Below are 57671 nucleotides of genomic sequence, written 5' to 3' on the forward strand. Positions count from 1 at the left end.
AAGGGGTGACCAGCAGCCGGCGCATCGAGCGGCTGTGCCGCGAGAACATCGTGTTCATGGCGCTCGGCGCCGATCTGCAACCCGACCACAGCACGATTGCCGATTTCATCTCGCGCTCGCCTGAAACCATCGGCGGGCTGTTCACCCAGATCGTCATGACCTGCGACAAGCTGGGCCTGATCGGCAAGGAGATGTTCGCCATCGACGGCTGCAAGCTGCCCTCCAATGCCTCGAAGCAGTGGAGCGGCACACACGAAGCGGAGTTAAAGGGGTCAGAGCCCTTTTAGGCGTCTACCCCGAGTGCCAGGCGGTGCGCGGTGCGCACCCTACATTGCGGATGATGTCCACTGCCCGCGCCCCGTCCAAGATCACCCGGTGCGAGCCAGCCGATCGCGGTGGCTTCCGGCAGCTCTGAACGAATCGTTGATCCGGCGCGGCGTTTCGTCGGATTTTTACAACATCCCCCGCGCGCTGCCGTCGGCCCGGCTCATGTTGTCAGGTTTTTTTACACCCCGCCCCCGCCGCGGATCGGAAGGCCGGCGTACGCCGCGCCAAGCCATTGAATTTGCTCGGAACAGGAAACAAGGCACGAATCGTGCTTGCTGTTCGATAATCAGGCGCAAGCCACCCCAAATCAACCGGACCGCGAAGCTGCATGAACACTCCGAAACGCCGACTCCTGCCACTCGCCATCGCCACGGCCCTGTTCGGCGGCAAGGCCTGGGCGGCGCCGATTCTGGATATCGAACCCAATGGCGACTGGGCGAGCGCAATCCCGGTCAACATCCCGTCGTTCGAGGGTTCGGTGGGGCCGTTCAATTTCGACCGCGACTTCTACCGCGTGACCTTGGTGCCGGGGTCCAGCTTCGACATCACGACCGAATCGCTGACAGCTTCCGTGCCCGGCGACAGCCTGCGGGTGTTCGACCCGGCCTTCTACGTCGGCCCGGATACGATCGCACCCGGTGGGCTTCTGGCAATAATCGGCTGGAACACCACTGCCCTGAACATGACCGTTCCTGTAGGCGGCGTGGTCGGCCTGCGCGTAGCCGGCGGTGGCTCCAATCAGCTGGAGGGCTACCGCATCACCATCGACCCGCCGCCGATTCCGGCGCCGGCCACCATCGCACTGACCATGGTGGGCGCCGCCGCGCTCGCCGGCCTGCGGCGACGCCAAAAGCGCAAGCCCAGCCGTTGAACCGATCGCAGCGCGTCAGACGGACGCGGGGCGTTCGTCGATGCTGCAATGCGGGGCGATGATTTCCTGTTCTAGATCCTCGCGTCCGAACATGCGAAACGCACGCGTGCGCAGGTCATCGGCAATCAGGTAGAAACTCGGCACCGCGACGAGGATCAGCACGGTCGAGAACAGCAGTCCAAAGCCGAGGCTTACGGCCATGGGCGAAAGGAATGCCGTCTGCCCGGATGCGAAGAAGATCAGCGGTGAGACGCTCAGGAACGTCGTGATCGAGGTCAGCAGGATCGGGCGGATGCGCACCCTGCCCGCCTCCACAACGGCTTCGATCCGCTCATAGCCTTCCGCACGCCGCTTCTTGGCGAAGTCCACGAGGATCAGCGAGTCGTTGACGACGATGCCGGTCAGCGCCAGAAAGCCGATGCCGGACAGAAACTGCAGGTTGAAGCCGAAGATGACGTGGCCGACGACGACGCCGATGAACCCGAACGGGATCGCGGCCATGACCACGAGCGGATCGAGCAGCGAACGGAACAGCCAGGCCAGGATGAAAAAGATCACGGCCAGCGCCATGATCAGCGCACCGGAAAGGCTCGCGAACGATTCGTTGGCTTCCTTCTTCTCGCCCAGAAACACCAGCGTATAGCCCGGATGGGTCTGCGCGAAGTCCGCGAACTCACGCTGAAACTGCTCGATCACGTCATTGGGCGTCGTGACCTTGTCGTCCACATCGGCCGTGACCGCAACCAGCCGGCGCAGGTTGCGGTGCTGCACGGTGGCCGGTGAGCGCTCGACCTCGAAGTCCGCGATCTCATGCAGATACACGGTGCGGCCGTCGCCGGTCGTGAGCCTGAGGTTGGCGAGCGCGGCACTGTCTTCGCGCAGGGACTCGGGGTAGATCACGCGCACGGGAATGCGTTCGTTGCGCCAGTTGACGTGCGTGACCTCGCGACCGACGAACCCCGTGCGTACGACCCGCGCCAGCTGCTCCTGCGTCAACCCGAGTTCGCGCCCGGCCGCGTTCAGGCGGTAACGGTACTCGAGCTTGCCGGGGTCGGCGTCGTGGCGTACGTCATGCACGCCGGGAATGCGTACAAGCCAGTCGCGGATCTCGACGGCGGCGGCACGCAGGTTGTCGATGCGATCGCCGATGATGCCGATCTCGACATCCGCGCCGGCCGGGCCGCCCTGCGGCCGCAGGATGGCCAGACGCGTGACACCGGGCACGCGCGAGAGTGATTCGCGCACGACATTGATCACATCCTCGGAGCGGCGCTCGCGCTCGCCGGGCGCATCGAAGCGCAGACTCACGAGCGGATTCACGTAACGCTCGATGAAGCCGCGCGGCTTTTCCCGCGTCAGGTCGATGATGAGCTGAATGTACTGGCTGCCAAGCCGGAAACGCTGAAAATCCACGAACTCCACGCCGACGTTGGTGAGCAGGGATTTCAGCTCGTGCGGTTCAACGACGTCGTAAACCACCGCCTCCAGCCGTTTCGCCAGCGCCTCGGAATCTTCCAGCGAATAGGTGTTCGGCGCCTCCACGTTCACGAAGAACTGACCGACGTCGACCGATCCAAACAGATTGAACGGTACGCGCGTCGCCGCGAACGCCACCGCCAGAACGAGCGTGCCGATCGCAAACGCGGCGGTGATGTAGCGGTTCACCAGCGTCCAGCGCAGCAGGCCAGTGTAGCGGCGCAGGGCCGCCGACCAGTCGATCAATCGTTTGCGCGTGCGCGTCTTCGCGACCCGCAGCCAGTCATGCGCATGCGAGGGCAGCACCGCGAACGCCTCGAACAGCGAGCCGACCAGCGCGGCACTCACGACGGCCGGAATCACGGAAATGAATGCGCCCATGGTGCCGGTCACCGCGAACATGGGCAGGAACGCGGCGATGGTGGTGGAGGTCGCCGCGATCACGGGCCAGAACACCTCGCGCGCGCCCGCCAGCGCGGCCTCGCGCGGCGGCGCGCCCTCCTCCAGGTGCCGGTAGACGTTCTCGGTGACGATGATGGCGTCGTCGACGATCAGGCCCAGCGCGATCAGGAACGCAAACAGCGAGACCATGTTGATCGTGTAGCCGGCGTAGTGGATCACCATCACGGCAAACAGGAAGGACACCGGAATACCGAGCGCGGTGATCAGGGCCACGCGCCCGTTGAGCAACAGATACAGCGAGCCGAGCAACAGACCCAGCCCGATCAGCCCCGAGGACTTGACGGTCTCCAGACGCGTGCGCACGTATACCGAAAGATCGTTGAACGAACTGGCGTGGATGCCAGGCGGCAGAGTTCCGTCGAACTCACGGACCAGTTCATGCACGGCCTCGGCAATCGCGATGGTGGACGCGGTGGCCGTCTTGTTGATGACGAGGTTGATCGAGCGTTCGCCGTTGAACCGCCCCAGCGTGCGCGGTTCTTCCAGTCGCACGTCGACCTTCGCGATTTCACGCAACCGCAGCACGCCGCCCGTCGCATTGGTGCGCAGCGCGATCGCGCCGACCGATTCGGGATCGGGTGGAACGCCGACACCGCGCAGCAGCACATCGCCCTCGGCGCCCGCGATGGAACCGCCCGGCAGATCGCGCAGGTTCGAACGCAGCGCGGTCTCGATGGTTTCCAGCGCGATGCCGCGCGCGGCGAGCTCGCCCGGATCGACCGTGACCCACAGCTCCCACTCGCGATCGCCGGCGATGCCGACGCTGCCGATCCCATCCATTGCCTCGACCTTGCGGCGCAGGCGCTCGGCGATGTCGCGCAGCCGCCCGGCCTCGGCGTTGCCATACAACGCGATGCTGATGACGGGAAAGCGGGTCTTCAACCGCTTGATGACGGGTTCTTCCGCCTCTTCGGGCAGATCCTGGATCTGGTCGATCGCCGCCTCAGTCTCGCGCAGGAAGTCGTCCACGTCCGCGCCCGGCTTGAGCTTGACGACGATGCGCGAGACACCCTCGTCGCTGGTCGAGGTGATCTCGTCGATGTCGGAGAGCCCGTCCAGTTCCTGCTCGATCGCGACGGTGATCTGGCGCTCGACCTCGACCGGCGAGGCGCCCTCGAACAGGGTCGTGACCTGCACCTTGTCGGTCTCGATGACCGGGAACATTTCCTGCGGCATGGCGCGCCAGGACAGCACGCCGCCGAGCAGGACGAGCGCCAGCACGAGGTTGACGACCAGCGGGTTGTCGACGGAAAAGCGCACGAGGCCCATGCGCGGCGATGGTAAACTCCTGCGGCATGCTTCTCCACCGCGCGCCGCGCGGCCGACGATGCCCCAGCTGCTGCGCCGCTATTTCGCCCTGCCCCGCGAGGTCCGCTCGGCCTACTGGACGCTTGCGGCCTCCGTGCCGCGCATGGCGCGCGCCCTGAAACGCAAGGGCCTGCGCGAACTGCTCGACCGCACGCGCGAAACCACGCAACCCCAGTCGCAGCCCCACGACGTGCCGGCGTTCGCACGTGCCGCCGCGCGTGCCCTGGCGATCGTTCAACACTTCGGGCCGTACCGCGGCGCCTGCCTGTCGCGCTCAATGGCGCTGTGGGCCTACCTGCTGGAACACGGGATCGAGTCGGAGATCCGCATCGGCTCGCGGATCACTGACGGCGCCTACGATGGGCACGCCTGGGTGGAACTGGATGGCCGCGTGCTCAACGACGCGGCAGATGTCGCCGATCGATACCGGCCGTTCGACCGGGCCGTGGGCGGGCCAGGCTCACCCACGGCCTGAGCCACTCAGGCGGCAATCCGGGATGGATTGCCCGGCGTTTCCCGATCAGCGCACGCTAGCGCGCGTGCCGGGCGCTTTTCACCTCGCCGGAGTCCCGGCCCTGCACCCGCGCGATGCTGCCGGTGGCTTGGTCGATGCGATAACGAACATTCGCGGCGAGGTTTTCAAACCGCGAGGTCGTCCCGTTCGGCCATTCGACAATGATGCTCGCCTCGGTCGCATCCCCCAGCCCAACGTGCTGTTCCTTCGGGTGCATGGTCAGATAACCGACGCTGCCATGGATCTCGCGCCAGCGACGCGGCCCGGCAGCGGTTTCCACGAGCACGCGCGCACCGATCGCATCGCGCGTGACACCCTGGGCCGGGTCACCTTGCAGGCTGACCTTCAACCAATGGTGTTTTCGCGATTCGGCGTTGTTGCGATAGACGACCGCTGGTCCGGCGAAATTGTTCAGGATCATGTCGAGGTCACCGTCGTCATCCATATCCAGATACACGACCGCACGCGTGTTGCCGAGCAGATCCGCACCGCTGGCGCGCGAAGCGTTCACGAGTCGCCCGTCACGGTTTTCGTAAAACACATTCGCATCGCGATGGCTGTCTGCGAACAGGGCCTCGCGCGTATTTCCCCGGGGATCGGAGTAGTACGGATTCTCCGCTGAATACACGGCGAAGTCGTTCATGCCGTTTCCGACGTACAGGTCATCATCACCGTCGTTGTCGAAATCCAGAAAATCCGCGCCCCAGGCCCAGCCGGTGGCCTCAAGCCCGCGACCGATGGCATCGGACTGTTTGTAATGCAGGGCGCCACTGGAATCGCGACCGGAGACGAACAGGTCGTTGGCCTCGATCACGCGCATCCGCGACATGGTCTTGGCATCGAATTTCATCGGCGTGTTTTCATCCGGCAGAACGTATTTCTGATCCTTGTCCATGGTGACGATGTTCGAGATGTACACGTCCGGATGCAGGTCACCGTTGAGGTCGCTCAGGCCGATGCCCATGGTGAATGACGGTTTGCCGGTGCCAATCACCGTGGAAATATCCTCGAACGTACCGTCACCACGGTTGCGATAGTAGGCGTTGACGCCGAAGTCGTTGCCGACGATCAGGTCCTGCCAGCCATCGCGGTCGATGTCGGTGTGCGACAGCGCCTGTGTCCAACCGGTGTTGTCGAGCCCGCTTCCGTCGGTCACGTTCTCGAAGCGCAGACCGCCCACGTTGCGAAACAGTCGATTGGGCAGTCCATTGTCGTTGCGGCGCGCAAGCGTGGGAATCGTGCCCTCGGTATACTGGCCGAAGTAGCCGATGTAGAGATCGAGACGTCCGTCGCGGTCATAGTCGAACGCGGTTGCCGGACCGCCGACCAGTCCCTTGCCGCCGAGCCCCGTCGTGGCCGTCACGTCCACGAAACGTGCATTGCCGACGTTGCGGTACATCCGATGGTCGTCGTCGGCATAACTGATGAAAACATCGGGCAGGCCATCGTTGTCGAAATCCGCGATGATGGGCTGACGCGGCTCTCCCGGCAGGCCGTCCTCGGGCCTGCGCCAGTCGATTCCAGCTTCGCGCGTGATGTCCTGAAAACGACCGCCACCAAGGTTGCGGAACAGGCGGTTACCGGCGCCGCCGACCAGCAGCACGTCGGGCCGGCCGTCGGCGTCGATATCCTCGGCCGCTGCGCCGGAACCACCGAACGCGGGCGGAACGGCGAGCACGGCGACTTCCTGCTTGCGGACCGAGTAGCTGCGGATCGCACGCCCCAGCCAGTCGGCAAGGCGATGTTCAAAGACAATGCCGCTCGCGGCGGTGACATCGGAGAAATACGCGCCGACATCGCCCTCGCCGGAGGCAGGCGCGCTGACCAGCGCACTGCTCGAATCGGCCGGCGCGGCAATGCGCGCATGCCGGTCGATGAGTGATTGAATCCGACGCAGGCTCTGATCGATGTCGTCGGCCGACAGCGCAACATGCCCCAGCTGTGCCGAGAGTTCACCGGCCACACGCAGGACCAGCACCCCGATCTGCGCAATGCTCTCGACCACGAGTTCCAGCGCAAACGGATCGGGCTCGAGCTTCGGCGCGAAGTCCGCTGCGTTGATCACGGCCTCGAGATAACGCCAGTGCAGACCGCCGTCGCGAAACGCGTCCATGTCGTAGGCCTCGAGCACAATGCGCTCCGCGCGCGACAGTCGCGGGAAAAAGATTGCGTCCTCGTACTCGTTCATCTCGTAGGGCACGAAGGCCTTGGAGTACTCGCCGATATCCTCCACCCGGATCGCGGACTCGCCGCGCGCGAGCGCACGCCGTTCGGCGCCATGCAGCAGCTGCGCGGCAATCTGGATCATGGCCTCGGTGAAACTGATCTTCAGTGCGTTGCTCTGCGCCTCATCGACCGGCCATCGGTGACGCGAGAAATACACCTGGATATTGCGCAGGAATACGGCATTGGAGACATGGTTGTATGCCTCGTAGGACGCAAACTTTTGCGCGATGATGTTGCGGGTCATCGCGTAGTTCGGCGGTGAGACACGGTCGGTCGGCGCCGCCGGTTTTTCGGCCAGATGAACCTTGTCGCCGAAGAGGTTTTCCCACGCCGCCTGTAGCGCGCGATCGGTCAGTTGGTGGGCGCCCTGCAGACGCGCACCTAGATCGGCGGTCTGCAACACGACAAGGGTTGCAAGTTCGACATCACGCTTGAGTCGCGCGACCGCATCATCGGCGAGCGCCAGACGATCGCCATTCGCGGCAATCAGCGCATCGTGCTGCACCGCCAGCAGGGCGCGCAGGCCGTAGGCCACGGTCGCATACTGGCGATGGTCATCGGAACGGATCTCAAACCCCGGTCGGCCCGCGACGGAAACCAGAAAGCCGCCGTCCGCGCGCGGATCGACCTGCATCAGTGCGGCGGTCGCAAGATCCACATCGGCCTGTTCGATCCGCGCAGCACCATGCTCACGGGCAATCACCTCCGCACGATCGAGCAGATCATGCGCCAGCCGCTTCTGCATCGCCAGCTTCGCGTAGCGCGCGGCATCGGTCAGCGGCGTGCCGTACATGAAATCCTCGAGCCGCGACGCGGTGGCGTGGCACTTCGGGTCGCGCCGGTCCTCGAGCGTTCCGATTGCGCGAATCGTGTCCTGCACCTCGGAAAGCAGCCTTGTGCCGCCCGGGCCGGTCGTCGCGGGTTCCGATGCGCTCGCAGCAAACGCGACGGAAGCGAAAACGAGCACTGCGAAAGCGCCCGCCATTCTCGTACGGACGGCGATTGCAGGTTGGCTACAAAGCAATTTCATCGGCGAGAACCCAGAGTGCCGGAACTGAACAGGGTCGTTCGCGTTCCGAGGAAACTGTATGGAACCCGGCCTGCATCACGCGCCGACAGTGGTCAAAGCGCGAACGGTCGGATGACAGGGCGGCGTGAGCAACCCGACCGGGGGGCGCAAGAGCGCGCGCCCCCGGTGCAAGCTGCGGAGGTATTACGGAGCGGAGGTGGCGATGCGCGCTTCGAGGGCGGCGAGTCGATCGAGCAGCGCCGAGAGTTCGCGATCGCGTTGCGCAAGCTGATCCTTCAGCTGTTGAAGCTCGGCGTCACGAGACTGGTCGTTGTGATGCAGCGCCTTGATCGCGGCGAGTGCAACACCGTCCGAGTCCACCGTCGAGATGTGTCGGTCATCACGGCCGACACCGAACGCGGCGTGGAAGTCCTCGGCAACCGGGCCGATATGGCGCACGCCGCGATCCGACTTGAAGCTCCAGCTCGACACGTCCATATCGGCAACCGCAAGCAGAATCGCCTGCTCGTCGACGGGCTCGAAGCCCTCCTTGACCGCACGGCTCGAGGTCGGCGTGAACGTAACGGCAGTCACGTCGTCGTGGAAAATCGCATCGCCGTCGGGCGTGATGAGCATCGACGTGAATTGTCCGGGCTTGTTCAGCGTGAACGTGCCGTCGCCGCCAAGCTGCATGAAGTCGCTGCCGTTGGTATCGGAAATCGACAGCGTCGCCCCGGTGATGCCGCCGACGGTATTCAGGCGGATATCCCATGTGCCTGCGTTGGTTGCGTTCGTGTTCTGCAGCCGGATTGCCGGCGCGCCCGCCGTGGCACTGGACGAGTTCAGATGAAGCAGCTGCGCCGGTGACGCCGTCGCAAGCCCGACATTACCGGTGGAATCGAGATACACGGTGTTGGTCGGCGTGTTCGGTTCGATCTTGAACGGCAGCTTGCTGCCGTTGGTCACATCACGCACGAAAAACACCGTTTCGTTGCCGGCGAGGTCCCAGGACTGTGGTGTAAAGCCGGACGATCCATCCTGCTCGAGGCGCAGCCCGGGACTATTGCCGTCGACCGCGTGTACGTTGAGCACCGGTGACGAGGTGCTCATGCCGATGTTTCCGCTGGAATCAATGTACAGGGCATTGTTAGGCGAGGCCGCCTCAACCGTAAACGGCGTACGGTTGCCGTCAACGTCATCAATCGAAAACTTGTTTGCGCCACCGTTCGCCGAGTCGTTGGCGGTGAGCTGCCAGTCGTTGCTCGGGAACGATCCTGAGCTCGACGTATCCTGAAACTTGATGCGCAGATTGTTTTCTTTCAGGCGAATGGTATCGAAACCGAAATTTTCGCCGTTCACGCAATCCACCCCAACGCAGGCGCTGCCGTCAACAATGAGGTCATCTACGAACACCTGATCGGCGTGGGCGGGGGTCGTCGCGAAAACCGAGACGATGGCCGCTGTGAGAATCCTGTTTGCCTTCATGGTCCAACCCTCCGGGAGCAGTTATTTCAATACAGACTGGGGCGGCGGTTCCTTCACGTCATCGACGACCACATGGCCGCCGCTGATCCGGAAATGGCCGGTTTCGATCACCCCTACCGGTTCAAGTGTCGGGGCAGCGCCGGGGCCACGCCCGTTGTCCAGGCGCGCCTTGGCCTGCGAGCGTGTGATCGCGGAGGACGCCAGGACCCCGCGAATTTCAAACTGGTAAACGCCGTCTTCCAGCCCTTTCGCTGGAATTGCCGCACTGATCGCAGCTTCGTGAACGACGGAGTTCGGACCCTGGATCGTCCAGGACACGGCGGTGGACGGCGCGTCGGAAACCTCCAACCCGTCCACGCCACCGCGAACGTGCGCCGCGGCAAGCGCCGTACCCAGGCAGCTCAGCGGCACGAAGAACAGAAATGCGAGTGCTGCGCGCGATTTCATGCCACTGTGCACGCTGAAGTGTCTCTGAAACACCGGGGCGCGGTCACTGAATCCAGGCAACGTAGCGCCCCTCGTGCGCGGCCACGCCAATCGCCCTCGCGGCCGGATCGATCATGGCCCGATGATGCGCAGGTGAGGCGAACCAGCGTCGAAACGCCTGCTCGCCATCGCGACACTTTCGCGCCAGCAATTCGGCGCGCACCGGCGTTCGACATGCGCTCGCCCGCAACGCAAGCGAGCCGGAGCCATCGCGCGGATCCGCATGCGCGAAATACCCCCCCGCCCGCATGCGCCGTAACTGATCGTTTGCACAACGGGCTAGTTCGCTTCGCGCGCTCAGTTCGGACAGACCAAGCGCCGCACGGAACTCGTTGATCGCCTGTGCCACCGGTTGCAGGCCCGCTAGTGGCGGTGAGAACCGCTCGTCGTTCGCCAAGCGAGCGGCACGCCACACGGCCTGAATGTCGGCGTTCGGTTCGGCAACCGAAAGGCCGCGCATGTGCAGAGACGCAGCGCTCAACCGGTACTGATCGGCCGTTTCGGTCCAGCCGCGATCCACTGCAGCGGAATCGAACGGTGGCCATAGCAGCATCCGCAGTTCGGTGTAGACCGCCCAGGCCTGACGCAGATTGCCGAGATCGAGCGCAATCGTGATCGCTGAACGCAGCGCGGAAATAGGGTTGCCGTCCGGCTGCCAGGAACGATGTAGTCGCCGAGCGTGTGCGAGCAGATCCGCACGCAAACGCTTGTGCTCGGCGAGCCACGCATGCGCGGTCCCCAACTCTGCATGGACGGCGGCGGGCTCGCTCGCGCTGGATATGGACCAAGGCGCTTCCCATAGCAGTGCGGCTGCCAGCGTCCAGCGCCATGCCCTAGATCGCAACGCCCGGGGCACAGCCCGCATCACGCCCGACGGTCTCGCACGGTTCACCCGTGACCTGGATATTGATCGTCGCAGCATCCAGGTTGACTCCATCGTCCAGCGTGTAGCTGAAGCTGTCTGGCCCGAAGTAGGTCGGATTCGGCACATAGACGACCTTCGAACCGGGCACGAGTCCGCTCGGCGGAACCGGCGCCCCGTTGCCGTCGATCAGGGTGCCATGCAGCGGAAACGCGGTGATCGTGATCACCGGCCCGCCGACCGTTCCGGCGGTCGTGACCGACAGCTTCGGTTCTTTCAGCGCCGAGAGATTTCCGTTCGCCGTCGTGCGCATCTGCAGACCGCGCTTGGAGCCGCCGCCGCTGAGTGACTCGTCGACCTGAGCGCGGATGCCGAACACCGTGGCGCCCGAGGTGATCGCCGCCTGGAGCGGACTGAGTACGTCGAAGCTGAATGTCCCCTCAGTGCCTATGGCGCCGGCCGGTACGGGCATGGTCGCCAGAATGCCGCCCGTGGCGGGCGTGCCATATTCGCTTGCCAGCAATTGGAAACCGATCTCGCCGGGCGGCGAAACCGACACACTGTAGAAATTGGTGTCCAGCAGGTCCACGGAGCCCTTCAGCGTGTGAATCACGACTTCGGCCGACTGTACGTCGCCCGGCGAGGTCAGACTGGAAATATCCCACTTCATCAGAAAACGAACGGTGCCGTTTGAACCCGGTCCACCGCTGGAATCTACCGCCGCCGAGGCCAGCAACGGCGCGCTGCCCGGGAGTACGTTTGCGTTGTCGCCGAAGTTGTCGCCGTTCGAATCGGCGACCGCCCCGGCCACTCCGGCGCCAATCACCAGCGCGGCCTGGGTCAGCCCCAGATCGATCGTCACGGGGACGTTCTGCTGGGTCTCGACGTTCTGATCACCGATACCGGCGGCGACGCTGACGGTGGCCGTCGCGCTCGCGCAGGTCAGCACGCTGGCGATCTCACCACAGGCCTCGAAGCTGAAGCTGTCGGCGCCCGTGAACCCGGCGTTCGGCGTGTAGTCGACCGTCGCTGAGCGCTGCGGAACCGCACTGCCCTGGGTCAGGTTCGAGAGCACGCCGTTGGTCGGCGATGTCGTCGTCGCGAAACTGAGCGATACATCCTCACCCAAGCCGTCGCAGGGATTGGCTTCCCCGTCCGCGAGCTCGCACGGAGCCTCGCCCAGGAGCATGACCGTGATCGCCTGATCCGCCAGGGTTTCGGCGCTGGTATCAAACGCCTCGACGGTAGCGACCGGATTGTCCGGCGGGGTCGAAGGATCGACCGGGTTGATCGTCACGATTGCGGTATCGGAGACCGTCGGGTTCGTGGCCAGTGACGCGGCAAACTCGAAGGCGTCGTCAGCCGGCGTGCCGGAGGTCGGTGAGTAGGTCACAAGCGCGCTCAGGGTCGGCGGCTGGGTGACGTCACAGGTTTCACCAATCGGACAGTCGCCGTCGGTCACACAACTCTGCGTGGTCGTGAGCGAACACAGACTGAGCGGCGCCGGTACCACCGGCGTGATGGCACCAAGCGTGCCCTGCACCGGCGGCGTAACGATCGAGAAATCGAGACTGCTGCCCGCTGGCGCGCTGCCAGTCAGGGTGATCTGCACCGCGCCGGTGGTGGTCACGGTCTGCGGATCGGCCATGACCAGCGGTGTGTTGATGCACCCGCCCTGCGCGGCGTCGCAGGCATCCAGCGTGTTGGGATCCCCGTCATCGCAATTGAGCTGCGGCGGATCGGCTATGCAGATCGTCGTGCCGGGTTCGCAGGTCTCGATCGTGCAGGGGTTGTTGTCCTCGCAGACCTCCTGGCAGGTCGGGCCGGCAGGCACACAGGGGCCAAGATAGTCGCCGTGGCCCAGGTGCGCGGGAACCGCGCTTTCGCTCACCGAAAGCGTCTGGGCATTGCCGGGATTGCCGGGTGGAATGTGGCAGAGTTCGACCTTGGTGTTCTTCGCCGCAACGGCCCCGCTCAGCCCGAAGAGCAACGCGAACGCTGCAATGCGCACGGCACCAAAGGCGCTCGCGTCGCGTGTTTCGCTCCAGTAGCCCATCACTGACCCCTCCGGCATTTCCAAGTGTTACGACCCGTTGCCGGGCGCAGCGATTGCACCCAGCCTCCAAACAACCCGCCCGCCATTGCCATCGATACCACAACGGAACCCGCGCCGACGCGCCAACGGAGATATTGAACAGACGAACGCGCCCGACCAACCTGCGTCGGATTTCGCGGTTTGACCATCTACCAAACAGTCGGTCACAACCACGGCGACCCGGCCGCAGTTGTGTAACGGGACGCCGCGTTGCGCGGCACCCCAGATGTCCCGGCCTCTATTCGGGCCTGCGGCGAGCGCATCTGCTCACCAGGATCATCGATGTATGAATCTCCAAGTTGCCGATGTTCGGAATCAGCCGCTAGCCCAACGGCCAACTCCGACGGTCAACTGTATCTAACACTAGCACAGATTTTGAACAATAGTGTTACCGAATCCTTCCGGCCGATCGATCATTCGAGCACCCGCACGCTCTGCCCATCGGCCAGTGCGGCGACGTTGGCGGCCACGATGCGATCGCCGGCCGCAAGCCCGTCATCGACGACCTGCACGCCGCCGACCCGGCGGCCGGTCTCGACCTGCCGCCGTTCGATGCGGTTGTCGGCCACGACAAACACCGCAGTACCCGTGGAATCCGTCACCAGTGCCTCGAGCGGCACGACGATCTCGGCAGCCACGCGCGGCAGCGGCACACGAAGGCGCGCCAGTTCACCGGCACGCAGGCCCGCGCCGGGCACACGCACGCGCAGGGCGTAAGTCAGCGTGCGGGGATCGGGAGCAACGGCAAGCGCCAGCACCCGGCCTTCGGCCTGCCGCTCGCCGACCGCGACGACCATCGGCGTGCCGGTTTCGATCGCGCCAAGGTCAGCGCCGGCCAGTTCCAGGTAGGCATCCAGCTCGTCGATCCGCACGAGTTCGACGGCCGTGGCCTGCGTCGTCGCCAGATCACCGACCTCATACTCCACCGCGTTCACCACGCCAGCGAACGGCGCCTCGAGCCGCGCGCGCTCCAGCGCGCGGCGGGCCTGGTCGCGCTCGGCCTCGAGCAGCGTGCGACGGGCCGCGGCGGTCTCGACTGCGTAGCGAAGGCGCGCGACTTCGGCATCGAGTTGCAGCTGGCGCTGTTCAGCGTCCTCGCGCGCAGACGGCGCGACAAGCTTGTCACGTCCGAGCGCCCGCAGACGTTCGACCTCCGCGGCCTGCAGCCTGACCTGCTCGATGGCGATGTCGAGCAGTCGGCGGTCGCGCTCGATCGCGGCAAGCTCCTGCGCGAGCCGCGCGCTCGCCGCGGACAGCCGCGCCTGGTAATCAGCCGTGTCGACGGCGATCAGGCTAGCGCCGGCCTCGACCATATCGCCGGGTTCGACGCTGCGCGTCGTCACGCGACCGGACACCTCGAAGCGCAGCGTGGCGCGCTGGGCCGGTTGCAGCCGACCGGTGCGTTCGACGACTGGGTCCAGATCGCGCGGCGCGACGACCAATGTGCGAACGGCGACCGGTTCGGCCGCGGATTTGCGCGCCTGCGGCTCGGGCGCATTGGCGACCAGCGCGACGCTGCCGGCCACCGCCGCAGCGAGCACGCCCAGTGCGATCACGAATTGCAGACCCTTCGACATGAACCTGGGGTTTACCGCTGAGGAAACTTGTATTCAGGTGGCGAAACCGACCCGCCCCTGCAACCAATTCGGGACGGAAAATCGCGTGTTATGCTACCGCCGCTTTTCGCCCGCCGCGCGTCGGCGGCCCGCCGTTGCGCATGCACCGTGCCGCGTGCCGGCGCCGTCGTACGGTACTGAATTTTTGCACCGCACACCATGAAGCTCAGCAGACTGCTTGCGTTCGGAATCGGGTGGATTGCCGTCACGAGCGGTCGCGTCTGGGCCGCGCCGGACTGGGACTGCGCCCAGAATGCCCAGGGCCGCTGGGATTGCCGCGCCGCGGCAGCACCGCCGCCGGGCAGCGCGCCACCCGCGAGCCGCGTGCCGCGCGACGACCGGACCGCGGACACCGCGGACGAAACCTCCGCCGCGGAATCCCCCGCGCGATCACAGCCGGCCTGGCCGGTGGCGCGGCCGGCCACACGATCGACCTTCCGCGGCCCGACCCCGCAGTTCGAGTCGCTGGCGGACGACGCCGAACCGGCGCGCGCCGAACCCGTCGACCGCACACCGCCACCACCGCCCGTGCGACGTGCACCACTGGTCGCAGCGACGCCGCCGACACCCAGCACACCGCCGACGGCGCCGCCCGCAGTGCGCGAACCGCCGGCCGCAGTCGCACCGCCGGTGGCCGCAGTCAAGCCGGCGCCACCCGCGCCCACCGAGCCCATGCCGTCACCGGTTGCCGAGCCTGCGACTGTGGTCGCGCCGCCGCCCGCAACGCTGCCGGATTCCGCGACCACCGCCGTTCCGCCATCCCCGACCGCCGCGGAGACGCTCGCCCCCCTGGCGGCCGTCGAGACGCCGCTGATCGCGCAGGCCGGCCCCGAAACGGCACCCGTCGAGCTGATCGAGACTCAGCCGACCGTTGACGCACCCCGCCCCGATCCGCTGGCGCTCGAATCCGCGCCCTGGAATGCCTGCGGACCGGTGCGTGGTGTGAAACTGCCGAAGGTCGACGAGCAGGCGCGCGCGAACGCGCCGCTGCGCCTGAGCGCAAACGCGACCCAGCGCGATGCGGCCGGACGCACGGAGTTCGAAGGTGCCGTACGCGGCGAACGCGCCGATCAGACCATCGCCGCCGACCGCGCCGTGTACGACCCGGTCAGCGGACGCATCGATGCGTCGGGCAACGTGCAGTATCGCGACGCCATCGTCGTGATCGATGGCGCGACCGCGAACATGGATCTAGGCGCCGACCGCGGCGCGATCGAATCGGCCACCTACCGGCTGTTCGGCCAGAACACCCGCGGCGAGGCGAGCCGCGCCGAACTGCAAAGCCGCACCCAGAGCCGTTACGAGAACTTCACCTACACGAGCTGCCGCCCCGGCAACGAAGACTGGGTGCTGCGCGCGGACGAACTCGAGATCGACACCGAAACCGGTATCGGTGTCGCGCGCCGCGCCAAGGTCGAGTTTCTTGGCGTGCCGATGATCTACGCGCCGTATGCAAGTTTCCCGATCGACGACCGTCGCAAGAGCGGCGTGCTGCTGCCATCGATCGCCTACAGCGATCGCAACGGCGTCGACATCACGGTTCCCTACTATCTGAACCTCGCACCGAACTACGACGCGACGCTGTACCCGCGCGTGCTCAGCGAGCGTGGTGCGATGCTCGGCGCGGAGTTCCGTTATCTCGGCCGGTCCTACGAGGGCGAGCTCGCCGGCGAAATCCTGCCCAGCGACAACGATCACAACAACGACACCCGCGGACAGATCGCACTGCGGCACAAGCAGAACTTCCTGCCGAACCTGCGCCTGAACATCGATGCCGCGAATGTCTCGGACGACGACTACGTCGACGACTTCGGCGATTCGCTTTCGGTCGCAAGCGAACGCCTGATCTCGCGGCGCGCGAGCCTGACCTATCTCGGCAATGGTTTTACCGCACTGGCACGCGTTGACGACTATCAGACCGTCGACCCGACCAACACACTGGTCGACCCCTACAGCAAACTGCCACAGGTGCGTTTCGAACTGGCCGACCATGCAACGCCGTGGATGCTGCATTTCGGCGGACATGCCGACTGGACCGCATTCGATCACCCGGATTTCGTGACCGGCAAGCGTCTGGATGTCGCCCCGTGGATCGCGCTGCCGTACGAGAGGCCCTGGGGCTGGGTCACGCCGAAACTCGCCGGGCGCTATACCGCCTACGATCTCACCGATCAGGCGCCTGGCCTTGACGACAACCCGGACCGGACGCTGTTCACGGCAAGCCTCGATTCGGGGCTGATCTTCGAGCGCGATACCAACTGGTTCGGCAGCGCCTACACGCAGACGCTCGAACCACGCGCCTTCTATCTGTACACGCCGTATCGCGACCAGACCGACATTCCGGACTTTGATGCCGCCCTGCTCGACTTCTCGTTCCCGGCGCTGTTCGCCGAGAACCGCTTTGCCGGCACCGACCGCATCGGCGACGCAAACCAGGTGTCACTCGGCATCACCTCGCGTCTGATCGACCCACGCGACGGTGCCGAGCGCCTGCGACTGGCCCTGGGCGAGATCATCTACTTCGCCGACCGTCGTGTGCAGTTGCCCGGTGTCGCCGAGGTCGAAGACTCCACCTCCGACACGGTCGCCGAACTCAGCGCACGCATCACCAACGAGGTCAGCGTGCGTTCCGCCCTGCAATGGAACAACGACGACAGCGAGTTCTATCGCGCCGCCGCCGCCGTGCACTACCGTGACGACGACGGACTGCTCCTGAACGCCGCCTATCGATACCGCCGCGACCTGCTCGACCAGGCCGATTTCTCGGCGCGCGTGCCGGTCGGCCAGCGCTGGAACCTCGTCGGCCGCGGCTACTGGTCGTTCGACGACGATGACTGGCTCGAGGTATTCGGCGGCCTTGAATACGACGCCTGTTGCTGGCGCACCCGCGTGGTCGTGCGGCGTTATGTCACCGACGATGGCGCCGATCACAACCTTGGCGTGATGCTGCAGCTGGAACTCAAGGGCCTGAGCAGCATCGGAGAACGTATTGACCACTTCCTTGAAAAAGGCATCTATGGCTATGAAGTCGAGCAGTAGGCTGCGCCGGGCCGCGTTCGCCCTGCTGGCACTGAGCGCCACCCTGCGGGCCGAGCCGGAGCCGATCGATGCGATTGCCGCCGTCGTCAACGACAGCGTGATTCTCGAAAGCGACGTCGAGCAGCGCCTGCGCCAGACCGCCGAACAGCTGCAGGCCAGCGGCACGGGTCTACCCCCACTCGACGTGCTGCGCCGCCAGGTGCTCGAACGCCTCATTCTCGGCGAGCTGCAGGTACAGATCGCACAGCAGAGCGGCGTGCAGGTCGACGACGAACAGCTCGCGCGCGCCATCCGCAACATCGCCCAGGGCAATAATCTCAGCGTTCCGGAATTCCGTCGCGCCATTGCCGCGGAGGGCATGGATTACGAGGTGTTCCGCGAGGACCTGCGCCGGCAGCTGATCATCACGCGGCTGAAGGCGCAGCGCGTGACGAATTCCGTGCGCGTGACCGACGAAGAGATCGAGCGCTTTCTCGCGCAGCAGGCCGGCGCGGTGAGCGGTCGGGAATCGTTCCATCTGCGGCACATCCTCATCGCCACGCCCGATGGCGCATCAAGCGAAGAGATCGAACAGGCCCGCACCCGTGCTGAAGAGATACTTGCGCGGCTGCGTGGCGGAGCGGATTTCGCCGAGGTCGCGGTGAGCGAATCCGACAGCCAGACCGCGCTCGACGGCGGCGATCTGGGCTGGCTCGAATCCGCCCGCGTGCCCACGCTGTTTTCGAGCATGGTCAACCAGCTCGAGCGCGGCCAGCTTGGCGACCTGATCCGCAGCCCGAGCGGTTTCCACATCGTTCTGCTCGAGGACTACCGCGGTGGCGATCGGCAGATCGTGGTGCAGAACCACGTGCGCCAGATCCTGATCCGCACCAACGAGCTCGTCTCCGATGACGACGCCCGCAACGCCCTTGAACAGCTGCGTCTGCGCGCCCTGGGCGGCGAGGACTTCGGCGCGCTCGCGCGTGCACATTCCGACGACAGCGCCACAGCGATCGCCGGCGGCGATCTGGGCTGGCGCAATCCGGCCGACCTGCTGCCGGAGTTTCTCGCACAGGTCAACAACCTCGAGCCCGGCGACGTCTCCGAGCCGTTCAGGACCGGTCTGGGCTGGCAACTCGTCGAACTGCTCGGCCGGCGTGATTTCGACAACACCGTCGAGGCGACGCGCGAAATCGCGCGCCGCGCGATCCTCGAGCGCAAGGGCGAGGAAGCACTCGAACGCTGGCTTCGGGAACTACGCGACGAGGCCTACGTCGAGGTCCGAATTTAGTGGCCCGTGTCACGGGCACCGGGCCGGCGCTTGCGTACACGCCCGGGGAGCCCGCCGGCATCGGGCCGGACCTGATCCTGACGCTGGCGGCCAGCGGCGATGCCCCGCCGGTCATCGTCTACGCCGATCCCGACCTGCTGGAACAGCGCGCCGAGCGCCTGGGCCTGGACGTGCGCGTCGTGCCGGCCGATCCCGAGCATCCCGCGCCGGCACCGGCCGGTTCGCTCGCCGTGTGGCCGGTGCCGTTGTTCGCGCCGGTCGAAGCCGGCGTGCTGAACCCCGCGAATGCGCCGTACGTCATTGAAACGCTGCGGCGTGCCGTGGCCTGTTGCGTCAGCGGCCGCATTGCCGGGCTCGTCACGGGGCCGGTGCACAAGGGTGTGATCAACGACGCCGGCATCGGCTTTACCGGGCACACCGAATATCTGGCCGCGCTGACCGACAGCACGCCGGTAATGCTGCTGGCGGCCGGCGAACTGCGCGTCGCGCTCGCCACCACGCACCTGCCGCTGGCGGCCGTGCCGAGCGCGATTGCCGCCGAATCGCTGGGGCAGACGCTCGACATCCTGGCCCGCGACCTGCGATCACGGCTGGGCATCGCCGAACCGCGCATTGCCGTACTCGGCCTGAACCCGCACGCCGGCGAAGGTGGACACCTCGGGCGCGAAGAGATCGAGCTCATCGCGCCGGCAATCGAAGCGGCACGCGAACGCGGGATTGACGCACGCGGGCCGGCTCCGGCCGACACCGCATTCACGCCCGCCCAGCTGGCCGGCGTGGATGCAGTCCTCGCGATGTATCACGATCAGGGACTGCCGGTGCTCAAATACGCCGGTTTCGGACATGCGGTGAACGTCACGCTCGGTCTGCCCATCGTGCGGACTTCAGTCGACCACGGCACGGCACTTGAGCTTGCCGGCACGGGCCGTGCCGACACCGGATCGCTGCGAACCGCGATCGACTACGCGCGGGCCATGGTGGCGCGGTCGCAGTTATAGGAGCGACAGGGACGACCCTGTCGCGGCTGCGTTACGAAACGAAAAAGTGTGATTTTTCGTTCTCTCTCATTTTCAACGGCTTGCAGCCGTGGTTGTGGCGGCACGTCCATGTGCTGCGGGAAACTCTGACAATTCAGAGTTTCCTTAGATGGCGCTCGCCGGCGCATCGGTGTCGGCGCGATTGCCCAAACGCGGGATGAACATCGGAACTTCCCTGCGATACTGCGCGTATCCGGGAAGCGCAGCCTCCAGATCACGCTCCTCCAGCCGGGCGCCGATCGCGATATAGGCGGTCGAGAGCAAGGCAAACACGAGGTGCGCCACCGTCATCGTCGGTGCTGCCCACAGGCCGAGCAGCATGCCGACGTACAGCGGATGGCGAACATGGCGATACAGTGATGGCGTGACGAACCCGAGCGGTTCATAGCGCTTGCCGACGAGGTTCATCCAGACCTGGCGCAGACCGAACAGATCAAAATGGTTGATCAGAAAGGTCGACACAAACAGCAAGGCCCAGCCGAACACGAACACGGCATACAGCACGGCTACCGCGAATTCGTCCTCGACCTGCCAGACGATCCCGCCCAACGGCTGCCAGAACCAGACCAGTGCAGCAAGCGCGAGGCTGGAAGCCAGCACATACGTACTGCGTTCCGCCGACGGCGGGATGATCCGGGTCCACAGGCGCTTGAATGCCGGGCGAGCCATGACGCTGTGCTGGACCGCGAAAAGGCTGAGCAGGCCGAGATCGACCAGAAGTGCCGTTGCCAGATCGCCGTCCGCGACAGTGTCGAGCGACCGGCTCACGCCGATGTTGCCGATGAACAGGATCGTGTATCCGAATACCCCGACGAACAGGGCATAGGACATCAGTCCGTACACAAAGATCAGGGTGCGGTTGCTCATCATGGTTCTCCTCGTCAAGGTCGTGAAGGGGGTCAGGCCGCGTTCCAGCAAAGGCCGGCCAACAGTTCGAGCCAGAGGCGCCGAAGATCACCCCGCCCGGCGCGGGCCGGCACGCAGCTGCCGCCAGCGGAAACGGCCTTTGCAAAGATCGGGGGTTGCATGTCGGGTTCTCCGAGGTTGCCTGTATGGGATGTCTCGAGCCGGCAGTCCGTCTCGCTGGTGAACAGGCTAGATCAACCCGGGACTCCTCTAAACTCGCAAATCCGTAGCAACCAGCTACACATTCCGTAGTAACCTGATTTGGATTCCGGACCCGTGGGAGCGAAAAAGTGGAGTACGGCCAGTTCTGCCCGATCGCGAAGGCGATGGAGATTCTCGGCGAGCGCTGGACGCTCCTGATCGTGCGCGAGTTGCTGATGGGTGCGCGTCGCTTCAACGAGCTTCAACGCGGTCTGAACCTGATCTCTCCTACCATCCTGACTAAGCGCCTGAATGACCTCGCCGACAACGGCGTGATCCTGCGCCGGCGCATTGCCGGTCAGCGCGGCTTTGAATACCTGCCGACCGAAATGTGCCAGCAGCTTCTACCGGTCCTGCTCCAGCTCGGCGAATGGGGCATGCGCTGGGCGCGCGGCGGCATGGACGAGGGCGATCTGGACGTGGAACTGCTGATGCTCTACCTCGAGCGCAGCATCAAGCCCGACATGCTCCCGGGCGGCCAGGCCGTGGTGCGGTTCACGTTCACCGACCTCGAGAAGTTCCGCGACTGGTGGCTGATCGTCGCCGAAGCGAAAACCGAGCTGTGCATACGCGATCCCGGGAAGGAAATCGATATTTACTTCACCGTCGACCTCAGAACGATGATCGAGGTCTGGATGGGCGACACCTCCTATCGCGAGGCCACCCAGACCGGCCGACTGAAAATCATCGGGCCGAGCGTACTCACGCGAGACATCAAAAGCTGGCTGACACCGAGTGTGTTCGCCGGGATTCCATCAGCGGCGGGAATCTGACCCGGATGGGTCAGTGGAAAAAGGCCGCGACCCCCAGCTCCGCGTAGGCGCTGTGCATCGGCGCATTGGCGACCCGTTCCAGGGTCCGACGGTAACCCGCCCCAAGGGAAACAGCGCCGTTTTTGAGACCTGCGATCCTGTGCTGGTAACCAATATCCAGGGATCCGAACCACGCCCCGTCGCGCACAGTCTCGCCCATCGTGCCTCCGGGGGCACGATTCCCGTCCGGATCGATAAAGGTCAATGTGCTCTTGTCCTTGATCCGGACCGTCGCATACCCAAGCCCGGCACCGACCGTCAGCGGCAACCCGTCCCTGAGCCCACGCGATGCGCCAACCTCGAATCCGGTAATGTCAGTCCTTGACGTGACGCCCAGCTCGAAGCGATTGCCGGCCGCAGCGTCACCGTCGATTTTCCCGCGTCGCGTACCCGCGTCCTCGGCAAAGGCCACCGCCGTCAGCCTGTAGTCGCCGACCCGGTGACTCACCCCCACGCGTATTCCCACGCCGTTCGACGCGGTATCGGCGCCGCCGGCGGCATTTGCAAAGCCGGGCGTTGCATTGATCTGCGGGATGGTGTTTTTAACGTTTCGTCGTGTGCCGTCAAACCACGTCCTCACCGCCGCGATGCCGATGAACACCTCGGTGTCAGGCGACACCCGCATCGACTGCTGCCGGTCAATCTCGATCCTGTCACCGGTCCAGTCCAGCGTGCCGTGCGTATGGCCGTCTATTGAGAGTTTGTATTTACCCTGGCGCAGCTGTTCCGGAATCTCGACGTCCCCGTGCTCTCCTGTCTCCAGTGTGTCAATCAGCTTGTCATTCTGGCGCAGTTCAAGTTTCTTGCCCTTGAGCAACACACCGCCTGCGTCCTTCACGACCACGGTGTTGCCGCCGAAGGTACTGATGCGCAGAAGGTGTTCGCCGGTTCCCGAGATAGGAGCGGGCCCCGACTCCCGTACAACCGGACGATGAGCCTTTGGCGGCGGCGGTTCGCGCGTGGCATCGATCAGCGCCCCGACGCTCACGCGATAGGGTACGTCAAGCGCGTGATCCTCCAGCCAGGCTGAAACATCCAGCCCTGCGTCGACCCGCCGTAGACGACCCGTCCCCGGCACGGTGAGGTCGCGGATGGCCTTGAAGGCAATGGTCGCCGAATCGGTTCTGTCCAGCGCAAACTCGGTTCTCAACAGATGTTCGGAAACTCCATGGGTCTGGCAGATTGCCTGCAGTTGCTTCAGGTACGCATCGCGGTCGCTCCAGTAGTTCTCCGCGCCGGAATCCGGATCGCCGTAGGCCCCCGCCTCCAGGCGCTGAAAGAATCTGAGCGAAGCGGACTGGCGGACCGCGTACAGCGCCTTGAGCCCGGCAGCGGTGCTTGCGGACCCGGTTTCCGACTTTGCATCGTCCGGCGTATCGGCGACCGGTGCGGCAGGCCCGTCCTTGCTGTTTGTCCCCAGCGCAACTGCCATTTCGATGTCGGCATCGTTGTCGAACGGCTCGCCGAGAATCCACCCGTCCTTGTTGAGCTGGTTCAATACCGCCTGCGCCGTGACGAATTTCGCGCCCCCCTCACGCGAGGTCTGCACGGCAGACACGACAGCCTCCGTCAGGGTTGTGGTGAATGCGCCGTCGGTCGGGCACTGCGAGAATGGGGCGATCAGCCGAAGGTTTGCCTTCTGTTTCAGGTCGGCGCCGCCGCCGACGAAACCGCCCGCGTAACAGGCGTCCATGATCAATGTGACGCCACCACCGGCTGGCGGACCCGGCCAGAGTGTCGCGAAATAGTCATCCTCGAGCACCTCAAGGCCAGTGGCTCCTATCTCGCCATCGCCATCCTGATCATTAAGCCAGATCGTCTCGTTGTAAGGCTCGTCGCTCGTCTGCGTCGCCAGATTGCGAACGCCCTTCGCCTTGCCGCCCATGCCATGGCCCGAGTAGTAAAAGGTGATTTGTTCCCCGGGTCTGGCGCTTGCGGCCACTGCGGCAATCGTGGCACTCAGCTTCTTGATGGTTGGCTGGTTCAGCGTGACGCTGGTGCTGCCGGCAGCTTGATTGCCCGGTTTCTCGATCTCCGCTTTCAGTTCCCCGAGATCGTCGTTCCAGTGACTGATCTCCGAACGGGTTCCAGCGCCTATTACGTAGATTCGATGAAAGACGCGATCGGAATCGACGATGACCGAGTCATTGACTGGGTTCGCGGCCGCACACGGCACGAGCAGCGCACCTGCCAGGAGCCCAAAAACCAGGGCTACAGGCGGGATTGTCGATTGTTGCATCGGCTGCGCCCCCCCCCATAACGAGCATGACACCTGCTTTCGAACCTAGCACACCTGCAATGGCGGCGATCCGATCTGGATCACCGCCCGGTGAGCCGAAGTGAGCCGAAACGCGCTCGTATCAGACCGCTGCGGGCGGCGTTTCCGCTTCCGGCCCAGAGCCCGCGGCGGTCTCAGCGGCATCCGAAACCTCAACCGGCTGAATTCGCTCGATCGAAGTCAGGCCGACGCGATGCGCCTCCAGCCCGAGTACGCGCAGCCGGTACTCGCCTTCGACGATTTCGTCGCCGATCTCGGGCATGCGCGCAAGACGCTCGAGAAACAGCCCCGAGAGCGTGTTCGCGTCGAGTTCGTGTGAAATGATCAATCCCGTCGCCCGCACGACATCGCCAAGCGAGATGAGCCCGTCGGCTTCCCAGTGATGTTCACCCACCGAGTGAATAGGAATAGTCGATTCTTCATCGTCGGTTTCGTCATGGATCTCGCCGACGATCTCCTCGATGAGATCTTCCAGCGTGACCAGCCCGATGAAGACCCCGTATTCATCCACCACGAACGCCATGTGCGCACGTTTCTGGCGCATCAGTTCGAACAGCTTCGAAACCCGCTGGGTCTCCGGCACGATCAGTGGTGTTCTCGACAGTCCGCGCAGGTCACGCCACGGCTCGGGTTCGCCGTTCAGCAATGCGCGGTGCAGGTCGCTGGCCAGCAGAATGCCGACGATGGTGTCGTTCGCGGCACTGTCGACGACCGGAAAGCGTGAATGCTCGGTCGTTCGGATGATCTCGAGATTGGCATCGGGTGACGCGCTCACATCCAGACAATGCATGGTGTTGCGTGGAATCATGACCCGGCCGACCTGACGCTTGTCGAATTCGAACAGGTTGTGCAGCATCTCGGCCTTTTCCTGCTGCAATTCGCCGGCCTCCTTCGAGGTCGCGACCATGTCCTTCAGTTCCTCACCGCTGAACACCTCCGCGTGTGAGGCCTCCTGCACGCCGAACATCGACAGCAGGGAGCGCGAAGCCTTGTTCAGCAGCCAGTTCAGGGGCCAGACCGCAAGGTAGGTCGCGTGCAGCGGATAGGCGACCCACAGCGAGACCGGCTCCGGCTTGCGAATGGCAAAGGTCTTCGGCACCTGCTCGCCGACCACGATGTGCAGGGAAGAGAAGATCAGGAACCCGACGATGAAGGCGGTCGTATGCAGAATCTCCTCGGGCATGCCCAGCGTTTGGAACAACGGCTCCAGCAGCGCGGCAACCGCCGGCTCCCCGACCCAGCCGAGACCCAGCGAAGCCATGGTGATACCAAGCTGACAGGCCGCAAGGTAGGCCTCGAGGTTGGACTGGATGCGCGTGGTCAGTCGCGCCGCGGAGCTGCCCTCCTGCGCCAGGCTTTCGATGCGGAACCGCCGCGCCTTGACGAGCGCAAACTCGGCGGCGACAAAAAAGCCGTTGGCAATCAGCAAAAGCACAACGGCGACCAGACTCGCGCTAGTGTTCAATTCGGAAAACCCCAATTCGTTCGATGACAGGCCACCTTGGCGCACCCCCGGTGCGGACCTGACCGACAGTCGTCAGAGCGTTGCAGCTGCGCGGGCGCGGTTTTTTTGCCCCCGTTCGGCCGCTGATCCAGCGTGGCGCGCACATTTTACCGGTTATGGCGCGGCGCGACCGTAACGCCCTGCGGCGTGCCGTCCCCGCCGGGTTCTACACCGCGTGCGGTCTGCACCAGCCCCGCGGTCTCGCGCGCGGTTGAGCGAGCCCCAGGAAGCTTCCATAATCCGCCCAAAAGGGGAATGGCCTGAACTAGGGGAGACAAGATGTTGCGTAGATTCCTGTGCCCGGCGCTTCTCGTCGGCGCGCTCCAGACCTCGGTGGTCAACGCAGTTCCAATGCTTTCGGAGGTCCTCGCGGTCGTACCGGAGCAGCATTGGGCCGTCGTGAACACCAACACCTTCCAGTCGGCCTGGCCAGCCCCGGCGCTTCGCGACTTCGAAACGGCCCGCGGCACGCCAGGTCCGCTCGCGGTGATGCAGGCGTTCAGCTCATTTGGTTGGGATACCCGGCGTCAACAGTTCTATCTCTACGGTGGCGGTCACGGCAACTACCCCGGAAACGAGATCTACATCTGGGACGCCAAGACGCTTGAGTGGCGTCGCGGTTCGCTTCCAAGCCAGGTCCAGCAGCTCGGCAGCACCTTCACCTATGTCGCAGTGGACGGCGCCGACAACGCACCAACTGCAGCGCATACTTACGACAACAACGAGTATCTGCCGATCGCCGATCGATTCATCGTCTTCGGCGGTGCCGCATGGGACAGCGGAGGCCCCCTGCAGGACGCCGCGTTCAACCGGGTGGGCCCGTATCTATGGGACCCATCCCTGGCTGATCCGAACATGGTTGGCGGCACCACCGGCTCGCACACCAACGCCACCCCGGGCGACGGCATCCTTGGCGGCGAAATGTGGGAGAACCGCAATCTGCCCCTGCTACCGAACTATCTGAACGATCCAACGCAGTTCCGGATCGACGACTACTACTCCATTGAGGGCGCAACGGATGTAGTCTCGCGCGATGGCCACGACCTGGTCTATCTGTCGACGCGGCACTGGCTGTGGGAATACCACATCGTCGATGTGAACGACCCAAGCCAGGACTTCTGGCGGGTCGTGGGCAACGGCCGCATCGGCAGCAGCGGCGTGTGGGGTCAGGGGCCTGGCGCCTACGACGAGGCCAACAATCTGTTTGTGCGTATCGCGGAGCCGCGTAACAACAGCAATCGTCTATACGATTTCTATTACTTTGATCTGGAAACCCCGGGATTCAGCAACCCGGTCGTACCGTTCGAGCCGACGCTGCCTGACGGCAGTCCGCTGTTCGGCGGCGGACTGGACAGCAATTTATTCAACTTCAAGGCGCGAAGTGCATGGGGTCTGGACTACGACCCGGTCCGCGAACAGATCGTACTGTGGGACGGCGCTGGCAACCTCTGGGCGCTTACGCCGCCGGATATGCTTGGCGCGAACGGCTGGATCGCCACACCAATCGATGTATTCGCACTTGCCGAGTTTGGCCTGCCGAATGCAAACGACAACGGCTACGAAATCAACGGGGTAACGCCAGCGGCGGATACCGGCGTTCTCGGCAAGTTCAAGTACATTCCGGAGTTCGACATCTACCTGACCACCTACCACACGCAAACCGGCGACATCTGGATCTACAAACCGGAAGGCTGGACCCCCAACGCAGAACTGTTTCCGTTCCTGTTTGTTCCGGCCCCTGCAAGTCCGTTCCTGCTGCTGATCGGGGGAATCGGGTGGTCAATCGCGCGCGCCCGGTATTCATTCACTGTCGCCGGTCGCACATCGCCTACGAAACGTGCTTCCGGTCGCCGCTCTGTTTATCGGCACGCATGATCAAACGTCTTCGCCTACCTGAGCCACTAAAACGAACACACTTGACCCTCGGTTCCGCGGGAGGATCAACGGCATGTTGAACCGCGTCGTGGATGCAGTCGAACCACACCCCGTGACGAACCCTGCCTGCGCGTCAAAGTGAGGCCCAGACGCGCGGCAACTACAACGGGAGGTGCTCGCGATTGGTATGGCGGGTGTGGCTGAACAATCGTTCCAGAACACGACCGCGACAACGCAAGCGCGCCCCGTTGAGACACTACCGACGCTGACGAATTCCCGAGATATAGTTTGGCGCCTTGGTTACCGTAACGCCCGCCCCCTTCAGCCAACATACATGCCGTTTGGCGTCGACAGGATGAGCGGCCTCTGCCAGCGTGAAGTACTCGCAGCCCGCCTGCCCCAGACAGGCCGCCGCACAGTGTTGAGCCGCCTCCGCATCGGTGGATCCGATCACCCGCAGGGCTTTGATGTTGGGTTCCCCAAAATCGACGTTTTTGAGAAACACAATGTCTTGACTCGAATGAAGCGCGGGTGCGTCGCTGCAGCCACCCGCACAACCGACGTCGCTGACCAGCAGAAATGCCGCCAGGTACACAAGAAGTTCCGAGCGAAGATGCTGCCAGCCCGCGAAATCCATCACCGGTTCGGCTTTCGCGAGCTCGCCCATTCGATGCATGTCCAGCCGACCCCGGATCAGCAGGCCACGCTGCTGCAATTCCTGTAACGCGTCGTTATAGCTTTTGATCTGCGGAAACAGGTCGCGAAGCCCTGAGAACGTCGGATCATAGAAGCGCAGCAGGACCCTTTCGGTATCGCTGTCAAGGAACGACGAATCAACACTCAGCCATCGATTCAGACCGGAACTCATCGCCGCCCCGACGGAGAACAAACCCGCTCCGATTAGAAAATCACGTCGTTTCATTTAGATAACTGCTGGTCAAGGTGTTCGGCAAGCCGAAGCGCCAAAGCGACAATACTGAAGGTCGGGTTTGCAGCACCGCCGGCCGGAAAAACCGACGATCCCGCCATGTACAGATTCCGCAAACCATGCACCCGGCAATCCCCGTTGACAACGCTGTCATTCGCCGACAACCCCATTCGGGTTGTGCCGATCATGTGTCCGCCACCGGTGATGACAAGCGGCTCACGGTAACTGGTGACGCGGCCCAGACCACTACGCAACAGGCTCTCGCCAAACTGCAACCACGATTTCCTGAATAGATCGTCGTATGCGAACCGGAACCTGATGTCCGCCAACGGTTGACCAAGCGCATCCAGTTCGGCGGATAGTGATACCCGATTTTCTGACACTGGATCCATTTCGGCACGGACGGTGACTCCGGCCCGCAACATTCCACCTTCCGCGCTGGGCAGGCCATTGGCATCCCGGGCCTCGTCAATGCCAACACTAAAGGAAAGCAGCCCCAAATCCTGACAAAGCTCATCGCTCAGCTGCAGCGCATCAACTCGTCGCCCGCTGGTCTTGCGGCTGGCGTCGATCACCGGCGTACCCAGCATGATTTTTCCGTAGCCGATCAGGTGCGGGTGTTCCATGAGATGGCGACCAGCGTTGTCATTGCCGAGACCCGAAAGCCGGAGCAGACGCGCATTCTGGATACCGCCGGCCGCGAGAACGACGTGCTCTGCCCTGATCTCAAGGATTTCGCCGGCAGCGTCGGCCACCAGCAGCGTCAGGGCGCGTTCATCGTGACTTTGAATCCGCGTAAGCGTGTGCGCGAGCAACAGCGAAATTTGATTGCTGTCCCGAATCTCGCCGAGAAACCGTTGCCCGAAACGGACCGGCGGGCTCAGGTAGAAGGGACGGTAGACCAGCTCATCGGTCCCATCAATCGGAACAGATGGCATTTTCCACGCGCTCTCGGGCAGATCGAGCACGCTGGCCGCCTCAGGATAAAACCGCGCCAACTCCTCGAACGCAATGGGCCATCTGCCAGCCCGAAATGCGCGTTCCTCCAGCATTGCGCAGAACCCGCCCCAGACCGCTGAGACGCCGCCAAACATCCTGAAATTATGCTGCTGGAAATAGGCAGACGTAAGGTCACCCTGCGCGACGATCTTTCCAAGCGCATTCTGCGCAGGGTCGTATTCAACTCGCCCCGCCTCAATAAGCAGAATTTCACGCTGGCCAAGCTCGGCCAGCCGTCGGGCAACCGTTATGCCCGCAGGACCAGTACCCACAATTACAACCGGGTAGCTGGACTTCGGAGTTTCGATGATCAAGGCGCTTTTCCTTTCGCAACAGCGGTAGGTTCGGACGCTTCACGACCGCGGCCAGCAAAGGCCCGCTCCCACCCCAGCACGCGCCACAGCCGCGGTCGCCGAGCCAGGAGGTTTCGAAGCCAAACCCAGCAAACCCGTCTCGTTCGGCAAGGATAGCCGACTTGCACCTTCCAGACCGACGGAAAGGCATCCTCGCCTACCAGCCTGAACGCCGTTGCGAGGGACCCGGCGCCCAAGCGATTGCCACGCAATCGCGGTGCGGCAGCACATTCACGGCTAAGCTCTGATCAATCCGTTCCGGATTGTCAGGGCGGCTAAAGCACCAAAGTCTCATTTTCATCCGCCCCCAGTTTCAACGGCTTGCAGCCGTCGAACGGAGCGAAACGTTCCGGGGCCGCGGGACGCCCCGTATCGTTTCAGAGTTTCAATAGGATCAAAAGGTTGTTGAAATTCTCCTCTCAACAGCCCGATATTGCCCGCAGCACCCTGTATCGCGGCCGGCAAGATCGAATGCAACACCAGCCCAGAAGACGCTTCGGCCAGAATTTTCTGCACGAGCGCGGCGTGATCGACCGCATCGTGGATGCCGTCGATCCACGCCCCGGGCAGTCGATCGTGGAGATCGGCCCGGGTCTCGGTGCGTTGACGATTCCACTGCTCGCCCGCTCGGGGTCGATGCGGGCCATCGAACTCGACCGCGACCTGTTCGAGCCCCTGCGCGCCGCGACTGCCGCGGTTGGCAGGCTGGACCTGATCGAGTCCGATGTCTTGCAGGTCGATTTTCGCGCGCTGGCCGCGGGGGGAATGCTGCGGGTAGTCGGCAACCTGCCCTACAACCTCTCAACTCCGATCCTGTTTCACCTGATTGCACAGCGCGCGGCGATCACCGACATGCACCTGATGCTGCAACGCGAAGTCGTCGAGCGCATGGCCGCGGATCCGGGTTCGAAAGTCTACGGCCGGCTGTCGGTGATGACGCAGTTCGCCTGCCGGGTGTTACCCCTGTTCGTGATTGGCCCCGGGGCGTTTCGGCCTGCGCCGAAGGTCGAATCGATGATCGTGCGACTGATCCCGCATGCACAACCGCCGTTCCCGACCCATCCAGAGCGCTTTGAGGCAATTGTGCGCTCAGCGTTTGGACAGCGGCGCAAGACCCTGCGGAACAGCCTGGAAGGCTTGGTGGACGAGGCACGCTTCAAGCGTACGGACATCGACCCCGGCCTGCGCGCCGAGGCACTTTCCGTTGAGGAATTCGCGCGGCTCGCGGCGGATTGACGCCGCGAGCCGCGAACGATCGACGGCCTGATCAGGCCTCGTACAGATAACCGGCGACCGCGCCGATCAGCGCGCCTTCCACCAGACCACCAATGATCCAGTAGACCACCAGCGCCGGCAGCAGCGGCTGCACCGCGAACATGATCAGCTGCGTGGCGCCGAGCAACGCCCCGAGCGCCAGCCCGAACCTTGCACCGCCACCCATGCTGTCAATTCGGATGTAGCGGTAGTAGATCCAGACGAAGAAGAACGCGAACAGCAACTGCCCGATGATCAGCCACGCGAAGTAGCCGCCCATCGTGTCCTGCGGGCGCCAAAGTTCAGCGGTTCGCTCGTAGAGCCCCTCGAGCAGCACCCCATGGAACAGCCACTCGTAGGCGAAGACAACAATGAAGATGACGACCGTCGCTATGGCTAGCTTCTTGAGATTCACTCCGACCTCCTGACGCCACTTGACCGTGGCTTATTGCAGTTTGCATACCGACTGTGCCACGCCCGCAACGCCGCGGCAAGACCGCGGGCCGTCCGGGCATCGCCCGCTCGAGCAGGCCCGCCGGCCGAACGTCGGCACCCCCAGCTGAGCTTAGCCTACCGTTCTACCCCGTGCGCCGGATTTCGCCGGTGACACGCGGGGGTCCACTCTGGGACTGGCTGGCTGGAACCGGTGGTCGACGTCGAACAACCGGTCGGGCGGACCTTCAGGCGGATGCGCGAATGACCCCGGCAATGCGATCGACGTGCGCGGCCGGCAGGTTCGGATAGATGGGCAGTGACAGCGCCTCGCGCGAGGCCTGCTCGGCAACGGGCAGCGACCCTGCGGAATATCCAAGATGCGCGTACACCGCCTGCACGTGCAGCGGCGCGGGGTAGCACAGCGAAGTCGGCACGCCGGCCGCAGTCAGCAGCTCGCGCAGCGCATCACGCCGCGGCGCACGGATGGTGTAGAGATTGAACACGTGTCTGCCGCGCACGGGCCGCGGCGGCGTCACGACCGCCGTTCCGGCAAGCGCCTCGTCATAGTCGCGCGCCGCGCCGATGCGGCCGCCGATCGCACCCTCGATCCGGCCCAACTTGATGCGCAGCAGTTCCGCCTGGATCGCGTCCAGCCGGCTGTTCATGCCGACCGCATCGTGCATGAACGGCGCCGTCGCGCCGTGGTTGCGCAGATGCCGGATGCGCGCGGCGAGCGCTGGGTCGCCGGTCGTCACCAGCCCGCCGTCGCCGTAACAGCCCAGCACCTTGGTCGGATAGAAGCTGAAACAACCCACGGTCCCGATCGCGCCGACGCGCCGCCCACCAACCTCGGCGCCAAAGGCCTGCGCGCAGTCCTCGACAATGGCCAGATCGTGGCGCGCGGCCACCGTGGCGAGCCCGTCCATGTCCGCCGGCGCCCCGAACAGATGCACCGGCAGGATTGCGCGCGTGCGCGGGGTGACTTTCGTCGCCACGCTCTGCGCATCCAGCGTGAAGTCGTCCGCGCGGATGTCGGCGAAAACCGGCGTCGCGCCGACGGCCGAAACCGCCTCGGCGCTCGCGAAAAAGGTGTACGGGGTGGTGATGACCTCGTCGCCCGCACCGATGCCGAGCGCGCGCAACGCAAGGATCAGCGCGTCCGTGCCATTGGCGACGCCAACCGCCTGCGAGACGCCGACATATTCGGCCACTTCCTTCTCGAACGCCTCGACCGCCGGTCCGAGGATGAAGGCGCCGCGCGCACCGAGCGAGCGCACCCGCCGCAGCCATTCGTCACCCAGCGCCGCGAACTCGGCGCCAAGGTCCAGAAACGGGATCGACTCGTTGGTGGCTTCGGTCATTCGGCCTCCTCCAGCGTGCGGGAGATTTCGGCGCGCACCTCGATGGCGATGCGCAGCGCCTCGCGGCCCTGGTCGCCGCCGACCAGCGGCGCGCGGCCATGACGCACGCAATCGGCGAACGCGGCGAGTTCGGCATCCAGCGGACGCACGGCGGCGATGTCCAGCCGCTGGCGCTCGATCTTTGGCCACTTCTCGCCGTCGATCGGCCTGACCCGCAGCGTGTCGATGGTCTGCTCGATGAAATCCAGTGAATCGTAATGATGCTGTTCGAACACGCGGATGCGCCGCAGTTTGGATTCCGAGACCCGGCTGGCGATGATGTTCGCGACGCAGCCGCCCTCGAACTCCAGCCGCGCGTTCGCGATATCCACCTCGTCGGTCAGCACGCGCGTGCCCACGGCCTGGATCTGACGCACGGGACGGCGCACCAGGGCGGTCACGATGTCGATGTCGTGGATCATCAGATCGGTCACCACATCGACGTCCGTGGCACGGTCGACGAATGCGCCCATGCGGTGCGCCTCGATGAACCGCGGCCGGCGAATGCGCTCCGCGAGCGCCATGACCCCGGCGTTGAAGCGTTCAACGTGGCCGATCTGCAGCATTGCGCCGCCCGCGCGCGCCGCGGCGATGATGCGGTCCGCGTCCGCGAGGTCCGGCGCGATGGGCTTTTCCAGCAGCACCGGAATGCCGGCGGCCAGCAGCGGCTCGGCGACCTCGGCGTGCGCAGTGGTCGGCACGACCACGCTGACGGCGTCCACGCGACCGGGCAGCGTGCGAAAGTCCTCGATCACCGCGCAGCCGTATTCCGCGGCCACCGCGGCAGCGCGCGCGGCGTCGCGGTCGCACACGCCGACCAGCTCCACGTCGGGCAGATCGCGGTAGATTCGGGCATGGAAACGGCCCAGATAGCCGACGCCGACAACGGCAACCCGCAGCAAGGATTCCGACATGGTTCCACACAGAATTGGAAGTCGGCATTGTACCGCCCGCGCGCGGCTTTACAGCCACTGCGCGCGGCAGCGAAACTAGCGCGCATGAATCTTTCCGAGCCGCACCAGATCGACATCAAGGTCGAGACCCGCTACCTGCCCGACCAGTCGGAGCCCGAGTCCAGCCGCTACGCGTTCGCCTATACGATCACGATCCGCAACGCCGGAAACCGCCCCGCGCAGCTCCTGACCCGGCACTGGATCATCACCCACGCCAACGGCAAGACCGAAGAGGTCCGCGGCGAGGGGGTGGTCGGCGAACAGCCGTACCTGCGGCCGGGCGAGGCGTTCCGTTACACCTCGGGCACCCTGCTGGAAACGCCCGTCGGCACCATGCATGGCAGCTACCAGATGCAGGCCGAGGACGGGACCAGTTTCGACGCGCCGATCGCGCCGTTCTCCCTGCGCACCCCCGGCACCGTGCACTGAACCCGCACCCGCGCGGGCCCTGTGGCCCCGCCGCACCCTGACCGCATCCGTACGAACATGGCCACCTACGCAATCGGTGATCTGCAGGGCTGTCGCGAGCCCTTTGAGCGTCTACTCGAGGCCATCGCCTTCGATCCGGCGCGCGACCGGCTGTGGCTGGTCGGCGACCTGGTCAACCGCGGGCCGGACTCGCTCGGCGCCCTGCGCGCGGTACGCGCGCTCGGCGACGCCGCGGTCTGCGTGCTCGGCAACCACGACCTGAACCTGCTCGCCGTGGCCGCGGGGGTGCGCCGCAGCAAGCCGCAGGACACGCTGGACGATATCCTCGGAGCACCCGACCGCGACGAACTGCTGGCTTGGCTGCGCACGCGGCCGGCACTGGTGCACGACGCCGGGCTGGATGCGACGCTGGTGCACGCCGGCCTCGCACCGCAGTGGACCATCGCCGACGCCATCGCCCGCGCCGATGAACTCGCCGCGCTGTGTGCCGACGAACGCGCATTCGGCGAATTCCTGCACGAGATGTACGGCGACGAACCGGCCCGCTGGTCCGATGAACTCAGCGGCCATGCCCGACTGCGCTGCATCACCAATGCCTTCACCCGTCTGCGATTCTGCGCACCGAACGGACGCATGGATTTTCGTGACAAGGGGCCGCCGGGCACCCAGCGCGAGGGACTGCTGCCCTGGTTCGAGGTGCCGGGTCGGCGCAGCGCGGGCCATACCATCGTGTTCGGGCACTGGTCCACGCTCGGCGCGCGCGAGTCGCTCGGCGCCTGGGGGCTGGATACAGGTTGCGTCTGGGGCGGCGCCCTCACCGCCCTGCGGCTCGACGACCGACGCCACTTCTCCGTGCCCTGCATGCCCATGCAGCGCGTAAGTGACTAAATTGGAAAATCATGAACGCCACGCCTGATCCAACCAGCGCGCCGGCCGCATTCGAGCTCAAGGCCACCGGCTTCACGCTGCCCCTGCTGCGCGTGCTCGCGAACGACCCGGACGCGATCGTGCGCGAACTGGAGGCGAAGATCGCGCAGGCGCCGGATTTCTTCCGCCAGGCACCGGTGGTCGTGGACCTGTCGGCCCTGCCACCGCAGCAACGCTCGCCGGACCTCGCACGACTGGTCGGACTGCTGCGTGCGCACGGGCTCGTGCCGATCGGGCTGCGCGGTGCCGGTGACGAGGCGCGCGCGCTGGCGGAGGTGCTGGAACTCGCCGTGCTGCCGGAACCGCGGGCGACCGCGCGTGCCGCGCGCGAAACACCCGCAACGTCGAACGGCGCACAGCGCAGCCAGCTCGTGGAGCGCACCATCCGCTCCGGGCAGCGCATCTATGCGCGTGGCGCCGACCTGATCGTGCGTGGCGCGGTCAGCGCGGGTGCCGAGGTGCTGGCCGACGGCAATGTGCACATCTACGGCGCGCTGCGCGGGCGCGCGCTCGCCGGTGTCGGTGGCGATGGCGCGGCACGTATTTTCTGTCAGGCGCTGGATGCGGAACTCGTGTCCATCGCCGGACACTACCGGGTCAGCGACGACCTGACCACGGCCGTGCGCGGCCGCCCGATCGAGGTCGCGCTCGAAGGCATGCGGCTGGTGTTCCGCAGTCTCGCCGCAGGCTGAAACACCCGGGCCGATCCCGATCACATGCATTCAGGCGCTTCGTCGCGGCGGCAAAGACACCCGCCCCGCGCGAACCCCGCCAGTCAACTCAACCGAATCTGCACAGGAACTCTGAAGTGGCAAGAATCATCGTTGTGACCTCCGGCAAAGGCGGCGTGGGCAAGACCACGACCAGCGCGGCGCTGGCCATGGGGCTTGCGATGCGCGGCCAGCGCGTCGCGGTCATTGATTTCGATGTCGGGCTGCGCAATCTCGATCTGGTCATGGGCTGCGAACGCCGCGTCGTCTACGATTTCGTGAACGTGATCCAGGGCGAGGCGAAGCTGAACCAGGCGCTGATCCGCGACAAGCGCAACGAGCGGCTGTACGTGCTGCCGGCCTCGCAGACCCGCGACAAGGAAGCACTGACGCGCGACGGCGTCGAGCGCGTGCTGAACGAACTTGGCGAAACCTTCGATTACATCCTGTGCGATTCGCCGGCCGGCATTGAACATGGCGCGCTTATGGCGCTCTACTTCGCCGATGAGGCCATCGTCGTGACCAACCCCGAGGTGTCCTCGGTGCGCGATTCCGATCGTATCGTCGGCATCCTGCAGAGCAAGTCGCGGCGAGCGGAACTGAACCTGGAACCGGTGCGCGAACACCTGCTGCTGACACGCTATTCACCGCGCCGCGTGGCGGCCGGCGAGATGCTCAGTGTCGGCGACGTCGAGGAGATCCTCGCGCTGCCCCTGCTGGGGGTCGTGCCGGAGTCGCCCGATGTCTTGCAGGCATCGAACGAAGGCGTGCCGGTGGTGCTGAACGAAGCCAGCGAGGCCGGTCAGGCCTACCTGGACGCGGTCGGCCGCCTGCTCGGCGAGACCCTGCCGCTGCGGTTCCTGCAGGTGCCGAAAAAAGGCCTGCTCGGTCGACTGTTCGGAGGCTGACATGGGATTGCTGAGCCTGTTCCGCAGCCAGCGGCCACCGAGCGCGCAGCGCGCGAAGGAACGCCTGCAGGTCATCGTCGCGCATGAGCGCAGCAGCCGTGGACGTCCGTCCTACCTGCCGCAACTCCAGCAGGAAATTCTCGAAGTCATCCGCCGCTACGTCGACGTGTCGCCGGAAGACGTGCAGATCAACGTCGAAAGCGACGATGGCTGCGAAGTGCTGGCGCTGAACGTCACGCTGCCCGAGCGCCCGCACGCGGCCTGAAGCCAAGGCACGAACGGCCCATGCGCGTCGTCAGCTTTCGCTCGCTGCGGATCGTGGTCCTGCTCGTGATTCTCGCGGCCGCCGCGATCTATACGCAGGGCCAGCGTCTTTCGACCCGCGGCTGGTACGAGCCGCTCGAGATGCAGCTGTTTCCGATTGCCGGCGACACCTCGCCGGCGACGGGGACTTACATCGAATCCCTGGACGAATCGCGCTTTGCCGCAATCGAGCGCTTCTTCAAATCCGAGGGCGCAGGCTATCGGCTGGTCGCGAATCGCCCCGTCAGTGTCCGCATCGGCCCCACGATCGATGCGGAACCACCAGACCCGCCGGGGCCGGACGGCGGCGTCCTGTCGGCCGTCTGGTACAGCCTGAAGCTGCGCGTATGGGCCTGGCGGGTGACGCCGGCCGGCTGGGGTCAAGGCGACGTGGTGCGCATGTATCTGGTCTACCGGCAGGGCGAACCGAATGCGGCGCTGCCGCACTCGCTCGGCATCGAAAAGGGTTTGCTCGGCGTCGTGCACCTCTACGCCGATTCGACCCAGGACGCGCAGAACACGGTGATCGTCGCGCACGAGTTGCTGCATACCGTTGGTGCAACGGACAAGTACGATGCGCGCGGCGAACCGCGCTGGCCCGATGGCTACGCGGATCCGACGGCTTCACCGCGCTGGCCGCAGAAACGCTGCGAGATCATGGCCGTGCGCATTCCGGATTCACCCGAGCGTTCTCTTATGCCCGAGAACCTGCGCGCCTGCACGGTAGGGCGCTACACGGCCGCCGAAATCGGCTGGATCGGCGATGCCACGCCTTAGTCGGGGCCGACCATAGTCCGGAGATACAGCCCTCCAGCCGCGCGTAGCGTTTCACAATCGATTGCCACCCGGCGGGAATCGCCATGTGCCGGAACTCATGAACACAACTCTCAAAGCGGAGAATTTCAAATTGAACCCCCTGAAGATGCGCGCTTTGGTCCTGTGCATCAGCATCGGAATCTCGGCGTCCGCCTGCCAAACCCCGGAATACTCTGAGGCCGATTTCAGACAAAAGATCGAAACGCTTATGGCAGTGTCCCCACCGCCATCTCAGAGCCGGCTGGAAGTGCTCCGCAGTTACGGTTCGGAGAAGGACAAGGCGGAATTCATGAACCGGGACGAATTCGCGTTTCCGGGTACGCTGGAAGACATCTACCAGGCATCCAGTGGACGCCCCATCCTGTCACAGGGAAGTCACTGCCCACGTTATTGCAGAGTGGTTCCCTGTAAACCGCCTTATCTGACCGAATGCGGCTTGATCTGCGGACCGGACCAAAACTGCCCGGACCCACAGTGCAAACCGGGACACGCCTGCTGAGCGCAAGGATCGACCGATCCTGCGCCCTGGGCGGCGGGGCGTCAGGTCAACCAGGTCATGTGCCCGGTTTCGTAGACATGGGTCAGCGAACGGTTGAACGGGAACACGCGCACGCGATAGCACAGCCGACCGCACCACTCGGGCTGCATGTCGAGCACAAAGCGCTGCTCTCCATGACTGTCCAGGCCATCGATGGGCTGGAACCGGTAGGACGCAAGGCGCTCCGGTTCGTCCTTGTGGCGGCGGCTGCGAATCGCCTCCAGCGCATTGAAGCCGCCGGCCATGCGTGACTGTGGATCCGGACGCTCGCACAGCAACAGTTCCACGGCCAGATCGTCGACCGACAGACCGTTCATCCGCACCGCGACCTCGACCCGCAGGCTCTGTTCGAATTCGATCCGGTTGACCGGTTCATGAATCTGGCGAATGGTGACATTCGGCCAGGCCTGGTGGACTCTGCTCTTCCACTGCGCAAGCTCGCGCGCCCGTGCGTGGTTGTTCTCCGTCAGCGCACGGCCCTGACGCGCCGCGGGCTTGTAGAACCCCGTGGCGTAGTCGTTGAGCACGCGCTCCATGTTGAACCGCGGCAGGATGGTCGCCATGGATCGTTTGGCCATCGCGACCCAGCCCGGCGAGTAGCCCTGCTTGTTGCGGTCGTAGTAGAGCGGCACGACCTGGTCCTGCAACAGCTCATAGAGCGTGCGCGCGTCCTCGCGGTCGCGGCGCGACGGGTCGTGCTCGTGCGGCGATGGCTTGATCGCCCAGCCGTTGTGTCCGTCGTAGCCCTCGGCCCACCAGCCGTCGAGCACGCTGAGGTTGATCGTGCCGTTCATCGCGGCCTTCATGCCCGAGGTGCCGCTGGCCTCCTGCGGATAGACCGGCGTGTTCAGCCATACGTCCACGCCCGGCAGCAGCCGGCGCGCGAGCCCGAGGTCGTAGCCCTCGATCAGCAGCACCTTGCCGACGAACTCCGGCATGTTCGAGATTCGATGAATGCTGCGGATCATCTCCTGGCCGGGCTGGTCCGCCGGGTGCGCCTTGCCCGCGAAGACGAACACGATCGGACGCTGTTCGTCCGAAGCGATCTGGCGGAACCAGTCCAGATCGTTGAACAGCAACGTTGCGCGCTTGTAGGTCGCAAAACGCCGCGCGAATCCGACCGTGAGTACATTCGGGTTCGCCGGATCGAGATGCTGAAGGATGCGATCCAGATGCGCCTCACTGACCTGGTTGCGCAGGTGCTGGTACATCAGCGTCTCGCGCAGCGAATACAGCATCTGCGACTTGATGGACTGGTTCACCGACCAGAACAGGTGGTCGGGAATCTCGTCGAGACGCTCCCAGAAGCCGATGTCCTTGATGTGATTGCGCCACTCGGCGCCGACGAAGCGGTCGAACAGCAGCACCCAGTCCTTGGCCAGCACGCTGGTCACGTGCACGCCGTTGGTGACGTAACGCATCGGGTTTTCATTGGTCGGCACCTGCGGCCAGCAGGGCGCGCAGATCTCGGCCGATACATCGCCATGGATGCGGCTCACGCCGTTGTGGTGGCGCGAGGTCCGCACCGCCAGCACGGTCATATTGAAGTCTTCGCCCATGCGCGAGACATGCCCCATGCCGGTCAGATGCGACAGATCGATGCCCATGGCGGACGCATAACGCTCGAAGTACGCGCGCATCATCGGCTCGGGAAAGTGGTCGTGTCCGGCCGGCACGGGCGTGTGGGTCGTGAACACGGTCGCGCCCGAAACGGCCTCCAGCGCGGTGTCGAAGTCCAGGCCCTGTTCGATGTATTCGCGGATGCGTTCCAGCCCCTGGAACGCGGCATGCCCTTCGTTGACATGCCACACCGTGGGAGCGAGCCCCACCGCGCGCAGCGCGCGCACGCCGCCGATGCCCAGCACGATCTCCTGGCGCATGCGCATGTCGCGGTCGCCGCCGTAGAGCACGTGCGTGATCTCGCGGTCCTCGGGACGGTTCGCCTGCAAGTTCGTGTCGAGCAGCACGAGCTGCGCGCGACCGAGCTTCGCGCGCCACACGGCCACGCGCACATCGCGCTCGGCCATCGGCACGTCGATGTCGATCGGGTTGCCATCGGCATCGAGTGCGCGGGTCACGGGCAGGTCGGAGAAGTTCGAATCCGCGTAGTGCGCGACCTGGTTGCCCTCGCCGTCGATGGTCTGCTGAAAATAGCCCTGCCGATACAGCAGCCCCACGCCCACGAACGGCAGACACAGGTCGCTGGCGGTCTTGCAGTGATGCCCGGCCAGAATGCCCAGGCCGCCCGAGTAGATCGGGAAACTCTCGTGGAAACCGAACTCGGCGCTGAAATAGGCGACCAGATCGGGCGGGTCCATGAGGCGCTCGATTTCGGGCCCGCCGCGTTCGCCGTGATAGGTATCGAAATCCGTGACCACGCGGTTGTAGTTCGCCATGAACACCGGGTCGGCGGCCGCGTTGGCGAGCGCGCCCTCGTCGATGCAGCGCAGGAACACCTTCGGATTGTGGCCGCAGCGCCGCCACAGCTCGGGATCCAGCGGTCCGAACAGCTCGCGGGCCGAGCGGTTCCAGCTGTACCAGAGGTCCTCGGCAAGCTCGGACAGTCGCCCGAGTTCGGGCGGCACGCGCGGGTTGACCTCGAGCTGGAATCGTTTGGCGTCACTCATCGATGTTGGTCCGGTTTGTTCAGTCGTTGAAGTGGGTGCGGAGCACGCGCCAGAGCGGCACCGCGCCCACGAATGGTGCGTAAACGGCGCGCCGCCCCCCCTGCCATGGTACGAAATGCGCCAGGAAAGTGCCCGTGCGACGATTCCGCGTCACGTTACAGTTTCACAAGCACGGAACATGCCATGCCCGACCAACCGCGGCGTTAGGACGGACGGGGCGGCGCACATGGGTAAAATATCGTTTCCTGCGCGGACCCGGGCAGGCTCCGGCGTTAGTATGAGCGGATTGCACCCACGGCTGAATGAGGTAGCCATGAAACATCTTTCCCATGCCCTGCTGCTCGGCGTCGCCCTGAGCGTCACCGGCTGCGGCGACCAGAACAGTTCACAGCAGGCCGCCTCGGCCGGTGGCAGCGGCGCGTCCGGCAATACCGAGCCCTCGTCCTGGGACCGCGCCAAGACCGCCGCCGGCGAGGCCTACGGCAAGAGCAAGGAGGCCGCTTCGGCCGCCTGGGACGCGACCAAGGAGAAGTCCGGCGAGGTCTGGGACGCCACCAAGCAGCAGTCCGCGGAGACCTGGGACAAGACCAAGACCGCGACCAGCGAGGCCTGGGACGCCACGAAACAGAAATCCGGCGAGGTCTGGGACGCCACCAAGCAGCAGACGGCCGAGTCGTGGGAGTCCACCAAGCAGGCCACCGGCGAGACCTGGGACAAGACCAAGGATGCAGCCAATCGAGTGGTTGAAGCGGGAAGCGAGGCCTATGATTCCGCCAAGGCGAAGCTGTCGACCGAAAGCGATGCCGCGGACATACCTCCCGCCAGCACCAGCGCGAACTGAACCCCCGGCTCAACCGGCACCGTGAGCGGGTCCGCGCCCATGGCGTCGCCCCGCAGACCGCGCTCGCGTGACTGCGAGACCCACGCTTGAGTCGGGCGCCGAATGGGGCCTCGGCGAGGTCCGCCGTTTACCGGTCAGATGCCGCAGCAAGCGCCGCACTCCGGCACTCGCACTGCTTGCCTGCATCGCGCTGATGGCTGGCTGCGCCAGCGCTCCACCGGCATCCGATACCGCAATCGCGCTAGAGGGACAGTTCGACGGCATCGGCGCCACGGCGGTGCTGGATCCCAAGAGCCGATTTACGGGCAGTCCCTACGCGGACGTCGCGCGAAGCGGCTTGTTTGCGGTGCGCGGTCTTGACGATTGCGAACTCGCCGTACTCGCCGGCGGCGAGGACTCGTTCGCGGTCCGCATGGCGGCGTTAGGCGCGGCGCAGCATTCCATCCGGATTCAGGCGCTGGTGTTCAATGGAGACGAATCGGGCTTGCGCGTCGCCGAGGTGCTGAAGCAGAAGAAGGCCGCCGGACTCGACGTACGCATCATCGTCGATGCGTTTTCCAACCCCGCCTTGCAATCGCAGTGGATGTATTTTGACCTCAAGCAGCACGGCATCGAGGTCGAGGGCTACGAGGCCATGGCACTGCAGTGGCTCAACGAGGTGCCGATCCCGAACCTCACACCCCACTACGACCCGGAACAACTCGACAAGCGCTTCCACGAAAAGCTCTGGATCATCGACGGCGAGACCGATCATGGCATCGCGGTGACGGGTGGTATGAACATCGGCAACGAATACTTTCGCGCCAATCCGGAAGACCCGGATCGCACCTGGCGTGACCAGGACGTCGTGGTCCGTGGCACAATCCTCAACGACCTCGTCGATGCCTTTGACCGCAACTTCGACTACTTCGTGGAGGTCAAGAAAAGTCGCGGCATCTTCAATACGAATCTGTACTGGGATGCGACTCGCGCGGTACTCGACGAGACCGGCATGCTACCGATCAGCTACACGACCGATCCCGCGATCGAGGCGAATGTCACACGAATGGAGGCGCGTCGACCGACGCTGGATTACCGTCCCGCAACCTGTCGCTTCCTGCAGAACCGCCCGCGGCTGAAGGAAACCTATATCCAGCAGGCCTATCTCAAACTGATTGAACGGGCCAAGCGGGAGATCCTGATCGCGAACGCGTACTTCGTACCGACCCCGACGCTCGCCCGCGCGCTGAAGGCTGCCGCCCAGCGTTGCGTGTCGGTCCGGTTGATTTCAAACAGCCCGGACACGAACGACCTTCCTGAGATCAGCCTGGTCGGACGTGGTCACTACGGCGATCTGCTGTCCGTCAATGAAACCGCGGTAGTCCAGGCGTGCGCGAACCCGGATGCGGGAATTCGTATCTGGGAGTGGGTCGGTCAGTCGCCCGACGAACCGGCGCGCAGCCAGGGCACCATGCACTCGAAGTTCGCTGTATTCGACGGCGAGCGCAGCCTAGTCGGCTCCTATAATCTCGATCCGCGAAGCGAGCGCCTGAACAGCGAATCCGCGCTCGTATTCAGGCAACCCCGATTGGCAAAACAGCTACGCGCAGCGTTTCTGGATCACGACCTGCGATTCAGCCGCGAAGTCACGCCAAAGCTCGCCGCCAGTTTCGAGGCGCCCGAGGATGTCATCCAGCGTTTCCGGAAATCCCTCGCAGAACTCTTTCGCGACGAACTGTAGCGCCCACGCGCTACCGAATATCGCGAACGTTCCCGGTCGCGGCCTCGGACTGCCCCTCCTTCACCGGCGCATCGGCCTGATCCCAGAGCAGGCTGCGTATGGCAGCGTAGGGCACGGGGTTATTCGGAATGAACACGACCAGGCGCAGTCCATCGCTGAAATACGGATCACTCGTGAGGTTCTGCGCCGGCTGATCACGCGATGCACGTCGCGCACCCCGAATAAAGCCGAAGCGTTCGACCAATCCCTCCGCGAGGAGGCTGTGCAACACGTACTCTCGGGCAAGATCCACCTGCGGGTCGATGACGTGTGTGGTCAGGGTCGGCGATTCCGTGGTGAGCTTGACGCCGATGTCGCGGCTCACCTGCGCGATCCAGACCTGCCGACCCTCAACCAGATACGGCGCAAGCCACAGGCGCATGTGATTGCGGCGCGAAATATCGGTGCGCGCTCTCTGTAAAGCGAAATCCTGCTTGCGGCCGAACACGTAGAGGCTGCTGACCGGCGCGACTGGATAGGCTTCGCCCGACAGAGCGGCACCCACCAACCTTTGCACGGTTTTCAGGGAGATGCGGTGGGTGAACGACCAGCCGCTGCGCGAGAGCGCGGTCAGCACCGCCGCCGAATCACCCACGAACACAAGATTGAGCGGATCGCCGTCGCGCGTGCCGTCTTCATTCGTCACGCAGCACGGCAGGCGCTCGAGTTGCGCACGCAGCAGTTCGCCATCCAGATTCGGCAGCACCGCGCCCGCATAGGTATGCGCGGTGTCCATGCGTTCGAAGTCGAAATCACCGTCCGGGAGGGGCATCGCGAAGCCAAATCGCAGCTCGGCGAGCTCGTCGTTCCATGTGCCGCCCGGCAGACTCAGCGCGGCCTCACGATCCACCGCCGTCTCGTAGACATCCGCGCCCAGTCGTATGTCCAGATAACGCCCGCCCTCGATGCGCGGCAGGTAGATGAATCCCTCGGTAATCGTCATCGGATTCAGCAGCAGACGCATGGCTTGGTCGCGCAGGGACTGGCGCATGCGATCAAAATCCGCGGCCGGAACGTCCGGCTCCAGCAGGAGCGCGAGTTCATCCGGTGAATACAGGTCAGGATCGATCTGGTTGCGGATCAGCCAGAGGTTTCGCCAGGTGGCATTGCGCACCCGAAGCCACATCGCCTGCACGCCATGCGCGCCGAGATCCGCGCCGAACTGGCTGCGGGCCTCGTCGTCGGTCAGGATCGTCGTCGAAACCGTGACGTCGTGCTGGGTCTGCGACTGGACCCGCGGCGAATCGCCGATCGATTCCAGCGGCACGGGCGCATACACCGTTGCGCACCCGCTGAGCAGCGCCCCTGCGGCCACCACCAGTAGTGCGTGTTTCAGATCCGGCATATCAACATGCGGATCAGACGGTACGCTCGACGCCAGCCAGACGCACGAGCAGGCACGATACGTCGTGCCTGCCCCGCGGCGGTCTTCGGTCGCTGGCAGGGTATGTGCCGCGTGTCCAGCCCGGACTCATCGGCTTCAGTTCGACTTGTGGACCGCAGCCTTGGCCGTCTCCCACTGACGGTACGAATAGTCTCGCGCATCGTCCCAGTGTTTCTGCGACGTCTCGCGCGCCTCAGCCCAGGCCTGATGCGATTCGTCCTTCGCCTTCAGCCAAAGTTCGTGCGATTTCTCCTTCGCCGCCCGCCAGCTCTCATCGTCGGTTACCTTGTCCCAGGCGGCCTGCGACTCGCTCTTGGCGGAGCCCCACGCGGAGGCGGATTTGGCACGCGCCTTCTCCCAGACTTCCGACGAGCTCTGGCGTGCACGGTCCCAGGCGGCCTGGCTGGCATCCTTGGCGCTGTCCCATACCTCAACGGCTACGTCCTTGCCGGCGGCATAGGCTTCGGCGGTTTTCTGCTTGGCATTGTCCATCGCCGGTCCGGCCGCGACCGAACCGACCAGCGCGGCCAGCACGCCGGCCAGCAGCCAGCGCGCCGTCTGTTTCACATTTACTTTCATGTGGATTTGCCGTTCTCGTCTTCAGGGGAGCTGAATTGTAGCGTCATGCGGTTCTCCACAGCACCGACGCCCAGTTAGACCCCATCGCTGGAACCGATTGCAACGATTGGTCTCCGATGGAACTCCGGCGCCAAATTCGAAGCCTTATGACGAAGAAATTTCGACCGCGAAACCCGGCAGTTGAGGTGCCATTCGAAGCATGAAGACCTGGACGATCTGGATTGTGGCCGCCGCGGCGGCCTGGGCCGGCCCGGTGGCGGCCGACTGGCGTGAGGCCAGCTGCGACATCTACCCGAAGGGCGAGGATCACTCGAACAAGTCGATCCACTGCACCTTCGCGCAACGGCAGGGCTACATCACCATCACGCGTGAGGACGGCATCAGCCACGATCTCACACCGAAGGGTGACCGGGTCGGCAACTTCCTCGACCAGGACGGCCACACGGTCTACCGCCAGAGCGGCCTCGGCGATCAGGGGGTGATCTTTCGTTTCCCCACCGAGAGTGTGTTCGTCTACTGGAACGCCGGGCGGCTGGAACCTGCGGACCCGAGCAACCCTACGTGGCCCTTCACCACGAAGGGCTACCATGCCACCACGCTGCTGCGTTGCCGCGGTGTTGCCGATGCCGAGTTTGAACAATGTCCGGCCGGCATCCTCCGCATGGAAAACCGTCAGGCATCCGTCGTGATACAGAACCAGGCCGGTGAACAGTTCACGATCAATTTCATGACGGACTACGTCAACGCGACAAACCGCAAGGCCGAAGCCAAGCTGAACGGCGACACTTGGAGCGTAACCATCGACGACAAGGAGATCTACGAGGTTCCGCTGGCCGCGATCGAGGGAGGCTGATCAGATGATGCGACGGAACGCGCGGACCGTCGTGGCAACGGCACTGGCGCTGACAATTACGGCGCATGCCGCCGAACTGGACGGCACGTCCTGGCAACTGGTGAAGATCACGTCCATGGACGACCGCGTGTTCGACCCGGACGACCCCGCGCGCTACACGCTGACACTGGATGCAGACGGTACCGCGCGCATGCTCGCCGACTGCAACCGCGGATTCGGCCCGTGGACGTCGGCGTCAGCCGAGCAGCTTCAGTTTGGCCCGGTCACATCGACCCGCGCCCTGTGTCCCCAGGCTTCCCTGTCAGAGAAGTACCTTGCGCAGTTCGAGTGGGTACGCAGCTACGTGCTGACCGACGGGCACCTGTTCCTCGCGACCATGGCCGATGGCGCGATCATTGAATTCTCACCACTCGGTGTGCCGGCGCCCGCTGCCACGGTGCTCGGCGAGGCGCTCGATTCGGCGGCTGCCGAAGAGATTCAGGCCACGATCCTCGCCCGGCTGTTCGATCGCTATGCCATGGAGCAGGGTCTCGACGCGCAGCCGCTGGAGATTGACACGCTGGTTGCTGACATCCAGCGCGACATGACCGAAAAGGGCATGACGGCGGGTGCCGACCTGACACCGGACGAACCCGCCGAGGTGGATGTGATGCGCCGGAACATGGCGCAGGCACTGATTCGCCAGTGGAAAATCAATCGTTCGCTGTACGGGCGCTACGGCGGTCGCATCATCTACCAGCAGTTCGGCCCGGAACCCATCGATGCCTTTCGGCGCTTTCTGATGGAGCGCGAAGCGAACGGTGCGTTCGCGATCAACGATCCGGCTGTGGCGGCGCGGTTCTGGGAATACTTCACGGATGATTCAAAACACGAGATCGTGCCGGCGGGCAGTCCGGATGATGCGGATGCATTTTCGGTTCCGCCATGGCGGCAGCTCGGTAGCCGCCCGAAAAACCCAGGCTTCCATCAGCGCCGTCGAAGTTCATACGCCGCCGGCGTGAATGAGTTCGTAGTAGAGCTTCTCGAGCTCGGCTTTGTGCTGCGTCTCTTCGTTCGCAAGAAACTCGAACACCCGGCGCAGCTCGTCTGACGGGCTTACCTCGGCCAGCGCGCGGTACTGTTCCATGGCCGCGTGCTCGCGGCCCAGCGCGTACTGCAGCACGGCCTGATCGTCCGGGGCATCGCCGAGGTCCGGCAGCTGGATGCAGTCGGAGAACCGCGCGTCACTGGCGGGACGCGCCAGTGCTTCGTCCATGTGCGCCATGGCATCGACCCGCCCGGCGAGTTCCGAAAACAGCTCGAAGTGCGTCTGTTCTTCGGCCGCCAGTTCATCGACCAGCCAGCGGATGCGCTTGCTGACGCGCGGCGCCAGATCGCGATAGAAATCCCGCGCCGTGCGTTCGAATTCGGTCGCGACCGTCAGCGCCTCGCGCAGCGTCGTCGTGGCCTCAAGACGTGCGCGCCCGCTTTGGTGTCCCTCGGTCATGTCACCAGCTCCGCGGTCTCAAAGGCGGCGTGGATCGCGCTCGCGACCGTGTGACCATTCGCGACGGCACTGACGACATCCGGTCCGCGCACCGCATCGCCGGCGGCCCACAGCCATGGCTCCGAGGTGCGCAGATTCGCGTCCACACGCAGGCGCCCGCGATCCCACTCCAGTTGTTCGGTCAGTTCCGCACCGAGCAGCGACCAGTCGCTCATCTGGCCGATGGCCTCGACAATCAACGTACCCGGATGGATGCGTTCGTCGTCGGAATCGTAACTCGGCGCGAAGCGCCCGTTCGCATCGAAGATCGAACGCACGGCCCACGTCTTCAGCCCCACGGCGCGGCCGTCTCCAGCGACGATCTCCTGCGGTCCGCGCGCGGGAAGATACTCAATGCCCTCCTCAACCGCCTCGCGCAGCTCCTCGGGATCGGCCAACAGATGCGCGCGATCTTCCAGTGCCGTGATGGTGACGGCACCGCGACCGTAGCGCTGGAGCTGGACGCGCACCAGCGAGCGCGCGATGTCCATCGCGACATTGCCGCCGCCGATGACGATCGCCTGCTCCGGCACCTCGATGGACTCGCCAGCGACGATGGCACGCAGCAGATCGATCGCGCGCGCGACACCGGGCAGATCGCTGCCGGGCACGCGCGTGGAACGTCCGAGTTGCAGACCCAGCGCGAGCACGACCGCATCGTAGTCGGCTTTGAGCGAATCGAACGTGATATCCGTGCCGACACGCATGTTGCAGCGAATCTCCACGCCGAGCGATTCGACGACCGCGACGTCGCGATCGAGCATGGGCTGCGGCAGCCGGTAATCCGGGATGCCCCAGCGCGGCATGCCGCCGGCCAGCGGCTGCGCCTCGAAGACCGTCACGGCGTGCCCCTTGCGCGCAAGGTCGAACGCAGTGCTGAGACCCGCGGGACCGGCGCCAACGATCGCCACCCGGCGGCCGCTGGCCTTCGTGACACGGCCCTGCTTCGCGATGGCCTGCACGCGCTCGGGGCTGACCTGATCCATGGCATAGCGCTTCAGCCAGCGGATCGCGATCGGCTCTCCGCGATGTCCGACCGAACACGCCGTCTCGCAGCGATGCGTGCATACCCGTCCGCAGGTGTGCGCGAACGGATTGGTCTTGTAGATCTCGGCGACGGCCGCTTCGGCGTCACCACGCCAGATCGCGCGGATGTATTCCGGTGCGTGCATGTGCGTCGGGCAGGCGTCGAAACACATACCGCACTGCACGCATCGCGACGCCTCGATCAGCGCCTGGTCATGCGTGAAGCCGGCGACGATTTCATCGAATCCAGTTGCCCGTTCATCGGCTGCCAGCTCATTCATGGGCTGGCGCTTGTGATCGATCAGATCGGATTCGCCGTCCTTCGACCAGCCGCGCTCAAACACCCTGCCATGGATGCCTTTGGAATCGGGCAGGATGAAATAGCTGCCGAGTTCGTCGTCGCGACAGACATGCACATACTCGCGCGACAGCGAGATCGAGCCGGTCGGACAGACATCCACGCACAGCGCGCACCAGCAGCAGCGGCCGTAGTCGATGGCCGGGCGCAGGTTGCGCACGCCACGCGCGGGGTCGTCTGTCAGCGCGGGGATCTGCACCATGCTGATCGCGGCGTTGTCACAGACCTTCTGGCAGGTCGAGCAGCCGATGCAGGCCTCCCAGTCGTTGACATGAAAACCGCGGTAGCGCTCGCTCGCCGGGCGCGGCCCGAGCGGTTCGGTCACCGGTCGCCGGCCGAGAAACTTCAGGTTCGTCAGCGGCGCGAGCAGGCTGCCGCGCGCCTGCGGATCAATTCGCTTCACCGGTCGACCTCCGGCGGACAGGCATCCAGCGAGAACAGGATCTGTGCGACGTCTTCCAGTCGCGCACCGACCGCGAGCTGTTCGAGCACCTGCACGGCGTGGGTCTGCGACGGCCCGCGGATATGCGTGCGATACGGCCGTTCACCGCCGTTGGACACGACATACCAGCCCAGCTCACCCTTCGACGATTCGATGCGGATGTAGCATTCACCGGCCGGCACGTTCCAGGCGAGCGGGTTTGGAATCGGACAGCGGATCGTGCCCGGCATGCCGTCCAGTCGCCGCACGACCTGGCGAACGATGGAGATGCTTTCGGCGAGTTCCGAACGTCGCACCAGCGTACGCGCCCAGCAGTCCCCGGCGGATTCGGTGGGGATGTCGAAGTCGAGCTGGTCATAGACCAGATACGGGTCGTCCCGGCGCACGTCGAACGCCAGGCCCGTTGCACGCAGGTTCGGGCCCGTCACGCCGAGCGCGAGGGCCTGCTCCTGGGTCAGCACCCCGATCCCGCTCGCCCGCTGGATGAACACCTGGTTTTCGAACAGCAGTGCGTCATAGTCCGGCAGCCGCGATTCGAGATAGTCCATGGTCTCGAGAATGCGCGCACCCAGACCCGGCGGCAGGTCGCGGCGCACCCCGCCCGGGATGTTGTAGATGTGATAGACGCGCCCGCCGCACAGAATCTCGAACAGATCGAGGATCAGGTCGCGATCCGCCACACCCCAGAACGACGGCGTGTACATGCCAGTGGTCGCGGCATGTCCGCCGAAATAGAACAGATGGGCGGCGATGCGCGACAGTTCGAGTTGCAGCACGCGCAGCCACTTCGCGCGCTCGGGCACCTCCAGTCCGCACAGCTGCTCGACGGCCAGGCTGTAGGCGACCTCCATCGGCACGGGATCGGGCACGCAGATGCGCGGCGTGATCGCGAGGTTCTGGATCCACAGCCGGCCTTCCATGAGTTTTTCGAAACCGCGATGCAGGTAGCCGGCGTCGGCGTGCGCCCACTCGACCCGGTCGCCATGCAGTCGCAGGCGCAGCGCGTAGTTGCCCTCGATCCCCGGATGATTGGGGCCGATGTTGAGCTCGTACTCGTGGCTCGGCGGGTGCTGCTGAGGACGGTAGTTTTCGGGGCGCATGACTATCGCCTCGGCGTGCGGCCGGGCTTGCGGCTGAAACGCTGCTCGTCGGGACGGATGACGACCCCGCCGCCCTCGCGTTCAATGGACTCCAGCCAGTCCGGCCGGTAGTCCTGCCAGTCGAAGTGCTCGTTGACCCAGGCCTCGGCGTCGAAATCCTTGCGCATGGGCGGCGGGCCGTCCCACTCGGTCAGGATGAACCGCTCCATGTCCGGGCTGCCCTCGAAGTACACGCCATACATCTCATGGATGTCGCGCTCGTAAAAGGCCGCCGGCGTGTAGATGTCATAGACCGACACGTAGCGTCCGGGCGAGCGCGCAATCCGGGTGTGCGCCGAAACCAGCGCCCGCTGCTCATATGACCACAGGTGGTAGACCAGCTCGAACTCGCCGTCGTCGATCCAGTCCACGCAGGAAATGGCCGACAGATGCACGTATGAGGCGCGGCCCTTGAGCAGCGCGAGCAGGGTCGGCAGCGCATCGGAAGCGACGTCGACCCGCACCCGCCGCTCGTCACGGCGGCGCACATCGATGCCTTCGACCTCGTGCAGCAGGTTCGCGAGCCAGGGCGCGAGTTCGCCGGCGTTCATGATTTCGAACGTTCCACGTCAGCAATATCGATCCGCATGCGCAGCGGCTCCAGCGGATGCTGGTGCTGTTCGAGCAGCGCGGTGTGTTCCCCAAGGGTTTCTGATCCGAACAGCTGGTACTCGCGCGCCTCGCCGACGATGTCCGTGGGGGTCTGCCAGTTCGGGCCGAACAGACGCTGCTGGTGGCCGAGGTAGTGGTCGTAGCGACGGTAGTAGTCCTCCCAGCCGTTCGCACGCCCGTCACGGACGTCCCGCATCAGTTCACGCAGACCCTCGATCACGGCTTCCGGCCGCGGCATGCAGCCCGCGATATAGATGTCGACCGGCAGATAGTCGTTGAGCTTCTTGGCAGTCGCATAGCTCTGCCAGTACATGCCACCGTTGACCGTGCACGAACAGATGCCGATCACGTACTTCGGCGACGGCATCTGTTCATAAGTCAGGATCACGCGCTTGAGTGTCTTGACCGACACATAACCCGTGATCAGCAGGATGTCGGCCTGGCGCGGCGTGACCATCGGCTGGATGCCGAGGCGTTCCATGTCGAAGCGCGAGGTCATCGCCGGCGGCAGTTCGATCGCACCGCAACCGGTGCAGTAGTGCAGCAGAAACAGCGAACGGGAACGACAGAAGTCTACGAACTCGTCGAACACGTTCGCCAGCGGGTTGCTGCGCCCGCGACCGGCCTTGACCGGCACCGGAAAGTCGCTCATCTCATCACCACCGCGAGTCCGACCAGCGCGATCAACGTCGGCCATTTCCACATCAGGCGCACCATGTCCTCGGTGCGATAGCGTGGGAACACGAAGGCCACGCTCATCGGCACGGCCGCGACCACGAATATCTTCACGAGAAACGTGAACCAGTCCCCGCCACCGCCCAGGAACAGGCTCACATACAGCACGCTGGCCGTGTAAAGCTGAAAGCACTGCATGACGAACAGGCCGCCGAGGTACTTGCCGCCCATCTCGACCATCGGCCCGGTGGCGATCTCGGCCGGCGCGACATAGATCTCGAACGGCTGCTTGCCGAGCATGCCCTGCAATGTGAACAGCCCCGCGAACGCGAGGATCGGCATCTGCACCAGGCCCCAGCCTTGCAGGCCGCCCGCGCGCTGCGCCGCGATGATGTCGACGAGATTCGTCGTGCCGTAATGCCAGGCAACGGCAAACGCCACGATCACGAACGGAATGTCGTAGGCGAGCATCGCCGTCAGCGCGCGCGACACGCCAATCGAAGCGTTCGGGTTCGCGCACTGACCGGCGGCCAGCGCCAGACCCAGCGAGGGGATCATCGTCAGATACAGCAGCACGATCAGGCCACCCTGTTCCGCGATGCCGTTCATGCCCGGCACCGGCAGCAGGGTTTCGGCGGCCACATAGCCCCCGATCGCGACGACGAGGCCAAGGTCGTGCAGCAGTCCGTGCGAGACCTGTGCACGCTTGCCGAACAGCTTCACCACGTCATAGAGCGGTTGCAGAAGCGGCGGTCCGACGCGACGCTGGATGCGCGCTGCGATCCTGCGCATGCACAGCAGCAGAAACAGCCCCGTGACGAACGCCACGAGCGGCATCAGCACAAGCTCGATGAACAGTTCCAGTCCGGTGGACATCAGACCACCGCCCAGGCGAGCGCAAGCACGGCGAACGCCAGCCCGTACAGCAGCGGTTGTGCGTTGCGATACCAGCCGCTCATGGCGCGCGCCACTGTGCCAGTGACCGCCACAACGACCGATTCCAGCCATGCGAAGGTTCCGCGATACCAGGGCCGGATGTGATGCATGAGGCCCGCATAGAAATCCGCGCTGTACTGATAGCGCACCTGCGCGGTCAGAAAATGCCCGCCCGCGTAATTGTCCAGCGGATGCACACGCCGCGGGCGCGAACCGAACAGATAAAACACCCCGGCGCCAACGATCAGTCCATAGCCCAGCACCGCGCCGACCCAGAGCATGTTCAGACTGCCGTGCGGCGAATCGATCCCGCCGAGATGGTGAGCGAGGACCGGCAGCCCGAGGGCGGCCTGCGCCTGCGCCACCCAGTCGAGCACCAGCCCCGGCGCAATGCCGGTCACGAGCACGACGACGGCAAGCAGCAGCATCGGCACGAGCATGGCCAGCGGCGCCTCGCGCACCGTGTCATGTTCAAGCCGCAGCTGGCCGAGGAACAGGTTGTGCAGCAGCTTGAACACGGAAAGGATCGTGCCGAGCGTGCCGATCACGGCCGCCACGAACAACAGCGGCTGACCCTGTTCGATCAGCGACCGATAGATCAGCCATTTCGAAACGAAGCCGTTCATCGGCGGCAGGCCGGCCAGGCCGATGATGCCCACCAGCACGACCAGAAAGGTCAGCGGCATGCGCACGACGAGTCCGCCCAGTCGGTTCAGGTCCGCGGTACCCGCACGCAGCATCACCGCGAACACGCCCATGAACAGCGCGGCCTGATAGGTGGCGTGGTTGAACACGTGCATCAGTCCACCGGCCGTACCGAGTGCATCGCCGAGCACGAGCCCGAGCAGCATGTAGCCGCCCTGCCCGATGCCATGCCAGGCCAGCAGCAGGCGGGCGTCGTTCTGCCGCAATGCGGTGAAGGTCGGCAGGATGATCGTCGCGGCCGCCACCCAGGCGAACAGATCGAACAGATCGAAGCCGCCGAATATCGTCAGGCCAGCACGCAAGGCATCCAGTCCGATGAACTGCATCGGCACCACGGCCATCGCGAACAGGCCCATGCGCGAGGAAATCGCGCCGAGAAACGCCGCACCCGGACCCGGCGCATGGGCGTAGGCGCCGGCCTGCCAGAGATGCAGCGGCAGCAATCCCATCTTTGCGCCGAACCCGGCGACGAACAGCAGCACCAGTGCGAACCGTCCCCCGGTCGACAACGCGGCCCACGCGCTCGGCAATGCGGAAAAGCCCAGATCGCCGCCAGCGCTCCAGACCAGCGCGATGCCGGCGAGGATCGCCATCGCACCCGCGATGGCATAGGTCAGATAGCGCAGTGCGGCCGCCGGGGCCGGTCCACCACCGATCGCCATGAACAGGAAGCTCGCCCAGCTGACGAACTCCCAGCCGACGAACAGCGTGAGCAGATCGGCGCTGGCCACCAGCATCAGCATCGCAAGCACATTCAGCGCCAGTGCGAACTGTACCGGGTGCATCTCGCGACCTTTGCCGATGTAGAGCCCGCCCGCATACAGTGCGGCGACGAACGCGGCGCCGAGCGTGATCGCCGCGAAGAACCAGCCCAGTGCGTCCAGCCGCCAGCCGAGCGTCTGCCCGAATACCTCGACGCGCAGCGCGGATGCCAGCGCCTCGCCATGCAGTGCGCCGGTCGCAACCAGCAGCGCGAACTGGGCCGCGAAGGCGGCGGCCGCGATCCAGGCGGTGATCCGGTGCCGACCAGCGACGGCCGTGAACACGACCGTGGCCGCGGCCAGCGCGAACAGCCCGTCGAGCGCGTTCACAATCGGCCCCGACTTTGATGACCGAGCACGTTCGCGATGTATCCGCCGCGATCGGCGGCCTGCTGCGCAAGCCTGCCCAGGCGCTCGCCGATCGGTGCGGCCGCAACCGTGCCGACCAGCAGAACGCCACCGAGCAGTGCCGCCGGAAACGCACGAAACCGCCCCGGTGTCGCGGCCTGCGGTGGGTCGGCGCGATACATCGCCAGGATCAGACGAAACAGGTAGTTGGCCTCGACGACCGTCACGGCGAGCAGAACGAACGCCGCCACAAGCGCAACTGTACTGCCGGCATCCATGAGCCCGCGCAGCACGAACAGCTTGGCCCAGAAACCCGGCAGCGGCGGCAACCCGACCAGCGACAGCGCGAACAGAACGAACAACGCGCCCGCGAGCGGCGAGCGTCGCGCCACGCCAGCCAGTTGGTCCAGTGCGCCGGACCATTCGCGCGACAGATCGAACAGCGCGCTCTTGACGACCAGATGATGCAGCGCCGCGATCACGCCCGCGAGCACGCCCGCCGCGCCCGAGATCGAGAACGCGACACAGACGAGCCCGAGCTGCGCGATCGACGAACCTGCCAGCATGCGCGGGAAATCGCGCGCATGCCATGCCGCGAGTTCGCCGCTCGCCAGTCCCAGCACGCCGACCGCGAGCAACAACAGCGCCGCCTCCGGCTGCGTGAACACGAGCAGCAGCAGACGCACGATCACGAGCAGCGCCAGCTTCGACACCAGGCCCGCGAGCAGCGCCGAGACGCGCGCAGGTGCGGTCGCATAGACCTCCGGCACCCAGCTGTTCACCGGGAAGACCTCGGCCTTTACGCCGAAGCCGACCAGCAGGCACGCGAACGCCGCGAGTCCGCGCGCGTCGTGCAGGACCGTCGGTGCGCGCTGGGCGAGATGCGCGAGATTCAGCGTGCCGGCCGCGTTGTAGACGAGCGCGATGCCAACCAGCGCGACCAGCGAACCGAGTGCGCTCAACAGCAGGTAGCGCAGTGCGGCGATTTCGGAACGCGCGTTGTCGTTGACGGCCGCAAGGCCAAACGATGCAACGGCCGCGAGTTCGTAGAACACATACAGCGTGAACAGGTCGCCGGCCAGCGCCATCCCCGCGCCCGCGGCCGCCAGCAACAGCCAGAGACTGCGCTCGCGCACATCGGCCGTGTCGGCCCACGGCCAGAACAGCAGGCTCAGGAGCGGGACCGCGAGCGCAAACACCAGCGCGAGCGCATCGCCGACCAGCGCAATTCCAAGCGGTGCCGCGAAGCCACCGAGCGCCACGACCATCGTGGTCCCGCCTGCCCCGGCCGCCGCACCAAGCAGGATCGCTACGACTGCGGTGAGCAGCAGGGGGCCGAGCCAGCTGGCGACCGGCTTCGAGACCCGCGCAAGCGGACGCAAGGCAAACGCGCCCGCCAATGGCAATGCGATCGCCAGCGGCAGCGTGCTCACGGGTCTCTCACCAGATCATCGCGACGTGGCGCGTCGGCACTGGCGGCCGGTCCGAGCCCGGCCGCGCGATCAATCCCGCGTTCGAGCCGCTCGCGCAGCGCGCGCATCGACAGCGTCCCGACCCGCGCGTGCACGCGCACGACCAGCGCAATCGCGAGCGCCTGCACGCCCACACCGATGACGATTGCGGTCAGGACCAGCGCCTGAGGAACCGGGTCGACCATCGGCAGACTGCCGCCCGTGACGATCGGCGCAACGGCTTGCGGCCGGTAGCCGGCCAGCACCAGCAGCAGATTCGCGCCGGCCTCGGCAATCACCAGCCCGAGCAGGACCCGCAGCAGGTGGTCGGACAGCACCAGTCCGGCAATGCCGATGCCGATCAGACCGATCGCGCCGACATACATCACGACGACCAGATCCGGCGCACTCATGCGGAGGCGCCCGCCCCGGCCGCGAGGTCCGCCATGAGCCCCGCGAGCTCGGCACCGACCTTCACGCCGACCGCGCACGACAGCAGCGGCAGGCTGCCGGCGGATACCAGCGCGCCGGTCTGCCCCGTGCCGAACAGCGGCGCGAGGAATTCCCGATCCAGCGCGAATGCGCCGACCGCGACGCCGACGAAGGCCAGCCCGGCGAGGCCCTCGAGCCAGGCAATCGCCGCATGCGCGAGCGGGCGATCCGCGCGCGCAAGCACGCCGAGAAAAAACGCCGCCGCGAGAATCACGCCACCCTGAAAGCCGCCACCGGGCGTCAGATGTCCATGCGCGACGATGAACAGCCCGACGACCGCGAGAAACGGGAACAGCACATCGGCGCCCGTGCGCAGCACGAAACCGGCACGCGCGTGGTGGCCGCCGGGGCCGTTCGCCGCACGCCCCCGACTCAGCACGAGACCGACGGCGGTTGCCGCCGCGAACAGGATCGAGACCTCGCCGAGCGTGTCGAGCCCGCGATACGCGAACAGCACCGCCGTGACGACATTGGTGCCGCCGACGACCGCCGGCCCCTGCGCAGCGATGGGCCCGCCAACCGTCGTCAGCTGGCCCGGCGTGCTCA

The 57671-nt window shown here is 65.1% G+C and carries 48 protein-coding genes (1 of these 48 running past the window's edge); 20 read left to right on the forward strand and 28 right to left on the reverse strand.

Going from position 1 to position 57671, the window contains the following annotated elements; translation table 11 throughout:
* Positions 1-287 (forward strand): transposase (locus tag KDG50_12445; protein MCB1866225.1); only part of this gene is annotated, 287 nt, incomplete at its 5' end.
* Positions 288-655: 368 nt separating this feature from the next.
* Positions 656-1198, forward strand: coding sequence for a PEP-CTERM sorting domain-containing protein (locus KDG50_12450; protein MCB1866226.1), 543 nt, complete (start codon positions 656-658; stop codon positions 1196-1198).
* Between the two features lie 15 nt (positions 1199-1213).
* Here KDG50_12450 and KDG50_12455 read toward each other — a convergent pair whose 3' ends face one another.
* Positions 1214-4405, reverse strand: coding sequence for an efflux RND transporter permease subunit (locus tag KDG50_12455; GenBank protein MCB1866227.1), 3192 nt, complete (start codon positions 4403-4405; stop codon positions 1214-1216).
* A 58-nt stretch (positions 4406-4463) separates the two neighbouring features.
* Here KDG50_12455 and KDG50_12460 point away from each other — a divergent pair, with 58 nt between their 5' ends.
* Positions 4464-4919 (forward strand): lasso peptide biosynthesis B2 protein, encoded by a 456-nt coding sequence (locus KDG50_12460; protein MCB1866228.1) that lies wholly within the window; start codon positions 4464-4466, stop codon positions 4917-4919.
* Positions 4920-4974: 55 nt separating this feature from the next.
* Here KDG50_12460 and KDG50_12465 read toward each other — a convergent pair whose 3' ends face one another.
* The 6 genes from KDG50_12465 to KDG50_12490 form a co-directional block, all read right to left on the reverse strand.
* Entirely contained in the window at positions 4975-8151 is a 3177-nt protein-coding gene (locus KDG50_12465) for a CRTAC1 family protein (protein MCB1866229.1), read from the reverse strand.
* 246 nt (positions 8152-8397) lie between these two features.
* On the reverse strand, positions 8398-9678 hold the full coding sequence (locus tag KDG50_12470; GenBank protein MCB1866230.1) for a hypothetical protein: 1281 nt from the start codon (positions 9676-9678) through the stop codon (positions 8398-8400).
* A 21-nt stretch (positions 9679-9699) separates the two neighbouring features.
* A complete protein-coding gene (locus KDG50_12475) occupies positions 9700-10125 on the reverse strand; it encodes a hypothetical protein (protein MCB1866231.1) in 426 nt (141 codons plus the stop codon).
* 43 nt (positions 10126-10168) lie between these two features.
* On the reverse strand, positions 10169-11008 hold the full coding sequence (locus KDG50_12480) for a CAP domain-containing protein (GenBank protein MCB1866232.1): 840 nt from the start codon (positions 11006-11008) through the stop codon (positions 10169-10171).
* The gene (locus KDG50_12485) at positions 10998-13082 is read right to left on the reverse strand and encodes a hypothetical protein (protein ID MCB1866233.1); all 2085 of its coding nucleotides are present in this window, start codon (positions 13080-13082) and stop codon (positions 10998-11000) included. Before KDG50_12485 ends, KDG50_12480 begins: the two co-directional genes overlap by 11 nt.
* Before the next feature lie 452 nt (positions 13083-13534).
* On the reverse strand, positions 13535-14698 hold the full coding sequence (locus KDG50_12490; GenBank protein ID MCB1866234.1) for an efflux RND transporter periplasmic adaptor subunit: 1164 nt from the start codon (positions 14696-14698) through the stop codon (positions 13535-13537).
* A gap of 198 nt (positions 14699-14896) precedes the next feature.
* Here KDG50_12490 and lptD point away from each other — a divergent pair, with 198 nt between their 5' ends.
* The 3 genes from lptD to pdxA are packed head-to-tail and all read left to right on the forward strand — an operon-like array spanning position 14897 to position 20044.
* Positions 14897-17776 carry an LPS assembly protein LptD gene (lptD, locus tag KDG50_12495; GenBank protein MCB1866235.1) on the forward strand — a complete coding sequence of 960 codons (2880 nt, stop codon included), beginning with the start codon at positions 14897-14899 and terminating at the stop codon, positions 17774-17776.
* Positions 17760-19046 (forward strand): peptidylprolyl isomerase, encoded by a 1287-nt coding sequence (locus tag KDG50_12500; GenBank protein ID MCB1866236.1) that lies wholly within the window; start codon positions 17760-17762, stop codon positions 19044-19046. The genes lptD and KDG50_12500 overlap by 17 nt, the downstream gene beginning before the upstream one ends.
* Positions 19046-20044, forward strand: a complete 999-nt coding sequence (pdxA, locus tag KDG50_12505; GenBank protein MCB1866237.1) for a 4-hydroxythreonine-4-phosphate dehydrogenase PdxA — start codon at positions 19046-19048, stop codon at positions 20042-20044. Before KDG50_12500 ends, pdxA begins: the two co-directional genes overlap by 1 nt.
* A 144-nt stretch (positions 20045-20188) precedes the next feature.
* Here the strand turns inward: pdxA and KDG50_12510 are convergent, their stop codons facing one another.
* Positions 20189-20953, reverse strand: coding sequence for an isoprenylcysteine carboxylmethyltransferase family protein (locus KDG50_12510; protein MCB1866238.1), 765 nt, complete (start codon positions 20951-20953; stop codon positions 20189-20191).
* 326 nt (positions 20954-21279) lie between these two features.
* Here KDG50_12510 and KDG50_12515 point away from each other — a divergent pair, with 326 nt between their 5' ends.
* Entirely contained in the window at positions 21280-21963 is a 684-nt protein-coding gene (locus tag KDG50_12515) for a helix-turn-helix transcriptional regulator (protein MCB1866239.1), read from the forward strand.
* A gap of 10 nt (positions 21964-21973) precedes the next feature.
* Here KDG50_12515 and KDG50_12520 read toward each other — a convergent pair whose 3' ends face one another.
* The gene (locus KDG50_12520; protein MCB1866240.1) at positions 21974-24241 is read right to left on the reverse strand and encodes a hypothetical protein; all 2268 of its coding nucleotides are present in this window, start codon (positions 24239-24241) and stop codon (positions 21974-21976) included.
* Positions 24242-24362: 121 nt separating this feature from the next.
* Positions 24363-25745 (reverse strand): HlyC/CorC family transporter, encoded by a 1383-nt coding sequence (locus KDG50_12525; GenBank protein MCB1866241.1) that lies wholly within the window; start codon positions 25743-25745, stop codon positions 24363-24365.
* A 318-nt stretch (positions 25746-26063) separates the two neighbouring features.
* Here KDG50_12525 and KDG50_12530 point away from each other — a divergent pair, with 318 nt between their 5' ends.
* The gene (locus KDG50_12530; GenBank protein MCB1866242.1) at positions 26064-27659 is read left to right on the forward strand and encodes a hypothetical protein; all 1596 of its coding nucleotides are present in this window, start codon (positions 26064-26066) and stop codon (positions 27657-27659) included.
* A 256-nt stretch (positions 27660-27915) separates the two neighbouring features.
* Here the strand turns inward: KDG50_12530 and KDG50_12535 are convergent, their stop codons facing one another.
* Entirely contained in the window at positions 27916-28581 is a 666-nt protein-coding gene (locus KDG50_12535) for a hypothetical protein (GenBank protein MCB1866243.1), read from the reverse strand.
* Positions 28578-29900 carry a GMC family oxidoreductase gene (locus tag KDG50_12540; GenBank protein MCB1866244.1) on the reverse strand — a complete coding sequence of 441 codons (1323 nt, stop codon included), beginning with the start codon at positions 29898-29900 and terminating at the stop codon, positions 28578-28580. The genes KDG50_12535 and KDG50_12540 overlap by 4 nt, the downstream gene beginning before the upstream one ends.
* A gap of 510 nt (positions 29901-30410) precedes the next feature.
* Here KDG50_12540 and rsmA point away from each other — a divergent pair.
* Complete coding sequence (gene rsmA, locus KDG50_12545) at positions 30411-31175, forward strand: 16S rRNA (adenine(1518)-N(6)/adenine(1519)-N(6))-dimethyltransferase RsmA (protein MCB1866245.1); 765 nt, start codon at positions 30411-30413, stop codon at positions 31173-31175.
* Positions 31176-31206: 31 nt separating this feature from the next.
* Here rsmA and KDG50_12550 read toward each other — a convergent pair whose 3' ends face one another.
* The 3 genes from KDG50_12550 to KDG50_12560 form a co-directional block, all read right to left on the reverse strand.
* Positions 31207-31608, reverse strand: coding sequence for a hypothetical protein (locus tag KDG50_12550; GenBank protein ID MCB1866246.1), 402 nt, complete (start codon positions 31606-31608; stop codon positions 31207-31209).
* Between the two features lie 265 nt (positions 31609-31873).
* The gene (locus KDG50_12555) at positions 31874-32989 is read right to left on the reverse strand and encodes a DegT/DnrJ/EryC1/StrS family aminotransferase (protein MCB1866247.1); all 1116 of its coding nucleotides are present in this window, start codon (positions 32987-32989) and stop codon (positions 31874-31876) included.
* Positions 32986-33942 (reverse strand): Gfo/Idh/MocA family oxidoreductase, encoded by a 957-nt coding sequence (locus KDG50_12560; protein ID MCB1866248.1) that lies wholly within the window; start codon positions 33940-33942, stop codon positions 32986-32988. The genes KDG50_12555 and KDG50_12560 overlap by 4 nt, the downstream gene beginning before the upstream one ends.
* Positions 33943-34026: 84 nt before the next feature.
* Between KDG50_12560 and apaG the strand changes: the two genes are divergently transcribed.
* The 7 genes from apaG (at position 34027) to KDG50_12595 (ending at position 38573) form a co-directional block, all read left to right on the forward strand.
* Positions 34027-34410 (forward strand): Co2+/Mg2+ efflux protein ApaG, encoded by a 384-nt coding sequence (apaG, locus tag KDG50_12565; GenBank protein ID MCB1866249.1) that lies wholly within the window; start codon positions 34027-34029, stop codon positions 34408-34410.
* A gap of 57 nt (positions 34411-34467) precedes the next feature.
* Complete coding sequence (locus KDG50_12570) at positions 34468-35298, forward strand: symmetrical bis(5'-nucleosyl)-tetraphosphatase (protein ID MCB1866250.1); 831 nt, start codon at positions 34468-34470, stop codon at positions 35296-35298.
* An 11-nt stretch (positions 35299-35309) separates the two neighbouring features.
* The gene (gene minC / locus KDG50_12575) at positions 35310-36029 is read left to right on the forward strand and encodes a septum site-determining protein MinC (GenBank protein ID MCB1866251.1); all 720 of its coding nucleotides are present in this window, start codon (positions 35310-35312) and stop codon (positions 36027-36029) included.
* 116 nt (positions 36030-36145) lie between these two features.
* Entirely contained in the window at positions 36146-36955 is an 810-nt protein-coding gene (gene minD, locus KDG50_12580) for a septum site-determining protein MinD (GenBank protein ID MCB1866252.1), read from the forward strand.
* A gap of 1 nt (position 36956) precedes the next feature.
* Positions 36957-37220: a cell division topological specificity factor MinE gene (gene minE, locus KDG50_12585; protein ID MCB1866253.1), complete on the forward strand. Its 264-nt coding sequence runs from the start codon at positions 36957-36959 to the stop codon at positions 37218-37220.
* Between the two features lie 20 nt (positions 37221-37240).
* On the forward strand, positions 37241-38035 hold the full coding sequence (locus KDG50_12590) for a hypothetical protein (protein MCB1866254.1): 795 nt from the start codon (positions 37241-37243) through the stop codon (positions 38033-38035).
* Between the two features lie 97 nt (positions 38036-38132).
* Positions 38133-38573 (forward strand): hypothetical protein, encoded by a 441-nt coding sequence (locus tag KDG50_12595; GenBank protein MCB1866255.1) that lies wholly within the window; start codon positions 38133-38135, stop codon positions 38571-38573.
* 41 nt (positions 38574-38614) lie between these two features.
* Here the strand turns inward: KDG50_12595 and glgP are convergent, their stop codons facing one another.
* Positions 38615-41239: an alpha-glucan family phosphorylase gene (glgP, locus tag KDG50_12600; protein ID MCB1866256.1), complete on the reverse strand. Its 2625-nt coding sequence runs from the start codon at positions 41237-41239 to the stop codon at positions 38615-38617.
* A gap of 313 nt (positions 41240-41552) precedes the next feature.
* On the opposite strand from glgP, the gene KDG50_12605 reads away from it, so the two are divergent.
* Together KDG50_12605 and KDG50_12610 are read left to right on the forward strand one after the other, a co-directional pair.
* Positions 41553-42080, forward strand: a complete 528-nt coding sequence (locus KDG50_12605) for a hypothetical protein (protein MCB1866257.1) — start codon at positions 41553-41555, stop codon at positions 42078-42080.
* 67 nt (positions 42081-42147) lie between these two features.
* A complete protein-coding gene (locus tag KDG50_12610) occupies positions 42148-43800 on the forward strand; it encodes a phosphatidylserine/phosphatidylglycerophosphate/cardiolipin synthase family protein (protein ID MCB1866258.1) in 1653 nt (550 codons plus the stop codon).
* 10 nt (positions 43801-43810) lie between these two features.
* On the opposite strand, the gene KDG50_12615 is transcribed toward KDG50_12610, so the two are convergent.
* Positions 43811-45184 (reverse strand): LssY C-terminal domain-containing protein, encoded by a 1374-nt coding sequence (locus KDG50_12615; GenBank protein ID MCB1866259.1) that lies wholly within the window; start codon positions 45182-45184, stop codon positions 43811-43813.
* A gap of 135 nt (positions 45185-45319) precedes the next feature.
* Positions 45320-45790 carry a hypothetical protein gene (locus KDG50_12620; protein MCB1866260.1) on the reverse strand — a complete coding sequence of 157 codons (471 nt, stop codon included), beginning with the start codon at positions 45788-45790 and terminating at the stop codon, positions 45320-45322.
* A gap of 211 nt (positions 45791-46001) precedes the next feature.
* On the opposite strand from KDG50_12620, the gene KDG50_12625 reads away from it, so the two are divergent.
* Positions 46002-46655, forward strand: a complete 654-nt coding sequence (locus KDG50_12625; GenBank protein MCB1866261.1) for a hypothetical protein — start codon at positions 46002-46004, stop codon at positions 46653-46655.
* Positions 46656-46659: 4 nt separating this feature from the next.
* A complete protein-coding gene (locus KDG50_12630; GenBank protein ID MCB1866262.1) occupies positions 46660-47745 on the forward strand; it encodes an META domain-containing protein in 1086 nt (361 codons plus the stop codon).
* Here KDG50_12630 and KDG50_12635 read toward each other — a convergent pair.
* The 10 genes in view from KDG50_12635 to KDG50_12680 are tightly spaced (at most 2 nt apart) and all read right to left on the reverse strand, a layout consistent with a single transcriptional unit that may run on beyond the window.
* Positions 47638-48141 (reverse strand): ferritin family protein, encoded by a 504-nt coding sequence (locus KDG50_12635; GenBank protein MCB1866263.1) that lies wholly within the window; start codon positions 48139-48141, stop codon positions 47638-47640. The genes KDG50_12630 and KDG50_12635 overlap by 108 nt on opposite strands.
* Positions 48138-49967 (reverse strand): FAD-dependent oxidoreductase, encoded by a 1830-nt coding sequence (locus tag KDG50_12640; protein ID MCB1866264.1) that lies wholly within the window; start codon positions 49965-49967, stop codon positions 48138-48140. Before KDG50_12640 ends, KDG50_12635 begins: the two co-directional genes overlap by 4 nt.
* Positions 49964-51106 (reverse strand): NADH-quinone oxidoreductase subunit D, encoded by a 1143-nt coding sequence (locus KDG50_12645; protein ID MCB1866265.1) that lies wholly within the window; start codon positions 51104-51106, stop codon positions 49964-49966. The genes KDG50_12640 and KDG50_12645 overlap by 4 nt, the downstream gene beginning before the upstream one ends.
* Positions 51107-51108: 2 nt before the next feature.
* Positions 51109-51696, reverse strand: a complete 588-nt coding sequence (locus tag KDG50_12650) for an NADH-quinone oxidoreductase subunit C (protein MCB1866266.1) — start codon at positions 51694-51696, stop codon at positions 51109-51111.
* Positions 51693-52409: an NADH-quinone oxidoreductase subunit NuoB gene (nuoB, locus tag KDG50_12655; protein MCB1866267.1), complete on the reverse strand. Its 717-nt coding sequence runs from the start codon at positions 52407-52409 to the stop codon at positions 51693-51695. Before nuoB ends, KDG50_12650 begins: the two co-directional genes overlap by 4 nt.
* Positions 52406-53308 carry an NADH-quinone oxidoreductase subunit H gene (locus KDG50_12660; protein ID MCB1866268.1) on the reverse strand — a complete coding sequence of 301 codons (903 nt, stop codon included), beginning with the start codon at positions 53306-53308 and terminating at the stop codon, positions 52406-52408. Before KDG50_12660 ends, nuoB begins: the two co-directional genes overlap by 4 nt.
* A complete protein-coding gene (locus KDG50_12665; protein ID MCB1866269.1) occupies positions 53308-55164 on the reverse strand; it encodes an NADH dehydrogenase subunit in 1857 nt (618 codons plus the stop codon). Before KDG50_12665 ends, KDG50_12660 begins: the two co-directional genes overlap by 1 nt.
* On the reverse strand, positions 55161-56615 hold the full coding sequence (locus tag KDG50_12670) for an NADH-quinone oxidoreductase subunit J (GenBank protein MCB1866270.1): 1455 nt from the start codon (positions 56613-56615) through the stop codon (positions 55161-55163). Before KDG50_12670 ends, KDG50_12665 begins: the two co-directional genes overlap by 4 nt.
* On the reverse strand, positions 56612-57046 hold the full coding sequence (locus KDG50_12675) for an NADH-quinone oxidoreductase subunit K (protein ID MCB1866271.1): 435 nt from the start codon (positions 57044-57046) through the stop codon (positions 56612-56614). Before KDG50_12675 ends, KDG50_12670 begins: the two co-directional genes overlap by 4 nt.
* Positions 57043-57671: the 3' portion of a sodium:proton antiporter gene (locus KDG50_12680; GenBank protein ID MCB1866272.1), read on the reverse strand. It continues 70 nt past the right edge of the window; 629 of the gene's 699 nt are visible here — the last part of the coding sequence; its start codon lies off the right edge, out of view; the stop codon is at positions 57043-57045. The genes KDG50_12675 and KDG50_12680 overlap by 4 nt, the downstream gene beginning before the upstream one ends.

This window comes from Chromatiales bacterium, from assembly GCA_020445605.1.
In the GTDB taxonomy this organism is placed as follows: domain Bacteria; phylum Pseudomonadota; class Gammaproteobacteria; order JAGRGH01; family JAGRGH01; genus JAGRGH01.

Coding starts and splice junctions, on each gene's coding strand:
- KDG50_12450 (MCB1866226.1), top strand. CDS start 656: ATGAACACTCCGAAACGCCGACTCCTGCCACTCGCCATCGCCACGGCC.
- KDG50_12455 (MCB1866227.1), bottom strand. CDS start 4,405: ATGGGCCTCGTGCGCTTTTCCGTCGACAACCCGCTGGTCGTCAACCTC.
- KDG50_12460 (MCB1866228.1), top strand. CDS start 4,464: ATGCCCCAGCTGCTGCGCCGCTATTTCGCCCTGCCCCGCGAGGTCCGC.
- KDG50_12470 (MCB1866230.1), bottom strand. CDS start 9,678: ATGAAGGCAAACAGGATTCTCACAGCGGCCATCGTCTCGGTTTTCGCG.
- KDG50_12475 (MCB1866231.1), bottom strand. CDS start 10,125: ATGAAATCGCGCGCAGCACTCGCATTTCTGTTCTTCGTGCCGCTGAGC.
- KDG50_12485 (MCB1866233.1), bottom strand. CDS start 13,082: ATGGGCTACTGGAGCGAAACACGCGACGCGAGCGCCTTTGGTGCCGTG.
- KDG50_12490 (MCB1866234.1), bottom strand. CDS start 14,698: ATGTCGAAGGGTCTGCAATTCGTGATCGCACTGGGCGTGCTCGCTGCG.
- lptD (MCB1866235.1), top strand. CDS start 14,897: ATGAAGCTCAGCAGACTGCTTGCGTTCGGAATCGGGTGGATTGCCGTC.
- KDG50_12500 (MCB1866236.1), top strand. CDS start 17,760: ATGAAGTCGAGCAGTAGGCTGCGCCGGGCCGCGTTCGCCCTGCTGGCA.
- KDG50_12510 (MCB1866238.1), bottom strand. CDS start 20,953: ATGATGAGCAACCGCACCCTGATCTTTGTGTACGGACTGATGTCCTAT.
- KDG50_12520 (MCB1866240.1), bottom strand. CDS start 24,241: ATGCAACAATCGACAATCCCGCCTGTAGCCCTGGTTTTTGGGCTCCTG.
- KDG50_12530 (MCB1866242.1), top strand. CDS start 26,064: ATGTTGCGTAGATTCCTGTGCCCGGCGCTTCTCGTCGGCGCGCTCCAG.
- KDG50_12535 (MCB1866243.1), bottom strand. CDS start 28,581: ATGAAACGACGTGATTTTCTAATCGGAGCGGGTTTGTTCTCCGTCGGG.
- rsmA (MCB1866245.1), top strand. CDS start 30,411: ATGCAACACCAGCCCAGAAGACGCTTCGGCCAGAATTTTCTGCACGAG.
- KDG50_12555 (MCB1866247.1), bottom strand. CDS start 32,989: ATGACCGAAGCCACCAACGAGTCGATCCCGTTTCTGGACCTTGGCGCC.
- KDG50_12560 (MCB1866248.1), bottom strand. CDS start 33,942: ATGTCGGAATCCTTGCTGCGGGTTGCCGTTGTCGGCGTCGGCTATCTG.
- apaG (MCB1866249.1), top strand. CDS start 34,027: ATGAATCTTTCCGAGCCGCACCAGATCGACATCAAGGTCGAGACCCGC.
- KDG50_12570 (MCB1866250.1), top strand. CDS start 34,468: ATGGCCACCTACGCAATCGGTGATCTGCAGGGCTGTCGCGAGCCCTTT.
- minC (MCB1866251.1), top strand. CDS start 35,310: ATGAACGCCACGCCTGATCCAACCAGCGCGCCGGCCGCATTCGAGCTC.
- minE (MCB1866253.1), top strand. CDS start 36,957: ATGGGATTGCTGAGCCTGTTCCGCAGCCAGCGGCCACCGAGCGCGCAG.
- KDG50_12590 (MCB1866254.1), top strand. CDS start 37,241: ATGCGCGTCGTCAGCTTTCGCTCGCTGCGGATCGTGGTCCTGCTCGTG.
- KDG50_12595 (MCB1866255.1), top strand. CDS start 38,133: ATGAACACAACTCTCAAAGCGGAGAATTTCAAATTGAACCCCCTGAAG.
- glgP (MCB1866256.1), bottom strand. CDS start 41,239: ATGAGTGACGCCAAACGATTCCAGCTCGAGGTCAACCCGCGCGTGCCG.
- KDG50_12605 (MCB1866257.1), top strand. CDS start 41,553: ATGAAACATCTTTCCCATGCCCTGCTGCTCGGCGTCGCCCTGAGCGTC.
- KDG50_12615 (MCB1866259.1), bottom strand. CDS start 45,184: ATGCCGGATCTGAAACACGCACTACTGGTGGTGGCCGCAGGGGCGCTG.
- KDG50_12625 (MCB1866261.1), top strand. CDS start 46,002: ATGAAGACCTGGACGATCTGGATTGTGGCCGCCGCGGCGGCCTGGGCC.
- KDG50_12630 (MCB1866262.1), top strand. CDS start 46,660: ATGATGCGACGGAACGCGCGGACCGTCGTGGCAACGGCACTGGCGCTG.
- KDG50_12635 (MCB1866263.1), bottom strand. CDS start 48,141: ATGACCGAGGGACACCAAAGCGGGCGCGCACGTCTTGAGGCCACGACG.
- KDG50_12645 (MCB1866265.1), bottom strand. CDS start 51,106: ATGCGCCCCGAAAACTACCGTCCTCAGCAGCACCCGCCGAGCCACGAG.
- KDG50_12650 (MCB1866266.1), bottom strand. CDS start 51,696: ATGAACGCCGGCGAACTCGCGCCCTGGCTCGCGAACCTGCTGCACGAG.
- nuoB (MCB1866267.1), bottom strand. CDS start 52,409: ATGAGCGACTTTCCGGTGCCGGTCAAGGCCGGTCGCGGGCGCAGCAAC.
- KDG50_12660 (MCB1866268.1), bottom strand. CDS start 53,308: ATGTCCACCGGACTGGAACTGTTCATCGAGCTTGTGCTGATGCCGCTC.
- KDG50_12675 (MCB1866271.1), bottom strand. CDS start 57,046: ATGAGTGCGCCGGATCTGGTCGTCGTGATGTATGTCGGCGCGATCGGT.